Raw genomic sequence first — 57671 nt, forward strand, 5'->3', positions numbered from 1 at the left:
ATCGCGGTGATCTTGCGTGTGCTGCCCACCCGGCGGCCGAGCACGTCGACCGAGCCTTCGTAGAGCGCGACATTGGTCGACTTGCCTAGCAATTCGACACTGAACCGCGTGCCCGTGGCGACCACGGTCTTGTCGCCCACCGTGACGGCGAAGGGGCGGCCGTTCTTCGCCACTTCGAAGCCGGCGCGGCCCTGCAGCATGGTCACGTCGCGGCGCGCATCGGTGATGCGCACGCTGACCGCGCTGTCCGCGTCCAGCGTCAGGCGCGAACCGTCTTCGAGCACCGCGACACTGCGCTCGGCAGTGCCGGTGCGATAATCGACAGCCTGTGGCGTGGCCGACGCCACCCGATCGCCGGTCGAACCGCCGAACGGCAGGTCGGTCGAACGGATCAGCGTCGTCGCGCCGATCGCGACCACGACGCTGGCCGCGGCGGCGAGCCCCGCCAGCACCCAGCGTGGTTGCGCGCGGACGCCGCCACGCCAGCGATCGGCATGGCCGCGGCGATAGCTGTCCAGTGCCTCGCCGCGCATGCGGACCATTTCGGGGGCGGTGGCTGCGGCCTCGGTCACGCCCCACAGATTGGCCTGGTCATGAAAGGCCTCCGCATTGGCCGGCGTCTCGATCCAGGCGGTCAGCTCGGCGCGTTCGGCGTCGGACAGCGGACCTTCGGACAGCCGCATGCACCACAGGGCTGCCTGCTGGTCGCGATCGACCTCGCCATCATCATGGACAAGCTTCACGTCTTTTCCCGCATTGTCTTGACGAGGATCCCCATCACCTTCGCCACATGTTGCTTCACCGCATTGGCGCTGATGCCATAGATCTGCCCGATATCGTCCTGCGACATGTTCTCCAGCCGGTAGAGGATGAACATGGTGCGGGATCGTTCGGGCAGCTCGCCGAGGATCGCGATCAGCTTCGATACCTGCTCGCGGCCCTGGGTGATACGTTCGGGATCGAGTTCATACAGATCCGCATCGGTTTCGGACAATATGGCATTGGCATGGCTGTCGCGCACCTGTTGCCGGCGCGCGCGATCGACGAGCAGATTCTGCGCGATGCGAAAGATATAGCCATCGAGCTGGTCGATCGCTGTCTTGCTGTTGAGCGCGCGCAACAGCACCTCTTGCGCCAGATCCTCCGCCTCGGCCTCATGACGGATGCGCCGCAGGAAGAACGAGACCAGCGCCGGCCGCCACCGTCGGCAGAGATCGTTCTCGATCGATTGCTGCTGTTCCTGTGCCACCGCCGTCATTTCGCCGTCGCCACCATCTGGTGAGCCCTATCTAGCATGACGCGCCAGATCCGCTGAGGGATAGCGGCGCGCGCGAATTTTCCGTGTCCGCCGAAATAATTCGGACATCGTCCTATCTGTCCCCGCGGCTGGCGCGTCCTTCTGAACATAACAAGAGAGAAGGGGACACCACATGGCCAAATTCAACCTGCGGCACGCGATCATGATCGGCCTGCTCGGCGGCGCGGCGACGATCACTCCCGCCATGGCGCAAAGCGCCGGGGACAGGAAACCGGCAGCCGATGCGCCGGATGGCGACGATATCGTCGTGACCGCGCGCAAGCGAGAGGAGCGCGCGATCGACGTGCCGATCGCACTGAACGTGGTTTCCGGCGAGGCGCTGGAACAGCGCGGCGCGCGCAATCTGAGCGATTTTCTTCAAGAGGCGCCGGGCGTCGGCGTCTATGATCAGGGCAACGGCCTGTCCCGCATCACGATCCGCGGCATCTCCACCTCGCTCGGCGCGAACGAGAATGGCTATTATCTCGACGACCTGCCCTTCACCGGCGTCACCGTTCCGCTGAACCCCGATGTGCGTGCCTGGGATCTCGACCGGATCGAAGTGCTGCGCGGTCCGCAGGGCACATTGTTCGGCGAAGGATCGATGGGCGGGACCATCCGCATCCTGACCAAGGGCGCGGACCTCGACAATTGGGAAGCCAAGGCATCGGGCTTCGTTTCGGACACGCATGGCGGCGCCACCAATGGCGGGATCAAGGGGGCATTCAACGCGCCGATCATCCCCGGCGTGCTCGCGGTCCGCGTCGCGGGCACGCATGAACGTTTCAATGGCTGGATCGACAATCGCGTGGCTGGCACGCGCAACCTGAACGACCAGAATTTCGATACCTTCCGGGCCAAGGTGCGTTTCGATCCGACCGATCGCCTGTCGATCACCGGCAGTTACTGGATGTTCAACAGCAGCTTTCCGCAGGGCGGCTCCACCGCGACCGACGATGGGCAGCAGTCGCGTTCCTCGGTGCTGACCAGCAAGTCCAGATATCGGCTCTACAACGGCGCGGCGCGTTATGATTTCGGCGGAGTAGAGCTGTTCTACGGCTATTCGCACAGCAAATATGCGCTGCCGCAAAGCGGTCCGCTGCTCGGCGGCACGCTCACCGCGACCATCGACATCGATGTCGACGCGCACGAACTGCGGCTGGCGTCGACCGGCGACGGCCCGCTGCAATGGACGGTCGGCGGCTATCTGCGCGAGGCGGAGCGCAGCGACGGCGTCGAATTCGCGCTGTTCGGCATCGACAACATCGATTTCACGCGCAGCAAGGCCAAGGCCGTGTTCGGTGAAGCGACCTATACGCTTGGCGGCGCGCCGATCGATATCACCGCGGGGCTCCGCTATTATGAAGAGGATCTCGGCGGGTACGAAGTCAATGCCGGGGTCGTGACCCCCGATGAGGGCGACACGTACAAAAGCGTCAATCCGCGCTTCAGCATCGCCTGGCACCCCCAGCCCAACACGACCATCTATGCCAGCGCCGCCAAGGGTTTCCGCGCCGGCCAACTCCAGCCCACCGTCTCGGTCGCGCTGGGCCAGCAATTCGGCATCGATCTGCCGCCCGCGCTCGCGCAGGATTCGATCTGGTCGTACGAACTGGGCGGCAAGGCCGACCTGTTCGATCGCATGCTGACGATCGAGGGCGCGGTCTATTACAGCAACTGGAAGGACGTGACCGTCCGCATCCCGATCGCGACCACCGGCTTCAACGGGCTGATCAATTCGAACGGCACCCACACCAAGGGCGCCGAGCTGAGCGTCATCCTGCGGCCGGCCAAGGGGCTCACGCTTTCGGCCAGTGGTGGTTATGTTGACGCGACCTATTCGGGCGCGGTGGCAGGCACGGGGATCGTCGACGGCGCCGCGGTCGACGATGTGTCCAAGTTCACCGCCAATGCGTCGGCCGATTACCGGACCGAGATCGCGGACGGCGTGCTGGGCACCGCGCGCATCGGCTGGCAGCATGCCAGCCCGCGGCGCTTCAACTCCTTTCCCGGCTATCTGCCCGGCGATGCCACCGATCGGATCGACGCACGCATCGGGGTGGATTTCGACCAGCTTAGCGTGGCGCTGTTCGCCGACAATCTGACCAACGAAAGCGGCGCGACCAGTTATCGCAGCGTCCAGCCGATCGCGCCGGGCGACAACGACATCACCGCCTTTCGCTTTCGCCCGCGCACCATCGGGATCGAAGCGAGCTTCCGCTTCGGCGGCCCGGCGCGCTGATCGAGATCGTCACCAAGTAGATAGAATATGGAGTGAGATGATGAAGAAGGATGTTTTCCCGCAGGTGCGGACCGGCAAGGCGCTGGGCATGATGGCAGCGACGCTATTGGCATCGGGCGGTGTCGCCCATGCGCAGGACGAACGCTATCAGTGGCTGGAAGAGCCGCAGAGCGCCAAGGCGCTGTCCTGGGCGGCCGAACAAAGCAAGGCGGCGCAGGCGAAGATTGGGACGCTGCCCGATCGTGCCGCGATCGAGGCCGAGTTGCGGACATTGCTGACGGCCGGTGATCCGCCCCCGCAATTCCATCCGCTGGGCAATCAGATCCTCCGGTTCCGGCGCTCGGTCGCCAATCCCCATGGCGTGCTCTCGATCGCGAGCAAGGACGCCGCCGGCAGGATCGGCGCCTGGCGCGACCTGCTCGACGTCGACGCGCTCCGCAAGGCGGACGGCAAGCCCTATGAATTCCACACCTATTCGTTCGCCGATGCCTGCCTGGCCCCCGATTACACGCGCTGCATCTTCGCGCTGTCGCCGGCCGGCGCGGACGATGTCGAACTGCGCGAGTTCGACCTGAAGGAGGGCCGCTTCGTGGCGAACGGTTTCCGCGTGCCCGCCAGCCGCGCCCAGGCGGCCTGGATGGATCGCGATCACCTGCTGATCGAACATGCGCTGGGCGATGCGCCCAAGCTGGCGACCGGCTGGCCGACCACCATATCGCTCTGGACGCGGGGCACGCCGCTCGAATCCGCCAGGGTCGTCTATCGCGCGCAGCCAAACGACGCGATCATGACGCTGACGACCGCCGGCATCGGCGACGAGCGCGTCGGAGTTATCAGCCGGGCGATCGACTATTCGAACCTGGAGACGCTGATCGTCCGCAAGGACGGTTCGGTGGAGACGACCGCTATCCCGCAACGGCGCAGCATGATGGCGTTCGCGACGGGGGGAGACTGGATCGTTACCCAGCTGGCCGAGGACGCGAAGGTCGGCGGCAGGGCGCTGCCCGCCGAAACCGTCGTCGCCTATGACGTTCGGCGTGTGACGCCGGCGGACAAGCGTTTCAGCGTCGTGGCGCTTCCCAATGGGCGCGACTTCCTGTCCGGGTTCAGCGGCCTCGCCGCCGGACGGACAACCGTTCGCATGGCGATGGACAGCCGCGGCGTGAAGCGGCTCGACACCGCGACCTTCGCCAACGGCAAATGGACGGTGGCGCGCGGTGCGGCGGAACCGGTGGGCACCAGCATCAGCGTCGCGGTGGCCGATCCCGCAGGCGACGATGCGGTGTTGCAGCGGACCGGCTATCTGCTGCCCACCCGGCTGGACCTGTCCGGCGCCGGGGGGCGATCGACCGAACTCTTCGCCGAAAAGCCGGTGTTCGACGTCAGCCGCTTCACCGTTGACCTGAAGACCGCGCGGTCGAAGGACGGCACCGAGATCGATTATTATCTGCTGCGCCCGAAATCGCCGGCGCGGCCGGGCGAAACGCCGACGCTGATGACCGGCTATGGCGCCTTCGCGATCTCTTTCACGCCCGGCTATCTCGATGCGATCGTCGGCGGGCGTTCGCTGGTGCCCTGGCTCACGCGCGGCGGCGCGCTGGTGCTGCCGCTGATCCGCGGCGGCGGCGACCGGGGCGAGGCATGGCATCTGGCCGCGATCCGCGAGAAGCGCCAGAACAGCTATGACGATTTCGCCGCGGTCAGTGAGGCGCTGATCGGCGAAGGCTTCACCAAGCCCAGGCATCTCGGCGTGTTCGGCCAGTCCAATGGAGGGCTGCTCGCCGCGACCATGGGCACGCAGCGCCCGGACCTTTACGGCGCGATCGTCAGCGACGTGCCGCTGACCGACCTGATCCGCATGCCATTGATGGGCATGGGCGCCGCCTGGACCAACGAATATGGTGATCCGGGCGATCCGGTGATGGCCGCGGCGATCAAGCGTTACTCGCCTTTCCAGAATGTGCAGGCGGGCAAATCCTATCCGCCGTTCATGCTCACCGTCGCCACATCGGACAATCGTGTCGGCCCGGGCCATGCCCGCAAGATGGCGGCGCGCCTGATCGATGCCGGATCGGAGGTCTATTATCTGGAGGATCAGGAAGGCGGCCATGGCGTCAGCGATCCGCTCAGCCGGCCCGAACTGATGGCGGACCGCATGACTTTCCTGATCGACAAGCTGCGCTGACAATCGATCGCGCCCGGTCGACCGTCGATGGTCGGCCGGGCGTCTTCCTCAATTCAATCGCCAGGACGTGACAATACACACACGCCTCTGCGCAGCTGTTGTCGATGTTTTGCGTCCTCGCTAGACCGACCGGGAGGTTCGAGACCGGGGGATGGGTCTTCATGAGTACGACCGCGGAAAGTTTCACGCCGACGACCGACAATCCGTTCATTCGCGCGCTCGCGATCGGCAAGCGTTACAGCAATGCCAGCCCCGTGACCTATTTCATCGAGCCTAGCGATCACGACCACGACGGCCTGAGCGACTGGAATCTGCACGGCGCCGGCGACGGATTGCGGGCGGCCGTGGCGGCCTGGGCGAGCGTGATCGATCTCGACTTCACCGAAGTGTCCTCTGCGTCTGAAGCCAATTGGGTGGAACGGATCGTCGCGCCGGGCTCGTTCGGGACCGCCTTCCACTATTTCCCCAGCTCGATCGTCGGGATTTACGGCGGCGGTTACGATCTGCTGCCCAACAGCGACCCAGGCGAGAACGTCGTCGGCGGCGAGTATTTTCTCATCTTCCTCCATGAACTCGGCCATGGGCTGGGCCTGGATCATACCCATAATGGCGGCTTCGGAGACGCCTATTTCCCCGGAGCCTCGGGCGACCAGCAGCGCGGATCGTTCGATCTCAACGGCAATGCATTCAGCGTGATGTCCTATGTCGACAATCATCGCGAGCTTTTCGGCAGCTCCGGCGCGGTCGATTGGGGCTATATCGGTGGACCGATGGCGTTCGACATCGCCGCGGCGCAGGCGATCTACGGCGCCAATATGGCGACCGGAGCGGGCGACAATATCTACGATCTGCCGTCGTCCAACGGCGTCGGTACCTATTTCTGGTGCATCTGGGACGCGGGCGGCACCGACACGGTGCGCTACCAGGGGACCGCGTCGAGCGTGATCGATCTGCGCGCAGCCACGCTGCAGGTGGCCCCCGGCGGCGGCGGCTATTTCTCGCAGGCGTCCGGCATCATCGGCGGCTTCTCGATCGCGAACGGCGTCTTGATCGAGAATGCGATCGGCGGCGGCGGCAATGACCGGATCACCGGCAATCAGGTCGCCAACAGCATCGAGGGCGGCGACGGCGCCGACACCATCATCGGCGGCGGCGGCGCGGACATGTTGCGCGGCGGCAATGGCGCGGACATTTTCCTGTTCGTCACGCCCGGCGATTCGACCCAGTCCGCGTCGGACCGGATCGTGGATTTCACGCCCGGCGTCGACACGATCGACCTGCGACTGACCGGCGCGACCAGCTTTTCGATCGCGGCGGAAGGTGGGGCGACACGGCTGAACGCGACGACCGCGAGCGGCATTCTCTCCATCCTGGTCGACGGAAGCTTCACGCTCGATCAATTGCTGCCCGGCGCGGTTGCGGCCACGATCGACGGCAATGGGGGTAATCCGATCATCGGCACGGCCGGCGCCGACATGATCTTCGGCATGGTGGGTGCCGACAGCGTGCAGGGCAGCGATGGCGGCGATTTCATCGTCGGCGGCGAGGGATCGGATTCGCTGGAGGGCGGCGCAGGCGCGGACACGCTTTATGGCGGTGACGGTTCGGACGGCCTGTTCGATGCCGGTGGCGCCGATTTCATCTCGGGTGGTGACGGTGACGATCTGCTGCTTGGCGAGCTCGGCAACGACACGCTGCTGGGCGGTGAGGGCAGGGATACGCTGCTGGGCGGCTATGGCGATGACCGGCTTGACCCCGGACTCGGCCTGGGCAGCGTCGATGGCGGTGCCGGCTCCGATATTTTGACGCTGGCCGATTGGGCCGGACAGTCCGACCAGGCCTGGATCGTCCAGACCAACCAGACCAGTGGCAGGATCCTGCTGGGTGGAGTCCCCCAGATCGACTTCACGTCGATCGAGGCATTCGATCTCCAGATGGGGAAGGGCGACGACCTTTTCAGCGGCACGATCGAGGGTGACAGCACGGTTCGGGGCGGCGGCGGCAATGACCGCCTCTATGGCGTGTTCGGCGACGAGTACTTCATGGGTGAGGTCGGAAACGATACGCTGGAGGGCGGTCCCGGCAATGACCGGCTGGATGGCGGGGACGATGATGACCGGCATGTCGGTTGGAGCGGCGACGACAGCATCGATGGCGGCGGCGGCACGGACAGTGTGGGGTTCACCGATGCATTCGCCAATTGCGTGATCAGCTTCGAAGGCGATATCTGCATCGTCGAGACCAAGAATGAAGGCACCGACCGTCTCAGCAATGTGGAGAGCGTCGATTTTGCGGGCGTCGTCAAGACGATGGCGGAGTTGCGCGCATCGGCGGTGGACCGCGCCGCGCCGGTCCTGACCGGATTGTCACCGGCCGATGACGCGACCGGGATTGTGGCGAATGCGAACATCGTAGCGACCTTCGACGAGATGATCGCACGCGGGACGGGAAGCATCGTCCTGCGTCGCGGCGACGGTTCGGTGGTCGAGACATTCGATGTCGCGACCAGCGGTCGGATCGTCGTTACCGGTTCGACACTGACGATCGATCCGACACAGCGACTTGCCCTTGGCACGCATTATTCGCTGACGATCGCGGCAGGGGCGATCGAGGATCGGTCCGGCAACGACCATGCCGGCCTGACGGACTATGACTTCAGCACCATCGCGGTTGCAAATCCCAGCAGGCTGTTGGCGCCAAAAGATTTCGAGGGTGCCTGGAGTAGCGCAAACGGCAATATCTTCGGCACACGGACGGGCTTTCAGGACATAACGATCCTCGACCGCCCTGGCTCGGTCGTGCTGGATGCATCATTCAACGCCGGCGGCGATCTCATACGTCTGGCGGGCGATGCTGCCGACTATGTCGTATCGCTGAGCGGCAGCTTCGCGATTTTGTCCGACGGCGATACCGAGATCGCCGTTCCGGTCGGCGAGGTCGGGACGACGTTGTCGTTCGAAGATGGAATGCGCACGCTCGTCTTTTCCGACGAGGCGGTCCGGATCGGCGGACAGTCGATCGGGTCGGCGGTCGCGGCGCTCCTTGCCGCCCCCGAGCCCGGCTCTCTTCCGACAGGAGGACCATCCGATACGTCCGGCCGCGTGGTGATGGGAAGAGGGGAGTCCGTTGCTGTCTCAGGCAATGTGGATGTCTTCGGAACCTTTGGCCATGAGACATTGGAAGTTCTGGGGGGCCGGGTTCAACTCGGCGCATCGTTCAATGCGGGCGGCGATACTGTGGTGGTGCATGAGGCGGCGACCGATTTCACCGCACGTGTTTCGGGCAGCTACGCGATATTGCGGTCGGAGGATCTCGAACTGATCGTTCCGATCGGCACCGCCGGTGCGACGCTGCGCTTCGCCGATGGCGATCGGACGCTCCTGTACGATTTCGCCATGGCGGCCGTCAAAATCGGCGATCAGACGATCGGATCGACGCCAGTCTCGCTGATCGCCGATGGGTTCGCCTGATCGCCGGCTCACCGTCTATTCGGCGGCGGCAGCGTCTTCGTCTCCCTCGGATTTGATCGGCCTGGCCCGGCCGCGCAGCTTGCGGGCGGGCTCTTCGCCGGAGACCGGATCGTGGCCGGCGGCAGCGCTTGCCACCAGGCTGTCGAGCGAGCTGCCGTCGAAGCCGAGTTCCTTCATCAGCCCATCGATGACCGGCGCCTGCGCACGATAGCGCAAGGCCGCGGCGACCGCACTGTTGGCGAGATTGCGATCACCGCCCGATCCGTCGTCATTGGCGCCGCCACCGCTGCCGCCGGCACCCCGTCCGGTCAGCCCGTCGACCTGGACGATCTTGATGCTGTCGATCGCTTCCATCGGCTTTGCCGCTTCACGCACCACTTCGGGCAGCACTTTCAGCAGCGCCAGCTTGGTCTGGAGCGAAATCTGGTTCGATGACAGCAGGTTCGCGGCCTCGTTGACGGCGCGCTGGCCCGCGGCTTCGACCTCGAAGCGGACACGTGCGGCCTCGGCGCGCAGCTTTTCGGCTTCGGCCTCGCCATGCGCGGCCTCGCGCACCGCCGCTGCGCGGTCCGACGCAGCCTGTTTCTCCGCTTCGGCCTGGACCTTGACGCCAATCGCCTGGCGTTCGGCCTCCTTCGACGCTTCGATCAGCTCGATCTTCTTTGTGCGTTCCGCCACTTCGGATTCGCGCGCCGTCACCACCTGTTCTTCCGCGGCGACTGCGCCGGCGCGCGCCTTGTCCGCTTCGGCACGCGCCTGGCTTTCCTCGCGGCTCTTGTTCTGCACCGCGATCTGCTGTTCCTGGCGCGCCAGTTCGATCGACTGCTCTTGCGCGATCCGGGCTTGCTGCACCGCGCGATCGGCCTCGATCTGCGCCGAATCGGTCATCTGCTTGGCGGAGATGCGTGCCTGATCCGCTTCGCGTTGCCGTTCCGCCTGCTGGCTGGCGACGACCGAGATCTGTTCGGCCCGGCGCATTTCGACCTCGCGCTCCTGCTCAAGCCGGGCGAACTCGGTGTCGCGGCCGATCAGGAAGGACTGGCGCTGCGCTTCGAGATTCTTGGTCTCGATCTGGACGCGCGTATCCTGCTCGATGTCGTTGCGCGCTTTCTTGCGCATCTCGATCTGCTCGGTGAGCTTGGTCAGACCCTCGGCGTCGAAGGCGTTGTTGGCGTTGAAATGCTCGATCGAGGTCTGGTCGAGCCCGGTGAGCGAGACCGATTCGAGTTCCAGGCCGTTCATCGCGAGATCGGCGGACGAGACCTGCTGCACCTTCTGGACGAAATCGCTGCGCTGTTCGTGCAGCTGGTTCATCGTCATGCCCGCCGCGACCGAGCGCAGCGCGTCGACGAACTTGCCCTCGACGAGTTCCTTCAGCGCCTCGGGATTCATCGTGCGCAGGCCCAGCGTCTGTGCCGCAACCGCGATCGAGCCGGCATCGGGCTTCACGCGGACGTAGAATTCGGCCTTCACGTCGATCCGCAGCCGGTCGAGCGTGATCAATGCGTCGGCATTCTTGCGCTCGACCGCGAGCCGCACGGTGTTCATGTTCACCGGCATGGTCTCGTGGAAGACGGGCAGCACCAGCGCGCCGCCGTTCATCACCACCTTCTCGCCGCCGAAACCGGTGCGGACGAAGGCGATCTCCTTCGATGCGCGCTTGTAGAGTCGCGCGACGATGATGCCGAGCGTGATCAACGCGACCAGGCCGATGCCCGCATAGATGAGGACGGGGAGCATGCTGCTGCCGCTTTCTACGATCTCGTTCATGGGGTCATGGATCCAGCTGTGGGAGAAGTGAGCGTCCGGCGCTGATCGCGCGGAAAACATGATCCTCGCGGCGGACGAGGATGATGTCCTCCCCCTCCGCGAAGCTTTGCCCGGCATTATCGGGCTCGGCCATGACGTAATGCGCCTGGCCATGATGATCGAAAACGCGCGCCCGTGCCGGCGATCCCTGGAACGCGCGGCCGGTGACGATGACGGCGCTACGCCCCACCAGGCTGTCGATCGAAACCGCCGTGGTTTCGTCGCGTGGCAGGATGCGCGCCAGCGGTCGGGAAAGCAGGCCGGTCGCCGGCAATGCGGCGACGGCGGCGGCACTGCCCGCGAGCCAGGGCGAAAGCGTGTCGTCGGTGAGCGAAACCGCGAGTTGCTGGAGCGAGAGGCCGATCACGCCGAACAGGCAGAGGAAGACCACCAGCAGCACGAGCAACGGCAGCCGCCCGACGCCAAGCCAGCCGAGCAGATCGCCATCGAGATCGGCGTGCGAATCGAGACTGATTGCGCTTCCGCCCAGCCCGATCGCCTCGACCACGCCGATCAGGAGCATCAGGACGAGCGCGGACGTGAAGACGATATTGTCGCCTGCCACCATGAACGCCAATGCCGATGCCATCATCTCTCCCGGTTGGGGTGAGACTAAAGGGCGACGAGCTGATTCTCAAAGCGATTCCCGACTCCGGCTATCGCATCGACCGATCCGGCTGGATTCACTCATCTTGTGTCATTCCCGCTTTCGCGGGAATGACAATGTCGGGTGTTTGAACCCGTTGGATCCTAGTCGCCCATGCCCTCGGGATCGCGATATTTCAGCTCCAGGAACTTGCCCTGGGTCGCCAGCGAGTCGAGGTCGCCCGCGGCGATATTGCGCGTCATCTCCGCAATCTCCTCGTCGATCAGCTTGAGCCCTTCGGCCAGCTGCTGGTCGGGCGTCCGGCCGTTCGACTGGCGTTCGCGCCGTAGCGGTTCGGGCACGCGCTTATAGCCGTTGACCAGATCGGGAAGATGCTCGGTCAGGATCTTGCGCACTTCCTGCGCCGCCGGTTCGCGCGGATCGAGCGTCTGGAGCTGCGGGCCCAGCGTCTCGAGCCGCAGCCCGATCTGGTCGAGCTGGTTGGCGGCGGGGGCGGGGAGCGCCTTGCGCTGGCTGGAGAGCCAGACCTCGGTCTGCGCGGGCAGATATTTGAGGTCGGTGTTGACCAGCGTCTCGGTGCTCGCCTCGGGATAATGCGGATAGATCAGCAGCGCGAGCGCGGCGAGGACGAACAGGCCGAGCGCGACGAGGAAGCCGCTGTCGCCGATAGGCCCGACGGCGAGACCGAAGATCACCGACGCGATCAGGATCGCGCCGCCGGCCATGACGACGCGCCCGACCTTCTTGATGAGGAAGGCGCGCTTGCGCTGGCGGGCGCGGTGGGCAAGCCGCTGCGCCTGGGGCGAGAGGCGGTGAAGCAGCTCGCTGGACCGCTCGATCTGGCGGTCGACATCGGTCATTGGATCACCCCTCCAGCGCGGTCAGCGGCGATGCCGCGCCGCCGCCCGATGCCGAGGCCTGGGCCGCACCCTCGGCGCGGGCGATATAGCCTCTCGATTTCTCGACCTCGCTCGACAATGTGGTCACCGTCTGCTTCATCGAATCGAGCGCCTTCAGCTTGAAGGTGTCGATATTGTCCATCGTGTCGTAGATGTTCTGGAACGCGCGCTGGAGCGTTTCGAGCGGAATCGTGCTCGCCGCCGCCTGTTCGTGGATCCGCGCGGTCTGGTTCTTCAGCATCTCGCCGGTGCCGTCGATGATGTTGGCGGTGGTGGTGTTGAGCGCGGTGATCTGTTCGAGCACGAGCCGCTGGTTGGTGAGCGCCTGCGCCACCGTCACCGCGGTGCGCAGCGCACCGACCGTGGTCGTCGATGCGCGGTCGACGCCCTTGACCAGCTCGACATTGTTCTTCTTGACCAGATCGAGGGCGAGATAACCCTGCACCGTCACCGCCATCTGGGTCAGCAGATCCTGGGTGCGCTGGCGCACGTAGAATAGCGCGGACTCCTTGATCGCCTTGGCCTTGGCCGGATCGGTCGATTCCAACTCCATCGCCTTGTCTTCGAGCTTGGCATCCATTGCCTTGGAAATATGGATCATCTGCTCGAGGCGGCCCATCGCCGCCCAGAGATTCTGGCGCTCGACCGAGATCGCCGCATTGTCCTTCAGCAACTCGTCCTTGCCATTGGCAAGCCGCACCAGGATCGTCGAGATATGGCTCTGGGCGGATTTATAGCCGTCGAAATAATTGCGGATCTTCGATCCGAACGGGATGATCCCGAACAGCTTGCGCGGGGCCATCAGGTCGCCCTTGGTGCTGGGATCGAGATCCTCGATCGTCCGGCGCAATTCGGCCAGGTCGGCGCCGACGCCGCTTTCCTGGTCCATCGCGCGCACGGGGCGATCAAGGAAGCGGTTGGACTGGCCCGCGGCCTCCATGATCTCCTTGCGGCCCATATTGGTGATCTGGTCCACCTTGGCGCCGAATTCCGGGCTGTTCGCGTCCTGCGCGACCAGATCGGCGATGAAGCTGTCCACTTTCTCGTCGAGCTTGGATTTCTTGTCGTCCTCGATGGGGACGAGCCCAGCCGCCTTTTCTGCGGCAATCGGCGCAACGGGCTCGGGTGCGGTCAACTTGAGTTCGTCCGCGACCAAAGTTTCGGTAGCCATTCAAAAAACCTCCTGCCCTTGCACGCGCAAGATGGAGGGAAACGCTGTGTTGTTCAAGCATGACGGTGCGCGAGAATCCCGATCGTCGTCGCCGAGAGGCTTGCGGCGTCCGTCCGCAAGGGGCCATAGCGCGCGGATGTCCAAGGTTCGCATCCTCGTCGACGCCGATGCCTGTCCGGTGAAGGACGAGATCTATCGTGTCGCCTGGCGGCTCGATGTGCCCGTCACCATCGTCAGCAACGCGCATCTGCGCGTGCCCGATCACCCATTGATCGCGCGCATCGTCGTCAGCGACGGCTTCGATGCGGCGGACGACTGGATTGCGGAGGCGGCTGACGCGCTTGCGCTGGTGGTGACGGCCGACATCCTGCTCGCCGATCGCTGCATCAAGGCCGGCGCGACGGTGATCGCGCCCAATGGCAAGCTGTTCACCGCCAACTCCATCGGCGGCGCGATCGCCACCCGCGCGATCATGGCGGATCTGCGCGCCGGCGCCGGTGCCAATATCGGCGGCCCGCCGCCCTTTTCGAAGGATGACCGTTCGCGTTTCCTGCAGGCGTTGGACACCGCGCTCGTACGATTGAATCGCAGCGCAGGCGGTTAATCGCGGCCTGGCACTTCCCGCAACGCAGCAAATCGGCTATGGGCGCGCGCTGAAACGCATTCCCAAGCATCGGAACAGTCAATGAGCCTCCGTAACGTGGCCATCATCGCGCACGTCGATCATGGCAAGACCACTCTCGTCGATCAACTCTTCCGCCAGTCCGGCACGTTCCGTGACAATCAGCGGATCGAAGAGCGCGCGATGGACTCGAACGACCTCGAAAAAGAGCGCGGAATCACGATTCTCGCCAAGTGCACTTCGATCGAGTGGGACGACCATCACGGGCACAAGACCCGCATCAACATCGTCGACACGCCCGGCCACGCCGATTTCGGCGGTGAGGTGGAGCGGATCCTCTCGATGGTCGACGGCGTGATTCTGCTGGTCGATTCGTCGGAAGGCGCGATGCCGCAGACCAAATTCGTCACCGGCAAGGCGCTGGCGCTGGGTCTGCGCCCGATCGTCGTCGTCAACAAGATCGACCGTGCCGACGAACGCACTCAGGAAGTGCTCGACGAGGTGTTCGACCTGTTCGTCAGCCTCGACGCCACCGACGAACAGCTCGATTTCCCGGTGCTCTTCGCCTCGGGCCGCAACGGCTATGCCAGCGACGATCCGCTGGCGCGCGAAGGTACGCTGACCCCGTTGTTCGAGAAGATCGTCGAGCATGTGCCGGCACCTTCCGCCGATCCCGATGGTCCGTTCAAATTCCTCGTGACCTTGCTCGATCGCGACAATTTCCTCGGCCGCATCCTCACCGGCCTGGTCTTCTCCGGTTCGGTGAAGACCAACATGCCGATCCACGCGCTCGATCCCGAGGGCAAGGTGGTCGAGACCGGCCGCGCCTCGAAGATCATGGCGTTCCGCGGCCTGGAGCGCGTTCCGGTCGACGAGGCGAAGGCAGGCGACATCATCTCGATCGCCGGCCTCACCACCGCGACCGTCGCGAACACGATCGCCGATCCCTCGGTCAGCGATCCGCTCCACGCCCAGCCGATCGATCCGCCGACGCTGTCGATGCGCTTTGCGGTCAATGATTCGCCGATGGCGGGCCGCGAAGGCACCAAGGTGACGTCGCGCATGATCCGCGACCGCCTGTTCCGCGAAGCCGAATCGAACGTCGCGATCAAGGTGACCGAAGCCGAGGACAAGGACAGCTTCGAAGTCGCCGGCCGCGGTGAGCTCCAGCTCGGCGTGCTGATCGAGACGATGCGCCGCGAGGGCTTCGAACTCGGCATCAGCCGCCCGCGCGTGCTGTTCCGCGATGGCGAGACCGGTGGCCGCGAAGAGCCTTATGAAACCGTCGTGATCGACGTGGACGAGGAATATTCGGGTACGGTCGTCGAGAAGATGTCGATCCGCAAGGCGGAACTGACCGATATGCGCCCCTCGGGCGGCGGCAAGACGCGCATCACCTTCTCCGCGCCCTCACGCGGCCTGATCGGCTATCATGGCGAGTTCCTGTCCGACACGCGCGGCACCGGCATCATGAACCGGCTGTTCGAGAAATACGGGCCGTACAAGGGCAATATCGAAGGCCGCGCCAATGGCGTGCTGATCTCGAACGGCGCGGGTGAGGCCAATGCCTATGCGCTCGGCCCGCTCGAGGAGCGCGGCATCCTCATGGTTGGCGTCGGCGAAGCGCTGTACGAAGGCATGATCATCGGTGAGAATGCCAAGCCGGAAGACCTTGAAGTCAATCCGATGAAGTCCAAGCAGCTCACCAACTTCCGGGCGAGCGGCAAGGACGATGCGATCCGCCTGACTCCGCCGCGCAAGCTGACGCTGGAACAGGCGATCGCCTATATCGACGATGACGAGATGGTGGAGGTGACTCCCAAGTCGATCCGCCTGCGCAAGCGCTACCTCGATCCGCACGAGCGCAAGCGCGCCAGCCGGGCGAAGCAGGCCGCCTGAGGCACAGGCACATTCCGCAGCATCGTGGCCGACCCCCGGTCGCGATGCTGCCAGGGATCCATCGGCGCGATCAGTAGCGCCAGCCCTCCGGATGCGGCGTGACCGATCCGCCGAGGTCGATCATCACTTCGTCGACATAGCACCAGCCCCAGGGATCGGGCGGATCGTAGCTTTCCATGACCGGATGGCCGGTTTCGTGGAAATGCGCGGTCGCATGCCGCCCCGGCGACTGGTCGCAGCAGCCGACATGGCCGCACACGCGGCAGATGCGCAGATGGACCCAGCGGCCGCCCTGCGCCAGGCATTCGGCGCAGCCGTCGGTGCCGGGCGTGACGTCGGCGAACTGATCGAGATGCGTGCAGCCGGACATGGCATGAGCGTCGCGCAATGCCCGCTCGATTGCAAGGCACCGGATCGTTAGGCTTCCTGGGATGAGCGAATCGATCCAGCGCGACCCCAGCGACCCGCTTGCCCGCGAGGCCCAGACATTTCCGGTGCTGCCGGCCGAAATGATCACGCGCATCGCGCCTTTTGGTAAGGAGGAGGCGGTCGGCGACGGTGAATATCTGTTCCGGCGCGGCGACCGGACCAGCGAATTCTTCGTCATCCTCGACGGCGGCGTGAATGTGTTCGACCATGACGATTGCGGCACCGTCCGTCTCGTCGTGTCGCATCGCGCCGGCCAGTTCACCGGTGAAGTCACCATGTTCAACGATGCCAAGGTGCTCGTCTCCGCCCGTGCGGCCGGCGACACCCGCGTTCTGCGCGTGGCGCGCGCCGATTTCCGCCGGCTGATCACCGCCGAGCCCGATATCGGCGAAATCATCCTGCGCGCCTTCATCCTGCGTCGCGTCGCCCTCTTGTCGCAGGGGCAGGGCGGGGTGACTCTGGTGGGCCCCGGCCATTCGGCCCAGATGGTGCGCCTGAACGGCTTCCTGACGCGCAACGCCTATCCTCATCGGACGATCGACACCGAAACGGACGACGAGGCCGCACGTTTCCTCGCGCATTTCGGCGTGGGCGCCGACGAATTGCCTGTGGTGATCTGCGACGGCAGGGTGCTGCGCAATCCGAGCAACCATGCGCTCGCCGATTGTATCGGCATCGCCATCCATATCGACCCCGATCACATCCATGACGTTGCGGTGGTCGGCGCCGGGCCGGCCGGTCTCGCCGCCGCCGTCTATGCGGCTTCGGAGGGGCTGGAAACCGTCGTGATCGAGGGCATTGCGCCGGGCGGGCAGGCAGGGACCAGCTCCAAGATCGAGAATTATCTGGGCTTCCCCACTGGCATATCCGGACAGGCGCTGGCCGGCCGGGCCCAGGTTCAGGCGCAGAAATTCGGCGCGCGGCTCGCCGTTTCGCGTGAAGTGACCGGGCTCGAGTGCACCGGCGAAAGCGAACCCTATCGCCTTACCTTGGCCGACGGCGCGACCGTCCGCGCGCGTGTCGTGGTGGTCGCGACCGGTGCGCGCTACAGAAAACTCGAACTGCCCGACTATGCGCGCTTCGAGGGTGCGGGGATCCATTATGCCGCGACCGCGATGGAAGCCGGGCTGTGCGCCGATCAGCCGGTCGTCGTCGTCGGTGGCGGCAATTCCGCCGGCCAGGCCGCGATGTTCCTCTCCCGCGCGGCGTCGCATGTGCACATGCTGGTCCGCGCGCGCGGGCTGGCGGAAACCATGTCGAGCTATCTGATCGATCGGATCGTGGCGTCTGACCGGATCACATTGCACACCCATTGCGCGATCACCGAGCTTCACGGCGATCAGTCGCTCGACATGGTCACCTGGTGCGACAGCCGGACGGGCGAGGCGAGGGCACAGCCGGTCGGCGCGCTCTTCGTCATGATCGGTGCGGTTCCCAGCACCGACTGGCTGGGCGATTGCCTCGATCTCGACGATGCTGGCTTCGTCTGCACCGGTGATGGCGGATCGCCTTATGCGACGACACGCCCGGGGATCTTCGCGGTCGGTGACGTCCGCTCGGGTTCGGTCAAGCGCGTGGCGTCGGGCGTGGGAGAGGGATCGGTGGTCGTGCAGGCGATCCATCGGCATCTGGAATCGGTTGGTCGTTAGAGCCTTTTTCGACAGGTTGGAATCGCCCCTTGAACGCAAGAAATGCTCTTAATTCAATATCTTGAGTGATTTTTGGCCGAGATCTTGCCATCATGCGCCTTGGCGATGCCACGCGTGATCGCCAGCCCAGGCCCAATTCCCCTGGTTTCTCGGCTGCGCGAGGGTTCCGCGCGAACGAAGGGCTGACGGAAAGCGCGGCGCGGATGCCCGGCCCGTCATCGTCGACCGCCACGTGCCTCCGGCCATAGACGGCCGGCTTTCGACATGTTTCAGCATGTCGCGACCCCCAATTCCTGTCGTCTCGATGAACATCTCATTTGAAACCGGTTCAGGTCGCCGCGCGTAGGGTCAGCATGATCCGGGCGTCGTGTGCTGAGTCGGGCCGCGACCCTGCGAGAGCGGACGGAAAGGAGATACGAGATGAACAGCCTGATTGTGAAAGTGACGTCGGTCGCGCTTGGCGCGGCGACGCTCGCGATGACCGCGACGCCGGCCGAGGCGCAGCGACGCTATGACCGTTATGACCGCTATCACCACCGCGATCGCGGCGGCGCGGCGATTGCGGCCGGTGTCGCCGGGCTGGCCATCGGTGCCGCACTGGCATCGAACAACCGTTACGATCGCGGCTATTATGACCGCGGCTATTACTACGACCGGCCCTATCGCTACCGCGACCGTTACGACCGATATGATCGCTACGATCGATATGACGGCTATTATTACGATCGGCCCTATCGCTATCGCGGCTATAACCGCGGTTGCTACACCCGCCGGGTCTGGGATCCCTATTATGGGCGCCGCGTGCGCGTCCGTTACTGCCGTTGAGGAGATTGGGCGTCCGCTGGTCGGGCGCCCAATTCTCCATCCCCGCGTCCGTCCTGCTCCCTGGGCGGACGCGGCACTGTTCGCGATGCGATGATTTGGCGATTCAAATCGCTGCGGCCACGCTCTACACAGGTGTTTCGCCAGCGTTTTCGAGGGAGCACCGATGCAGCCCGTTATCCAGAGCCTGATCGCGGGCCTGCCCGTCTTCCTCCTTCATCTCGGCGTTTCGCTTGCCGTCTTTCTGCTCGCGCTTTTCGTCTATCTCTGGCTGACCCCGCACAAGGAGATGGAACTGATCCGTCAGGGCAACAGTGCCGCGGCGGTTTCGCTGGGTGGCGCGGCGCTTGGGCTGGCGACCCCGATGGCCTTCTGCCTCAGCAACTCGATCAATGTCTGGGATATCGTGATCTGGGGCGTGGTCACGCTGTTCCTGCAGGTGCTGGCTTTTCGCGCCGTCGATCTCGTCCTGCACCAGCTTCCCAAACGCATCGAGCACGATGAGCTGTCGGCCGCGATCTTCCTCGCATCGATGAAGATCGCCGTCGCCATGCTGACTGCCGCCGCCGTTTCTGGCTGATGGCATCCGGCCGGCGCGGCGGCTGCGCCTTTCCCATCCTGCTCGGATTGTTCATCGCAGCTGTCCTGACCTTCGATGGCGGACGCGATGCGCCGGGTGTCGAAGTGCGCCGTCCGGCGATTCCCGAGGCGGATGTCGACGGCAACATGCCTGTCGTTCCGCTGCCCGACATGGCGCCCCAATATGGCATCGAGGATCCCGGTCCACCCCGCGACAGCCAGGGAACCGCCTTCGCGATCGCGCATGACGGATTGTGGCTGACAGCTGAGCATGTCGTGAAGGGCTGCAACCTGATCGGCCTCGCCACCGCACCCGATCGCGCGGAACGCGTCGATCGGGTGGTGGCGAGCGCGGTGAGCGATGCGGCGATCATTGCCGACGGATTGCCGAGCGCCGCGGCACTCCCACTGGCAAGTGACCTCCCTCGCCGCGGCGACGACGGCTATCATATGGGGTTTCCTGCCGGTCGCCCCGCCGTCGTCCATAGCCGCTTCATCGGAGAGGCGAATGCCGTGCGCGCGGGCGGTGCGGCGCAGCCGATCCTGGCCTGGGCGGAGATCGACCGCATGCCCGCATTCGATCATACGCTGGGCGGCATCAGCGGTGGGCCGACGCTCGATCGCATGGGGCGTGTCGTGGGGATCAATTCGGCATCGAGCGACCGGCGCGGCCGCGTACTCACGACCCATCCGGCACAGGCTATCAACCTCGTCCGTGCGGCACGTGCGACGGCGGAGCCCGATCCGGTCGCACCGATCGGCGACCCGGCGGCGGCCATGGCGCGTTTCGTCGCGCTCGTCCGCGCCGGTGCCATCCGCCAGGTCTTCTGCGAAGTCACCGGCTGATCATCGAGACGTCGCGGCGTTGCCGCGATCCGGTCATCCACGCGTCACCTGTGCGTCCTCACGTTGCAATGCAGCATCATTAAGTCCCCCCTGGCGCCGTCCTGGCGCTCAAAAGATCAAAGGGGACAGTCGTGATGATTTCGCCAAAGGCTCAATTGCGGTCGACCATCGCGCTCGCGCTTTGCCTGACGTCCGTGTCCGCATTCGCCCAGGATGCGCCGGCCGCTGCGGCCGACGACGACGGCACCGACATCATCGTCCTCGGCACGGGACAGGCGCGCCAGGTCCAGGAACTCGGTCATGATGCGATTGCGGTCGATACGCCGGGCATCAGCCCCTTGAAGGCGATCGACAAGCTGCCGGGTGTCAATTTCCAGGCGGCGGATCCGTTCGGCGCCTATGAATGGTCCGCGCGTATCTCGATCCGCGGCTTTTCGCAGCAGCAGCTCGGCTTCACGCTCGACGGCGTGCCGCTCGGCGACATGAGCTATGGCAATCACAATGGTCTGCATATCAGCCGTGCGCTGATCAGCGAGAATGTCGGCCGGGTCGAAGTGGCGCAGGGCGCCGGCTCGCTCTCCGCCGCCTCGTCGAGCAATCTCGGCGGCACGATCGAATTCTTCACCCGCGCGCCCCGCACGGAATTCGGCGTCGAGATCAATGTCACCTATGGCAGCGAGGATACCAAGCGCGGCTTTGTCCGCATCGACAGCGGAGAGATCGTCCCGGGCGGCCTGCGCGGTTTTGTCAGCTATGCCTATCAGGATGCCGACAAATGGAAGGGTGACGGCATCCAGCGCCAGCATCAGGTCAATGCCCGGCTCGAGCAGCCGGTGGGTACCGGCCGGGTCTTCGGCTTTCTCAACTATTCGGATCGCCGCGAGAATGACTATCAGGATCTCAGCCAGGGGATGATCGGCCGGCTCGGCTATGACTGGGACAATTTCGCCAAGAACTGGGACCTTGCCGTCCGCGTCGCGCATATCGGCAACAATCGCGGCGATACCGGCGTGCCGCCGACCAATCCGGGTGCGGGCACCGTCTATCCCACGCTGGTCGCGACCGTCGACGATGCCTATTATGACGCGGCCGGCCTGCGCCGCGACTGGCTGGCCTCGGTTTCGACATTCCGGTGAACGAGAACTGGTCGCTCAAGGCGACCGGCTATTATCACGACAATCAGGGTGTGGGCATCTGGTATACGCCCTATACGCCCACGCCGGGCGGCGCGCCGATTTCGGTACGCACCACCGAATACGACGTCCAGCGCTATGGCGTCGTTGCGTCGACCAGCGTCACTTTCGGTGCGAACACTGTCGAAGCCGGCCTGTGGTATGAAGACAACGACTTCAACCAGGCGCGGCGCTTCTACGGGCTCGACAACACCACCGGCGCGCCCAGCCGCCGCAGCATCGATTATCCCACCAATCCCTTCTTCACGCAGTGGGAATTCGATTTCTCGACCAAGACCTTCCAATATCACGTCCAGGACACGCTCGATCTCGGCGATTTCAAGATCAACGCGGGCTGGAAGGGGCTGCGCGTCCGCAACGAGGCCGTGCCGGTCGTTGCCGGCGGCCTCGCTTCGGGCACGATCAAGGCCCAGGACTGGTTCATGCCGCAGGCAGGCCTGCTCTATCGGCTGAATGCCGATAACGAGCTGTTCGCGAGCTACACCCAGAATATGCGCGCTTATGCGTCCTCGGCGACCGAAGGGCCGTTCGCGACCACCCAGGCGGGCTTCAAGGGGCTCGACCTGAAGCCCGAGACCTCGACCACCTATGAGCTTGGCTTCCGTACGAAGAGCCGCGTGTTCCAGGGGCTGATCGCGGGCTATTATGTCGACTTCAAGGATCGCATCATCGCCTTCGCCAATGGCTCGGGCATTCAGGGCAATCCCGCGATTCTGCAGAATGTCGGCGATGTCCGTTCCTGGGGCATCGAGGCGGCAGGCACGTTCCGGGTGACCGACGCGCTCTCCCTCTTCGCATCCTATGCGTACAACGACTCCGAATATCAGGATAATGTCGTGAATGCGCAGGGAACGATCATCGCGGCGACCGCCGGCAAGACCGTGGTCAATTCGCCCAAGAGCCTGGCCAAGGGTGAGATCAGCTGGGACGACAAGGCGTTCTTTGCACGGCTGGCGGCGAGCTACACGTCGAAGCGCTTCTATTCGTACGAGAATGACGCGGCCGTCAACGGCTTCGTCGTGTTCGATGCGAGCCTGGGCTATCGCTTCACCCAGGGCATATTGAACGGCTTCACCATCCAGGCGAACGCGACCAATTTGTTCGACCGCAAATATGTCTCGAGCATCGGCACCAACGGCTTTTCGAACCGGGGCGACAGCCAGACTCTGCTGGCCGGCGCGCCGCAGCAATTCTTCGTGACCGTGAAAGCCAGCTTCTGAGCAGCTCCCATTGACGATGATGGCGCCATCCCTCTAGAGCCTTTCCCGTCAGGGCGGAATCGCCCTGACGGATCAGAAAGGCTCTCGTATCCATATCTTGAGCGCTTGCCGGCCGAAAAACCGGTTCCCACTTTTTCGGGAAGCGCTTTAGGGATCGCGCCATCATCTCATCGGGAAAATATGCAGTGAGCGACACCCCTCCAGACCGCCTGTCGGTCGATCCGGATAGCCCCCATCATCAGGCGGAGCTGCTTCAGCGCGGCATCGGCATCCGCTTCAAGGGGGTGGAGAAGACCAATGTCGAGGAATATTGCATTTCCGAAGGCTGGATCCGCGTTCAGGCCGGCAAGACCCTCGATCGTCGCGGCAAGCCGCTGACGATCAAGCTGAACGGTCCGGTAGAGGCATGGTTCGAGGATAGCGATCAGGCCGAAGACGCCGGAGCGGCCGAAGGCTGAACGCGGCGGAATCGAAAAGGCCGCGGCTTTTGCGCGGCCCTATGGCTTAGGTGCTTGTTTTACAGCGATCTTGGCTGCGCTGGTTGACGGCCCGAGCGGGCAGGCAATCCCGCCTCAACCGTAGAAAAAACCCCACGAAAGCGGACCTCATGCTTGCCGTAATAGCGGGGGCTCGGGCGAAGCAGGTCCCGCTTTCGCGGGGAGGACGGTCCGGATCAGTTCCGGAGGCCGTCGATCAATGTGGCGATGCTCGCCAGCCGGTTTTCGGCGAATTGCTGCTTTCTGGCGGTGGGGGCGGCGTCGCCCTCATCCTCTTCCGCATAGATGAAGCCGTAAGCGGGATAGGCGGTCAGGCCGAGATCGCCCATCGGGGCGTACCAGACCTTCACCTTGCTCCAGTCGCCGGCTTCGGAAACGTCGATCGCGCGCACGTCGCGTTCGATTGCGCCGCCGCGCGACCAGTTGGCATGGGTCAGCCGGACTTCGCGATCGGAGATGATCTTGCTGACCATCGCGACATGGCCGACGCGCATCTTGCCGTAGGATTTCAGCGCGAGCACCGAGCCGATCTTGGGTTCATGGCCGCGCTCATATTTGCCGGCCGCCTGGTCCCACCAAGTGTTGGCATTGCCGCGGATCTGGATTCCGGAAACCTCGCGCGCATAGGGCGCGCACTGCCAGAATTGTGCGAAAGCGGGCGAAGCGGCCGCGAACGTCGCGCCGAAAACAGCCAGTGCGCCAAGAAGCGCCTTTGCAGCCCGCGATGTCATCGAATCCCCCTTGGCGTCCCGTGGATCCTGCTTGCCGGGAAGATCGCCGGGAGAAAATAGGGGCGGGCGCCGAAACGCCCCGGCTTGCGGCGAGATGTTGGGAGTCCGGGATGAGCGGCCGGAACGCAGGCGGCGATGGCGATGCGTGGGCTCCACCGACCGAACATTCAGTCTCGATCAAATCTGCACGGTTTTGGTGCAACATTGCCGGGATTGGCACCGGGATGGAGGGGGCGCGGCTTGCAACGTCCGGGAAAGCCGATCATTTTCGCGCCGAGTCATTGGGGGAATCATGTACGTCAGGGCAGCCATCTTCTTCGCGGCGATGCCGATCGCCGGCGCGGCCTGGGCCAGCGATGCACCGCTCTATCAGCCGGCCCCGAGCTGGATCGTGCCGGCGCCGCCGATCGACACGGCGATGGCGCCGGCCGATGGCTCCGCGCTGTTGATGTTCGACCAGCAGCTTCGCCTCGCCGATGGCGGCCGCTGGATCTATGTCGAAAGTGCGATGCGCGCGGTGTCCGCGGAAATGCTGGGGCAGATGGGTACCATCACTTTGCCCTGGCATCCGGCCAAGGGGGATCTGATCATCCATCGCGCGGAGATCCTCCGCGCCGGCGAAACCGTCGACCTGATTGGCAAGGGCGCCAAATTCACCGTTCTGCAGCGCGAACAGCAACTCGAGCGGCAGACGCTCACCGGCATTCTGAGCGCAACGATGGCGATCGAAGGGCTCCGTGTCGGCGACATCGTTCGCCTGTCCTTTTCGGTCACGCAAAAGGATCCGGTTCTCGACGGCCGGATGGAGGCGAGCACGATGCTGCTGGCCGACCCGGTGCGCGTACAATTTGGCCGGGTCCGCATGATATGGCCGGCATCGTCGAAAATGGCGTTCAAGGCCTTTGGAACGCTGCCGGAGGTCAAGCCCGTTCGCAAGGGTGAGTATCAGGAGATCGCGATCGCATTGCCGCTCGCCAAACAGCCCGAGATGCCGGCCGATGCCCCGCCGCGCTTCGCCCGCCCGCCGATCCTCGAGGCGAGCAGCTTTGCGAATTGGGAGGATGTTTCGAAGACCGCCGCGCCGCTTTACCGCACCGATGGGCTGATTGTGCCTGGCACTCCCCTGGCCGGCGAGGTTGCGAAGATCGCTTCGGCGCAATCGGATCCGCGCCAGCGCGCCGCGGCGGCGCTGCGACTGGTTCAGGATCAGGTCCGCTATCTCTTCCGTGGCATGGATCAGGGCAATTACGTGCCACAGACGCCCGTCCAGACCTGGGATCTCCGCTATGGCGATTGCAAGGCGAAGACGCTGCTGCTGCTCGCCATTCTCCGCGCGCTCGACATTCACGCCGAGCCGGCGCTCGCAAGCCTTGGGCTGGGCGATTGGGTGCCCGATCGGCTGCCGTCGTTCGGCGCCTTCGACCATGTGCTGGTGCGTGCCGAGATAGACGGCAAGACGCTCTGGCTCGACGGCACCGGATCGGGCAGCCGGTTCGAGGATCTCGACGATACGCCGCCGCTGCGCATGGTATTGCCGCTGCGCGCGGAGGGGGCGGCGCTGCTTCCGGTTCCGACACGCTCGAAGGCGCGCGCCGATGTGCTGGTCGACCTGGAACTCGATCAATCGGCGGGGATCAGCTTTCCGCCGCCCTTCACGCTTTCGATGACGGTGCGCGGCCCGGTGGCGGACATGCTGCGAATGACCTCCGCCCAGGCTGGAACCAAGGGATTGAACGAGGCCGTGTCCGGTCTTGTGAACGGCTATGTCAACGGCGGTGCGGTCGTCACCCGTTCGGTGACGTTCGACGAAGCCGGCGGCGGCGCGAAGGTGGAAGCGACCGGCCTCGCCAATCTCAATTGGCGCAAGGAGGATGAGCGCTATCAGATCGTGCTCGACAAGGCGGTCGGCGCGATCAGCTTCGAACCCGACCGTAACCGTCCGGCATGGCAGACAGTGCCGGTCGTCGTGCCGCAATTTCCATCGCAGCTTATCCGAACCCGGCTGCGCCTGCCCGGCGGCGGCAAGGGTTTCGAACTGCAGGGCGATGCGAAGCTCTCCGAGATGCTGGCGGGTATCGAGCTTGGCCGGACATCAAGCCTCGACGCGGATTGGGTGACGGTCGAGGAACGGATCGCGCCACGCGATACCGAGGTCGCGGCAGACGCCGTACCGGCGATGCGCGAGCGCGTCGCCCAAGCACAGACCCGGCTGTTCAAGGCGGTTGCGCCCCAGGCCTATCCGGCACGCTGGCAGCAGGTGGAGGCGGCGAAAGCGACGAAGCGCCTGGATCCGATCCTGGCGCTTTATCAGAAGGCCATCGACGACGATCCGGACGAGGTCACCGGCTATCGCAATCGTGCGATCTTCCTGGCGGCAATCTATGAACGCCGCCGTGCGATCGCGGATATCGATCAGATCATCAAGCGCGAGCCGGATGCAGCCACCCATGCGTGGCGTGCGCGCCTGCTGACCGATCTCGGCGAGAAGGACAAGGCGCTGGCCGATCTCGAAACCGCCCGCAAACTCGATCCCGGTTCGGCGGAGGTCGTCGGTCAGTTCGCGTCGCTGCTGCAGGATAGTGGCCGTGGCGATGCCGCAATCCGACTGGTCGATGAGCGGATTTCGGTGGGCGGCAGCGACAAGCGCAATTTCATGGCGCTCAAGGCCGATCTTCTCGGCAGGCTGGGCCGTGTCGACGAGGCGGTGAAGATCTACGACACGGCGATCGCCGCCAGCCCGGGCAGTCCGGACCTGCTGAACGGCCGCTGCTGGCTGAAGGGAACGCGCAACGTGATGCTCGATACCGCGCTCAAGGATTGCACCAAGGCGATCGAACTGATGGAATCGCCCGCAGCGGCGCTCGACAGCCGCGCCATGGTCTATTTCCGGATGGGGCGGCTCGATGACGCACTCGCCGATCTGGATGCAGCCTATATGATCGACCAGCAGATTCCGGCGGTGATGTTCATGCGCGGCATCATCCGCGCGCGCGGCGGCGACAGCAGCGCCGCCCGGTCCGATCTCGCCGCAGCCCGCCTGCTTTCACCGCGCATCGACGAAATCTATGCGGATTACGGCATCAAGCCATAGTGCGCTTTGAACCTGGGGCGGCAATGTGCCGGCGAAGGGGCGATAGGCCGGGGGCAGTTCGCCGCGCGGTATATAATCGCCCTCGAACGTGGCGACGGTGGGATCGACGGTGATCTTTCGCCGGGCAAGTTTGGCAAGGAAGGAATCCATCGGCTCCTTCTTGAAATCGAGCGCCGGACCATAGCGATAAGGGCCGTAGAAACGCCGCCACCCGTTCGACTGGTCGATCACCGATTGTGGCATGCCCTGCATGATCACCCAGCAGCGCGAATGCGATCGGTTTCATGCGGCCATCCCGAATGTGCGTTGTGCGCATGTGGTGCCACGAAATGCACGCTTGTGGCAATCATCGCGCGGCGTCCGAGAGGTCCAAGGTGTGGATGCGTCTGCATCCCCGCACCTTGTATCACGCATGAAAAACCCCGCCGGATCGCTCCGGCGGGGTCTCTCATTTCACCCGAGGGTGCCGGGGCTTATGCCTCGGCGCCGTCCTCGCCATTGGTGTCGGCGACCACGACTGCCAGCGGATCGTCGCCGGTATCGGCTTCGACGGGCTGACGCAGCTCGGCTTCATGCTCTTCCGCCGCCGAATTGGGGGCGATCAGGCTTTCCTGCCAGGCGCGCTGGCTGGCGCGGAGCGCAGCGTCGCGGCTGGAGGCGGTGACGCGCAGGCGGTTCATGCCGGCGCCGGTACCCGCCGGGATGAGGCGGCCGACGATGACATTCTCCTTGAGGCCGATCAGCGTATCCGACTTGCCCTGGACCGACGCTTCGGTGAGCACCCGGGTCGTTTCCTGGAAGGAAGCGGCCGAGATGAACGAACGCGTCTGCAGGCTCGCCTTGGTGATGCCGAGCAGCACCGGCTTGCCCTGAGCGGGACGCAGCCCGTTGGCCAGCCTGGAGTTGATCTCGTCCATCTCCTCGCGATCCACCTGCTCTGCCGCGAGCAGGGTGGTGTCGCCGCCGTCGGTGATCTCGACCTTTTGCAGCATCTGGCGAACGATCACCTCGATGTGCTTGTCGTTGATCTTCACGCCCTGGAGACGATAGACCTCCTGGATTTCCGACACGAGATATTCCGCGAGCGCCTCGATGCCGAGGACCTCGAGAATGTCGTGCGGATCGGGCGAGCCGCCGATCAGATTGTCGCCGCGCTTGACGTAATCGCCTTCCTGCACGTCGATGACCTTGGACTTGGGCACCAGATACTCGACGACCTCGCCGCCATCCTCGGGCTGGATGCCGATCTTGCGCTTGGCCTTGTAGTCCTTGCCGAAGACGACACGGCCCGAGACCTTTGCGATGATCGCATTCTCCTTGGGCTTGCGCGCTTCGAACAGCTCGGCAACGCGCGGCAGACCGCCGGTGATGTCGCGGGTCTTGGCCGCTTCGCGGCTGACACGTGCGAGCACGTCACCCGCGCTCACTTCCTGTCCATCCTCGATCGAGAGCGTCGTGCCCGCGGTCAGCATGTAGCGGCCGGCCTCGCCCGATGCCGCATCGAGCAGGGTCAGGCGCGGACGCAGATCCTCTTTCGAACGGCTCGGCGCGCGATATTCGATCACGACGCGCTGGGTGATGCCCGTGGCTTCGTCGGCCTGTTCGGTCAGCGTCTTGCCGTCGATCAGATCCTGATACTTCACGATGCCCGGGTTTTCCGTGATCACCGGCATGGTGAACGGATCCCATTCGGCAAGGCGATCGCCCTTCGTGATCTTCGCCTTGTCCTCGACGAGCACATACGCGCCATAGGGCAGGCGATGGACCGCGCGCTCGCGGCCTTCGGAGTCGATGATCGCCAGTTCGCCCGAACGCGCCAGGACGACGCGACGCTTGCGCTGGTCGACGATCACGCGAAGGTCGCGATATTCGACGGTGCCGTCGGAAACGGCCTCCAGGTTCGACTGTTCGTTGAGCTGCGCCGCGCCGCCGATGTGGAAGGTCCGCATCGTCAGCTGGGTGCCCGGCTCACCGATCGACTGCGCCGCGATGACGCCGACGGCTTCGCCGATATTGACCGGCGTACCGCGTGCAAGGTCACGGCCATAGCATTTGCCGCACACGCCCTGCGTCGATTCGCAAACCAGCGGCGAGCGGATCTTGACCGACTGGACGCCGATCGCCTCGATCGCGGCGATCATCGCCTCGTCGAGCAGCGTGCCCTCGGCGATCAGCACGTCGTTGGTCTTGCTGTCGACGATGTCCTCGGCCGTGGTGCGGCCCAAGATACGCTCGCCGAGCGACGCGATGGTCGATCCGCCCTGCACGATCGCCTTCATGTCCAGCGCGCGTTCGGTGCCGCAATCATCCTCGATCACGACGCAGTCCTGGCTCACGTCCACGAGACGGCGGGTCAGGTAACCCGAGTTCGCGGTCTTGAGCGCGGTATCCGCCAGGCCTTTGCGGGCGCCGTGGGTCGAGTTGAAGTACTCAAGGACGGTCAGGCCTTCCTTGAAGTTCGAGATGATCGGCGTCTCGATGATCTCACCCGACGGCTTGGCCATCAGGCCGCGCATGCCCGCGAGCTGCTTGATCTGCGCGGCGCTACCGCGGGCACCGGAGTGCGCCATCATGTAGATCGCGTTGATCGGCTTCTCGCGGCCATTCTCGTCCTTCTTGACCGCCTGGATTTCCTTCATCATCGCCGCGGCCACCTGGTCGCCGCAACGGCTCCAGGCGTCGATCACCTTGTTGTACTTTTCCTGCTGGGTGATCAGGCCGTCCTGATATTGCTGCTCATAATCCTTCACGAGCTCGCGCGTCTCGTCGACCAGCGCGATCTTCTCGCCCGGGATGATCATGTCGTCCTTGCCGAACGAGATGCCCGCCTTGAACGCGTGACGGAAACCGAGCGCCATGATCGCGTCGGCGAACAGCACCGTCTCCTTCTGGCCGGTGTGGCGATAGACGATGTCGATGACGTCGCCGATCTCCTTCTTGGTCAGCAGGCGGTTGACGGTCTCGAAGGGCACCTTGTGGCTCTTCGGCAGCGTCTCGCCGAGCAGCATGCGGCCCGGCGTCGTCTCGAAGCGCTTGAGATAGCCATTGCCCTGCTCATCGGTCTGCGGAACGCGGCTGATGATCTTGGTGTGCAGCGTCACCGCCTTGGCGTTGAGCGCCTGATGCACCTCGGACATATCGGAGAGGAGCATGCCTTCGCCCGGCTCATTCTCCTTCAGCATCGAAAGATAATAGAGGCCGAGCACCATGTCCTGCGACGGCACGATGATCGGCTTGCCGTTCGCGGGCGACAGGATGTTGTTGGTCGACATCATCAGAACGCGCGCTTCCAGCTGCGCTTCGAGCGACAGCGGAACGTGCACGGCCATCTGGTCGCCGTCGAAGTCGGCGTTGAATGCCGAGCAGACCAGCGGGTGAAGCTGGATCGCCTTGCCTTCGATCAGCACCGGTTCGAACGCCTGGATGCCCAGACGGTGAAGCGTCGGCGCGCGGTTCAGGAGAACCGGGTGCTCGCGGATCACCTCGTCGAGGATGTCCCAGACTTCCTTGCGCTCCTTCTCGACCCACTTCTTCGCCTGCTTCAGGGTCATGGAAAGACCCTTGGCGTCGAGGCGGGCGTAGATGAACGGCTTGAACAGCTCGAGCGCCATCTTCTTGGGCAGGCCGCACTGGTGCAGTTTCAGCTCAGGCCCGGTCACGATCACCGAACGGCCGGAATAGTCGACGCGCTTGCCGAGCAGGTTCTGGCGGAAGCGGCCCTGCTTGCCCTTGAGCATGTCGGACAGCGACTTCAGCGGACGCTTGTTGGCACCGGTGATAGTGCGGCCGCGGCGGCCATTGTCGAACAGCGCGTCGACGGCTTCCTGCAGCATGCGCTTTTCGTTGCGGACGATGATGTCCGGCGCGCGCAGCTCCATCAGCCGCTTCAGGCGGTTGTTGCGGTTGATCACGCGGCGATAGAGATCGTTCAGATCCGACGTCGCGAAGCGGCCGCCGTCGAGCGGCACCAGCGGGCGCAGTTCGGGCGGGATGACCGGGATCACTTCGAGGATCATCCATTCCGGACGGTTGCCCGAATCGATGAAGCTCTCGACGACCTTCAGCCGCTTGATGATCTTCTTGGGCTTCAGTTCTGACTTGGTCTCGGCCAGTTCCTTGAGCAGGTCCTCGCGCTCGCCGACCAGGTCGAGCTCCTCGAGCATGCGGCGGACGGCTTCGGCACCGATGCCGGCGCTGAACGCGTCCTCGCCGAACTCATCCTGCGCGTCGAGCAGTTCGTCTTCGGTCAGCAGCTGGTATTTGTCGAGCGTGGTCAGACCCGGCTCGATCACGATATACGCCTCGAAATAGAGGACGCGCTCAAGCTGCTTGAGCTGCATGTCGAGCAGCAGGCCGATGCGGCTCGGCAGCGACTTCAGGAACCAGATGTGCGCGACGGGGGCGGCCAGCTCGATATGGCCCATGCGCTCGCGGCGGACCTTGGAGACGGTCACCTCGACGCCGCACTTCTCGCAGACGATGCCCTTGTACTTCATGCGCTTGTACTTGCCGCACAGGCACTCGTAATCCTTGATCGGACCGAAGATGCGCGCGCAGAACAGGCCGTCACGCTCGGGCTTGAACGTGCGGTAGTTGATGGTCTCCGGCTTCTTGATCTCGCCGAAGGACCAGGAACGGATGCGCTCCGGGCTGGCGATGCCGATCTGGATCTGGTCGAAAGTCTCGGGCTTCGCGACCGGATTGGCGAAATTGGTCAGTTCGTTCATGTTTCAGTCCCTTACGAAGGGTCAAATATCTGGGCGGTGGAAAGAGCGCCGCCCGTTTGCGGGCAGCGCTCCGTCCGTCATTCCGCGGCTTCGGCCAGGCCGTCTTCGCTGTCTTCGATGCTCTTCAGCTCGACGTTCAGACCCAGCGAGCGCATTTCCTTGACGAGAACGTTGAAGCTCTCCGGAATGCCCGCCTCGAACGTGTCGTCGCCCTTGACGATCGCTTCGTACACCTTGGTGCGGCCGACAACGTCGTCGGACTTCACCGTCAGCATCTCCTGCAGCGTATAGGCGGCGCCATAGGCCTGGAGCGCCCAGACCTCCATCTCGCCGAAGCGCTGGCCGCCGAACTGCGCCTTGCCGCCCAGCGGCTGCTGGGTGACGAGCGAGTAGGGGCCGATCGAACGGGCGTGGATCTTGTCGTCGACAAGGTGGTGCAGCTTCAGCATGTAGATGTAGCCCACGGTCACCTTGCGGTCGAACGCATCGCCGGTGCGGCCGTCGAACAGTTCGACCTGGCCCGACGGATCGAGACCCGCCAGCACCAGCATGTCGGACACGTCGGCTTCGCGCGCGCCGTCGAACACCGGGGTCGCCATTGGCACACCGCCGGTCAGATTGCCGGCCAGCTCGATGATCTGGTCAGGCGTCCGTGCGTCGATCTCGGCGTCGTAATGGTCGCCATAGACGGTCTTCAGCCGGTCGATCACCACCTGCGGGGCATTGCCCCCGGTGCCGTTCGGATTGGCTTCGCGCCATTGCTCCAGAGCACCGGCGATCTGCCGGCCCAGGCCGCGCGCGGCCCAGCCCAGATGGGTCTCGAAGATCTGGCCGACGTTCATGCGGCTCGGCACGCCCAGCGGGTTGAGCACGATGTCGACGGGGGTGCCGTCCTCGAGGAACGGCATGTCCTCCGCCGGCAGGATGCGGCTGATCACGCCCTTGTTGCCGTGACGGCCGGCCATCTTGTCGCCCGGCTGCAGCTTGCGCTTCACCGCGACGAAAACCTTGACCATCTTGAGCACGCCCGGGGGCAGCTCGTCGCCACGCTCCAGCTTCTCGCGACGGTCCTCGAACTTCTCGTTGATGACCTTGACCGCCTCGTCATACTGGGCCTTCACGGCTTCCAGATCGGCCTGGCGCTTGTCGTCCTGGACCGCGAACTTCCACCATTCGTGACGCTCGACCTCTTCCAGAAGCGACTCGTCGATCTCCGACCCCTTCTTGACGCCCTTGGGCGCCGCGGTCGCGACATGGCCGAGCAGCATTTCCTTCAGACGGCCATAGCTCGCCCGGTTGAGGATGCCGCGCTCGTCGTCCGAGTCCTTCTTCAGGCGCTCGATCTCCTCGCGCTCGATCGCCATGGCACGCTCGTCCTTGTCGATGCCGTGACGGTTGAACACGCGGACTTCGACGATCGTGCCGGCGACGCCCGGGGGCAGGCGCAGCGACGTGTCGCGCACGTCGGACGCCTTTTCACCGAAGATGGCGCGGAGCAGCTTCTCTTCCGGCGTCATCGGGCTTTCGCCCTTCGGCGTGATCTTGCCGACCAGGATGTCGCCCGGCTCCACTTCGGCGCCGATATAGACGATGCCGGCCTCGTCGAGGTTGCGCAGGGCTTCCTCGCCGACGTTCGGGATGTCGCGCGTGATGTCTTCCGGCCCGAGCTTGGTGTCGCGGGCCATCACCTCGAACTCTTCGATATGGATCGAGGTGAAGACGTCGTCCTTCACGATCCGCTCGGAGATCAGGATCGAATCCTCGTAGTTGTAGCCGTTCCAGGGCATGAACGCGACGAGCGCGTTGCGGCCCAGCGCCAGCTCACCGAACTCGGTCGACGGACCGTCGGCGATGATGTCGCCTTCGTTGACGATGTCGCCCACCTTCACCAGCGGGCGCTGGTTGATGCAGGTGTTCTGGTTGGAGCGCTGGAACTTCATCAGCGTGTAGATGTCGACGCCCGACTTGCCGGCGGCGACGTCGCCGGTCGCGCGGATCACGATACGGGTCGCGTCGACCTGATCGACGATGCCGCCACGCTTGGCGCCGATGGCGGCGCCCGAATCGCGCGCAACCGTCTCTTCCATGCCGGTGCCGACGAACGGCGCCTCGGCCCGGACGAGCGGCACGGCCTGACGCTGCATGTTCGATCCCATCAGCGCGCGGTTGGCGTCATCGTTTTCCAGGAACGGAATGAGCGATGCCGCGACCGACACGAGCTGCTTGGGGCTCACGTCCATCAGCGTGATGTGATCGCGCGGCGCCATCAGGAACTCGCCGGCCTCGCGGGCCGAGATCAGATCCTCGACAAAGCCATATTCGTCGTTCAGCTCGGCGTTCGCCTGCGCGATCGTGTGCTTCGCCTCTTCCATCGCGGAGAGATACACGACCTCGGTCGTGACCTTGCCGTCGATGACCTTGCGGTACGGCGTCTCGATGAAGCCATATTTGTTGACGCGGCTGAAGCTCGCCAGCGAGTTGATCAGACCGATGTTCGGGCCTTCCGGCGTTTCGATCGGACAGATCCGGCCATAATGGGTCGGATGGACGTCGCGGACCTCGAAGCCCGCGCGCTCGCGGGTGAGACCACCCGGCCCAAGCGCCGAAACGCGACGCTTGTGCGTCACTTCGGAGAGCGGGTTGGTCTGATCCATGAACTGCGAGAGCTGCGACGAACCGAAGAATTCGCGCACCGCGGCAACCGCGGGCTTCGCGTTGATCAGGTCGTTGGGCATGACGGTCGACACGTCGACCGAGCTCATCCGCTCCTTCACCGCGCGCTCCATGCGGAGCAGGCCGATGCGATACTGGTTCTCGAGCAGCTCGCCCACCGAACGCACGCGGCGGTTGCCGAGATTGTCGATGTCGTCGATCTCGCCCTTGCCGTCCTTCAGGTCGACCAGCGTCTTGACGACCGCCAGGATATCCTCGGTGCGCAGCGTCGTCACCGTGTCTTCGGCGTCGAGATCGAGGCGCATGTTGAGCTTGACGCGGCCCACGGCCGACAGGTCGTAGCGCTCGGGGTCGAAGAACAGGCCGGCGAACAGCGCTTCGGCGGTCTCGCGCGTCGGCGGCTCGCCGGGGCGCATGACGCGATAGATGTCGCTGAGCGCGTGGTCGCGATCCTCGGCCTTGTCGGCCTTCAGCGTGTTGCGGATCCATGGACCCGTGTTGACGTGATCGATGTCGAGCAGCTCGATGCGATCGACGCCGGCCTTGTCGAGCTTTTCGAGATTGTCGGGCGAAACCTCGTCGCCCGCCTCGATATAGATCTCGCCGGTCGCGTCGTTGACCAGGTCATAGGCCGAATAACGGCCGAAGATTTCCTCGGTCGGGATCAGCAGCTGCTCCAGCCCGTCCTTCTGCACCTTGTTGGCGGCGCGGGGGCTGATCTTCTGGCCGGCGGGGAAGACGACTTCGCCGGTCTTGGCGTCGACGACGTCGAATGCGGGCTTCTGGCCACGCCATTGCTCGGGGGTGAAGGGAATCACCCAGCCGCCCTCGCCGCGGACGAAAATCACCTTGTTGTAGAAGAAGCCGAGGATATCCTCGGAATTCAGGCCAAGCGCATAGAGCAGGGCAGTGACCGGCAGCTTGCGCTTGCGGTCGATGCGGACGTTGACGATGTCCTTGGCGTCGAATTCGAAGTCGAGCCACGAGCCGCGATAGGGAATGACGCGCGCGGCGAAGAGATATTTGCCCGAGGCATGGGTCTTGCCGCGGTCATGGTCGAACAGCACGCCCGGCGACCGGTGCATCTGGCTGACGATGACGCGCTCGGTGCCGTTGATGAAGAAGGTGCCGTTGCCCGTCATCAGAGGCATGTCGCCCATATAGACGTCCTGCTCCTTGATATCGAGGACCGAACGGGTCTCGGTATCGGCGTCCACTTCGAACACGATCAGGCGCAGCGTGACGCGCATCGGCGCCGCATAGGTGATGCCGCGCTGACGGCATTCCTCGACGTCGAACTTGGGGTCCTCAAGCTCGTAATTGACGAAATCCAGCTCGGCGGTGCCGGCGAAGTCGCGAATCGGGAAAACCGAGCGCAGCGTCTTCTCCAGGCCGGACACATAGCCGGTCTTGGGATCGGAGCGCAGGAACTGCTCGTAGGATTCGCGCTGCACCTCGATGAGGTTCGGCATCTGAATCACTTCGTGGATGTTGCCGAAAACCTTGCGGATGCGCTTCTTCGCGGTGCTCAAAAGGGGAGCTGCCTTGGTCGCCATGTCGGTTTTGCCCTATCGGTCGGTTGCGTCAGTCAAATTTCGGGCGCAAAAACGCCAAAAGCCGCAGTCTTTCTCTGGGAAAAACAGCAGCTTCAGCGTCCTGGAACCCCAGCCGATCTATTCGTCCGATGCGCTGCGCGACGACGCATCATTTCCCGAAAGGCTGTGGTGAAGAGGCGCGATATAGGAGCGGGGTGCCGTCATGTCAAACGGGCATGAATTTTCGGCCGGGCGTTGCCGGGGAACGGCCCGCCGCAGTTTCTGCGGCGAGCCGAGCCCGGACTTCCATGAAAATCATTGTTCCCCTGTCATGAAACAACGCCCTTCCCCCAATCGTCGCGCGATTGCCATGCTGTTGGCGGCCGTTGCGCTCCCCATAACCCCGCTTTTCGCGCAGAATATAGAGCCTCTGCCGGTGCCGGCGCAGACCGCGCCCCCGCCGGTCGCAGCGGCGCCGGCACCCGAGCCGCGTGTCGCGCCGCCGCCGGTGGTCTCGGTCGCACCGCGCGCGACGCAGGCCGCTCCGGTCGCCGAGGCCGAAGCGCCAGCCGCAGCGCCGCAGCGCCGGTCGGCGGAACGGTCGGTCGCGCGGCCCCGCGCCCGGCAGGCAGCCCCCGCCCAGGCAGCCGCAACGGCTGTCGCGACGCCGGTTGCCGTGGTACCTGCGCTCACGCCCGTACCCGCTGCGCCGCCCGAACCCGTTGCTTCGATTGTGGAGCCGGCTCCCCCGCCGCCGGCGGAACCCGTCGCGGATGCACCTGTCGCTCCGGCGCCTGCGCAGGCGGGTAGCGGGGCGTGGTTGTGGCTGATCGCTGGGCTTGCCGTGATCGCGGCTGTCGCCGGCCTGCTCGCCTGGCGCCGCCGCCGCGTGGTGGAGGATGATGGGCTGGAAGGTTATTATGATGAGGTGGACGAGCAGATCCCGCATCGGCCGGTCGCGCCGACGATCGAGCCCATCCCCGACACGACGCCGAATGTGAAGATCGTTGCGGCGCCGATCGTGCCGCCCGCAGCACTTCATATGCCGGTGGTGCAGCCGCGCTCCGTCGCGCCCGACACGATCGCCCCCGAAAGCACTGTCGAAAATGCGGTCGACAGCAGGGGCGAGGATCCGATCGGAGAGATTGAGAAGGTTTCGGTCGGCAAGGCGGACAGCGCCGATGTCGGTGCGATGATTGCGGCTTCGGCCGCGCCGGCGGGCAGGCCCTGGCTGGAGTTGATCATGCGGCCGATGCGGGCGGGCACCAACAGCGACGATGCCGTCGTCGAGTTCGAGCTGACCGTCGGCAATGCGGGCGGCGTGCCGGCCAGGGACGTTCGCATCTCGACCTGGATGTTCGCGGCCGGATCGACACAGGATTCGGAGATGGAGCGGATGCTGATCGATCCACCGGGCGACGCGCAGCTTTCCGAGGTCACGATCGCGCCCGGCGACGGCACCCGTATCGAGGCCGCGATCGCGCTGCCGACCGCGCATGCCGCGAATGGCAGCATGTTGCCGGTGCTGGTCGCCGATGCGCGGTACACGCTGCCGGACGGCGGCGAAGGACGCACTTCGGCATCGTTCGAGATCGGACTTGCGTCCGGTGACACGATCGAGGGTTTTTCCACCGATCATCCCACCGGCATGCGCGAGGATATCGACGCGCGCCTCCATACGGAACCGCAGCACACCTGATCGTATCAGGGTCGTCGCGGGAGGGCAGGGCGGCTCCGTGAGGGGCCGCCCTTTCCATGACCGGCCCGGCCGATCGGTGCGCGGAAGGCATATACGAAGAAAGGGACGGCCCCATGCGGAGCCGCCCCTTTCCATGTTCGGTTCCGGCCGAAGCCGGAAGCGCGTCGCGAGCTTACTTGAGCTCGACGGTGGCGCCGGCCTCTTCGAGCTGCTTCTTCAGCTTCTCGGCCTCTTCCTTGTTCACGCCTTCCTTGACGGCCTTCGGAGCCGACTCGACCAGCGTCTTCGCTTCGGTCAGGCCGAGCTGCGTGATCGCGCGGACTTCCTTGATGACGTTGATCTTCTTGCCACCGTCGTTGACGAGGATCACGTCGAACTCGGTCTGCTCTTCGGCAACCGGGGCAGCAGCGCCGCCGGCAGCAGCCGGAGCGGCGACGGCAGCAGCGGCCGAAACGCCCCACTTCTCTTCGAGGAGCTTCGAGAGCTCAGCGGCTTCGAGAACGGTGAGAGCCGAAAGGTCGTCAACGAGCTTGTTAAGGTCTGCCATGTTGTATTCTCCATATGCGGGCATCGCCCGCCTGTTCGGTTTCAGTCAGGTGATCAGGCTGCTTGCTTTTCCGCATGCGCGGAAAGGACGCGGGCGATCTGAGCCGCCGGTGCCTGGGTGATGGTCGCGAGCTTGGTCGCGGGCGCAACGATGAGCCCCACGATCTTCGCGCGCAGTTCGTCAAGCGAGGGCAGCGAGGCAAGTGCCTTGATTCCCTCTGCGTCGAGAAGCGTGTCGCCCATCGCGCCGCCCACGATTTCCAACTTGTCGTTGGTCTTCGCGAATTCCACGATCACCTTCGCAGGTGCCACCGGATCGGTGGAGGTTCCGAGCGCCGTCGGTCCGGTCAGCATGTCGCTGATGGACGTATAGGTGGTGCCCTCGACTGCGAGCTTGGCAAGCTTGTTCTTCGTCACCTTGTAGCTGGCGCCTGCGTCGCGCATCTTCGTCCGCAACACCGTGGACTGGGCCACAGTGAGGCCGAGATTGCGGGTGACAACCACCACGCTGGTCTCGTTGAAGGTGCGGTTCAGTGCTGCGACCAGCTCGGACTTTTGAGCACGATCCATGCCATTCTCCACTCATGCCTGCCGGAAAGTCCGGCAAGCGGCTAAGCCCGCGGCGAGCCGCGGGCGGTACTAGTCCGGAGGGGAATGGTCACCTGCCTGATGGCAGAGGGCCCGAGCGCGCATAAGCGAGACACGGGCTGAAAACTGTTCCCCGTCTAGGCTGGATGTTTAAGAGGGCCGGAATGCCCCCACCAACTGTCTCGGACGGTATGACCCACCGGCGAACCTGCGGGCCAAGGCGCGGCGCATAGCAGATTCGGGGACTGGGTCAAGGTGAAGCAATCCTGCTTAAACCGTCATCCCGATGAAAATCGGAATCTCACTTCTTCTTGCAAAGCCAGTGAACAGGCAGGGAGGTCCCGATTTTCATCGGGATGACGAAAGGAAGGGGGCGATCCCCAAGCAAAAAGGCCGGAGCTTTCGCCCCGGCCTTCCTATTCGTTGGCAGATCCCGCCCGGCTTACGCCGCAGCGACCTCGGCCGTGTCGACTTTGACGCCCGGGCCCATCGAAGAGCTCAGCGCAATCTTGCGGACATATTTGCCCTTGGCGCCCGTCGGCTTGGCCTTCACCACCGCGTCGACCAGCGCGTCGAAATTCGCGCGCAGATCCTCGGCGGGGAAGCTCGCCTTGCCGATGCCGGAATGGATGATGCCGGCCTTTTCGACACGATACTCGACCTGGCCACCCTTGGCTGCCTTCACGGCTTCGCCGACATTGGGAGTCACGGTGCCGAGCTTCGGGTTGGGCATCAGGCCCTTGGGGCCCAGCACCTTGCCGAGACGTCCGACCAGACCCATCATGTCCGGGGTCGCGATGCAGCGATCGAACTCGATCTTGCCGTTCTGGACGATCTCGAGCAGGTCTTCCGCACCGACGACGTCGGCGCCGGCTGCCTTGGCTTCCTCGGCCTTGTCGCCGCGGGCGAACACGCCGACGCGGACGGTCTTGCCGGTGCCCTTGGGCAGGGTGACGACGCCACGGACCATCTGGTCGGCATGGCGGGGATCGACGCCCAGGTTCAACGCGACTTCGACGGTCTCGTCGAACTTGGAAGTGGCGTTGGCCTTCACCAGCGCGATCGCCTCGTCGACGCCGTGCAGCTTGTCACGATCGATGGTCTCGGCGAGCTTCTTCGCCTTCTTGCTCTGAAATGCCATTGGTTCAGCCCTCCACCACTTCGAGGCCCATTGCGCGGGCGGAGCCTTCGATGATCTTGGTCGCTGCCTCGATGTCGTTGGCGTTCAGGTCCTTCATCTTCACTTCGGCGATCTCGGCGAGCTTGGAGCGCGCGATCTTTCCGGCGGAAATCTTGCCCGGCTCCTTGGAGCCCGACTTGAGGCCCGCGGCCTTCTTGATGAGGAAGGTTGCCGGCGGCGTCTTGGTCTCGAAGCTGAAGCTGCGATCCGCATAGACGGTGATGATCGTCGGGATCGGCATGCTCTTTTCGAGATCGCCGGTCGCGGCGTTGAACGCCTTGCAGAATTCCATGATGTTCACGCCGCGCTGACCCAGTGCAGGGCCGATCGGCGGGGAGGGGTTGGCGGCGCCCGCGGGCACCTGGAGCTTGATATAGCCCGTTATCTTCTTAGCCATTGTCCATTCTCACTCTGTAGTCGGGGCGGTGCGCCATGACGCCTCGCCCTGTTTCAAGTTTAGCGGTCCAGACGGTGGCCGAGGCCCCCTCCCGCAGGCATTCGGGGGCAGGCCCCCAAATTCTTATTTGGCGCGCTCGACCTGCTCGAAATCGAGCTCGACCGGGGTGGCGCGACCGAAGATCGAGACCGAAACCTTGACGCGGTTCTTCTCGAAATCCAGTTCTTCGACGATGCCGTTGAAGCTGGCGAAGGGGCCGTCGAGCACCTTGACGCTGTCGCCGATCTCGTAATCCACCTTGATCTGGTGCTTGGGCGCCGCGGCGGCTTCCTCCTTGGTATTGAGGATGCGCGCGGCCTCCGCCTCGCTGATCGGCTGCGGCTTGCCCGAGGATCCGAGGAAGCCCGTCACCTTCGGCGTGTTCTTCACCAGGTGATAGACGTCGTCGTTCATGCTCAGCTTCGCCAGCACATAGCCGGGGAAGAATTTGCGCTCGGACTGGATCTTCTTGCCGCGGCGAACCTCGGTCACGGTCTCGGTCGGCACCTCGACGGATTCGACGAGCGCGTCGAGCCCCATGCGCGTCGCTTCGGCCATGATCGAGTCACGGACCTTGTTCTCGAAGCCTGAATAGGCGTGGATGATGTACCAGCGCGACATGCGTTTCCCTATTAGCTTCGGCTCAGCCGATCAGGCTGAGCAATGCCCGGACAATGGCGCTGAACGCCGAATCGATCCCGAAGAAGAAAAGCGCGAGGATCGTCGTCATGATGAGCACCATGACGGCAGTCATCACGGTCTCCTTGCTGGAGGGCCACACGACCTTTGCGGTCTCGGCCCGCACCTGCCGGATGAACTCGCCGGGATTGACCTTCGCCACTGTTCAAGCCTTCGAAAAATTCGTCAATACCAACGACAAATGGCCACCAGGCGCCTTTCCGAGTCTCTCGACCGGAGCCGCCCCGTGACCTCTCTGTCGCATCCCGGGCCAATATACCGCGCCGCCAATCAAGGCAAGCGTGGCAGGGGCAGAGGGACTCGAACCCACGACCCTCGGTTTTGGAGACCGATGCTCTACCAGCTGAGCTATACCCCTAGGACCGGGAAGACGCGCGACATAGCGGTGGACCGTGATGGACGCAAGAGCCGCAGGGACGTCGTCATGCCAAATCAGGCCGCTGCGCGACGCTGCTGGGCGCGGAGCATCAGCTTGCGCGCTTCTTCCGCGACCATCGGCTTGCCGAACAGATAGCCCTGCACCTTGGTGCAGCCCAGTTCGCGGATCATCTCGAATTCCTCCTCGGTCTCCGCGCCTTCGGCCGTGGTCGTCATGCCGAGGCTGTCCGCCATCGCCACGACCGCTCGGATGATCGCCAGGCTCTCCGCACTTTTCTTGGCGGCGCCCTGAACGAAGCTGCGGTCGATCTTGATCGTCGAGAATTGCGTCTTGCGGAGATAGCCGAGCGACGAATAGCCGGTGCCGAAATCGTCGAGCGCGAGGCGGACGCCCAGCCCCAATATCTGGTCGAGGATCGCGATCGCGCCCGTGCCTTCGCGCAGGAACACGCTCTCGGTCACTTCCAGTTCCAGCCGGTGCGGCGGCAGGCCGCTGTGCGACAGGGCGGAGATCACCGCGGTCACGAAATTGGGATCGCTCAGCTGTTCAGCGGATACGTTGACCGCGACGCGGACGGTGGGCGGCCAGCTCACCGCTTCCTCGCAGGCGGTGCGCAGCACCCATTCGCCGATCGGCGCGATCAGGCGTGCATCCTCGGCGACCGGAATGAATTTATAGGGCGGGATCACGCCCATTTCGGGATGCGTCCAGCGCAGCAGCGTCTCGAAGCCTTCGATCGCCGAATCATCGGCGGAGACGACGGGCTGATAGACGAGATGGAGTTCGCCCTTTTCGAGCGCGCTGCGCAGCGCGATCTCCAGCGTCCGCCGTTCCTCGGCATTGGCGTGGAGCTGGGGCTCGTAGACATGATGCTTGCCGCCGCCCGCATCCTTGGAGCGATACAGCGCCAGATCGGCGCTGCGGATGAGCATTTCGGCGGTGAGCCCGTCGCTGGGGCCGATCGCGCTGCCGATGCTGGCGCCGATATAGAGCGTGTGCTGATCGACCTCATAGGGGCGCGTCAGCGCCTCGATGATCGCATGGGCCAGTGTGTCGACGCGATTCTGGTCGCGCACGTCGAGCAGCACCACCGCGAATTCGTCCCCGCCCAGCCGGCCGCACAATTCGTTCTCGGTCATCAACTGGCGCAACCGCTCGGCCACGCGGCTCAGCAGCCGGTCGCCGACCGGATGGCCGAGCGTGTCGTTGACCGCCTTGAAGCGATCAAGGTCGATCATCATGAAGCCGCACTGGCTGCGCCATTGCTCGGCATGCTGCATGGCGCGCGCGAGCGTCTCGTTGATCATCATGCGATTGGGCAGGCCGGTCAGTGTGTCATAGCGCGCGAGGCGGTTGATCTTGTCGGCCGAATCGCGTTGCGCCGTGACGTCGGAGCCGACACCGCGAAAGCCGAGAAAGGCGCCGCGATCGTCGAAACGCGGCGATGCCGACAATTCCCACCAGCGTGTCGCGCCCGCGATCTTCACCGGCAGGATCAGATCGGCGAAGCTCTCGCGGCGCTTGAGCTTTTCGGCGAGTTCGCGAAGACCCGAGGCGAAATTGCCCGCTTCCCAGCTCTCGCCCGCCAGGATGCGCAGCAACTGCTTGCCCTCGAGTTCCGCAAGTTCGACGCCCAGCGCCGCGGCAAAGCGTGGCGAGACATGTGTCAGGCAGCGCGCGGCATCGGTCTGCCACAGCCAGTCCGCGCCGGTATCCTCGAACTCGCGCAGCAACAGGCTGACGACTTCCTTCTTTTCGGTCAGCGCCTGGTCGGACACCAGCGATTCGATGAAGCGCTTGCCGCTCAGAAAGGCCATGCCGGCCAGCATCACCGTGAAGACGGCATTTGTACCCGCGAGCATCGTCAGGCCCAGGTTGAGGGCCATCACGCTGAGCGCGGTGCCGACGATCGCGATGAACAGCATCGTCCCCAATGGTGCGACGGTCAGTACCAGCGCGGCTGCGGCGGCCAGGCCGCTGAGCACGGCCCAGACCATCAGAATCTCGTTGATGCCGCCGCCCTTCACGAAGAAAAGGGCCGGCACTGCCCAGAGCGCGCCCGACAGCGCCAGCGCGATGGTCTCTCGATGCAGTTCGGTTCGTGTCGCCGTGCGCAATGCCCAACCGCGTACGCGCCATTTGCGCGATGCGATGTGCACGCCGAGCGCCACGATGACGATGCCCCAGCCATAAAGAGTCATGGGCGGGATGCGCGCGGCATGGGCGACGCAGATCAGCGACGCACCGCCCAATACGGCGAGGAAGCGGATCAGCGTGCATTTGTACAGGGCGTTGAGCTGAGCGGCGCGGATAGCGCCCCAGTCCAGCCGCTTGTCCTCGGTCAGGCCGAGCGCTGCCGTCCAGCCGATCCGCGACGACGCTTCATCGATATGCGTATTCTGATCCACCTGGACCGGATAACGGGCAACTGGTTAGCGATCGGTTGAGACGCGCTCAAAAAAAGTTCGTCGCCGACCGGTCCATCGTCCCTCGCCTGTCCTCAGGCGGCGATATCCAGCGGCTGGATCTCTCCGGAAAGGTACAGATTGCGCGCCTTGGCGCGGCTGAGCTTGCCCGAGCTGGTCCGGGGCAATGTGCGTGGCGGTACAAGCTCGACGACGCAGTTCATGCCCGTGATCGAGCGCACCTTGTCACGGATCTCGTCGCGCAGACGCGCGCGTTCCGCATTGTCGGATGTGCGGCACTGGACCAGCACCGCCGGAGTCTCTTCGCCGCCGGGCGTGGTGATGGCGAAGGCCGCGATGTCGCCGGACTTGAAACCGGGAAGCTGCTCCACCGCCCATTCGATGTCCTGCGGCCAGTGATTCTTGCCGTTGATGATGATCATGTCCTTCGCCCGGCCGACGATATAGACATAGCCATTGGACATGTAGCCCATGTCCCCGGTGTCCAGCCAACCGTCCTTCAGACAGGCGTCGGTGGCTTCCTGGTCACGAAAATAGCCGACCATGACCGAGGAGCCACGGCACCAGACCTTGCCGATCGCGCGGTCGGGCAGGGGCGTGCCGTCCTCTTCGCGGATCTGGACTTCCATGTCGCGGCACGGCTTGCCGCAATTGACGACGGCGCGATAACGCTGCGGCCGATCGCTATTGCCCATCGCGCCGGAAAGCTCGGTCTCCTCGACCAGTTCGACGACGATTCCCTCGCCCGGCGGCATGATCGAAACCGCAAGCGTCGCTTCCGCCAGGCCGTAGCTCGGCACGAAGGCGGAGGCCTTGAAACCTGCGCTGGCAAAGGCGTCGACGAAGCTCTGCATCACGTCGGGGCGGATCATGTCGGCGCCGTTGCCGGCGATCCGCCAGCGCGACAGGTCGAAGCGGTCGGTATTGGTCTGGCTGGAAATGCGGCGTGCGCAGATGTCGTAGCCGAATGTCGGCGAATAGCTCATCGACGTGCCCGGATTGCGGCTGATCAGGTCGAGCCAGGCGAGTGGGCGCCGTGCGAAATCCTCGGTCTTGAGATAATCGGTCGAAACCTGATTGGCGATGGGCGAAAGGAAGCAGCCCACCAGCCCCATGTCGTGATACCAGGGCAGCCACGAGATGCAGCGATCGCTGTCCTGCAATTCCATGCCGTGCGCATGTGCGGCCAGATTGTCGAGCAGTGCGCGATGGGTGATCGCGACGCCGTGCGGAAAGCGTGTCGATCCGCTCGAATATTGAAGATAGGCAATGTCGGTCGCCTGTGCCGCCGGCAGCGGCACCTCGGATCCCGGTGCGTCGGCGAAGCTTTCCCAGTCGATTCCCTCGACTCCGCACGCCGTCGCGGCATCGCCGGCCATTCCGGCCAGTTCGGCGGGATAGAAGAGCAGCTTCGCATCGGCGCTGCGCAGCTGGACGCTGAGCTGGTCGACATAGGAATCGCGTCCACCGAACGATGTGGGCAGCGGCAGCGGCACGGGCCACGCACCGGCATAGATCGTGCCGAAGAACAGGGCAGCGAACTCCGCCCCGGTTTCGGCGATGAGCGCGATGCGATCCTGCGGTTGCACGCCATGCGCGATCAGCCGATGGGCGCACGCCAGGGCGTCTTCACGCAGTTCGGAAAAACGATAGGGGCGCACCAGTGCGCCGCGCGCATCGTGGAAGTTCAGGCCGCGCGATCCCAGCGCGGCATAATCCAGCGCTTCGCCCAGCGTCTCGAAATCGGAGTAGCGGCGCGCGAGGGTATCCTCGATCGGCGTCGGCTCAAGCATATTCATTCCTGCGACCTTAACAGCGGAAACCCTGGGTTCGGCGAGCTCCAGCATATTCCTTGCTCTCGTTCTTCCCGGCGGCGGGCGTATTACTGACGCCATCTGCCTGGGTTTCCCCACCATGAACCTGCTTTATTAGCGCAGTGGACGCGTTCAAAATCCGGCTCGACTGTGGCATAAACATGGCGGTGACCCAAGAGACGCGCAGATCACCCACCCCGCTGGACGCGGATACGCTGCAGCGCCTCGCGCTCAACTATGCCGGTCGCTATGCGACGACCCGCGCAAAACTGCGCTCTTACCTGTCGCGCAAACTGGCCGAGCGTGGCTGGGGCGGGGACGAAAGGCCCCCTGTCGAGGCGCTGATCGAAAAGATGACGGCGCTTGGTTATGTCGATGATCGCGCCTTTGCCGAGGCGCGCGGCGCCGGCCTCACGCGGCGCGGCTATGGCGCGCGTCGGGTTGCGGACGCGCTGAGAGCGGCGGGCATCGATGAGGCGGATGCCGAGGGCGCACGCGTCGCCGCGCGCTCGGCGGCATGGGATGCGGCGCTGGCCTATGCGCGGCGGCGGCGGATCGGCCCCTTTGCCGCCGAGTCGGTCGGCGGCGGGCCACAGCGGGAAAAGACGCTCGCTGCGTTGGTGCGTGCCGGACATTCATTTGAAATTGCTCGGATTCTCGTCGATTCGACGCCAGGCGAAGTTCCCGACGACCCGAATTGATACAAATGTGCGTACCCGGTTTCAGAAACGAACCAATCTGTGTTACGCATTCGTTCTGAGACTCATTCTTGGGGGAGATGGGCTCGCGTGCAAGAGTCGGGAGCTATGCATAGCAGCGCACATGGCGTGGAGCCGTCGGTCGTGGAGACCGGCGAAGGCATTGTTGCGGCCGAAGTGCTGGAAAAGCACGACGGGACGATGAAGTGGTTCGATTCGACGCGTGGTTTCGGTTTCATGGTGTCGGACGACGGCGCTGGCGACGTGTTGATTCATTTCTCGGTGTTGCGCGATCACGGGCGGCGGAGCCTGCCCGAGGGGACGCGTGTGAGTTGTCTGGCGGTCCGGCGCAATCGCGGGCTCCAGGCACGCGAGATCCTCGACTTCGATCTCGAAACGGCGGTCGTGCCCGATCCGGAGCGGCTGTCGCCCGAGCGGCGTGATCGTGTCGATCCTGCCGAGATGGTCGATCAGGCCGGGCCGTTCGAAACCGTGCAGGTCAAATGGTTCAACCGCGTGAAGGGCTATGGTTTCCTGCTGCGCGAGGATGGTGAGACCGACATCTTCGTCCATATGGAGACGCTGCGCAGGGCCGGGCTTGGAGAAGTCGAGCCGGGCCAGCTGATGCGCGCGCGCTGTGTGAGCGGCAATAAGGGCCTGCTCGCGGTTCTGGTCGAGCCGTTAGAATAATCGTCATGCGTCCGGTGATCCTGACGGCAGCCTGTTTGGCCGTGGCGGCGCTGTGCGGCTGCCAGGGCAGGGCGGATCAAACCCCCGCAAGGGAGCAGGATGTCCCCGCAACGGAGCAGGCGGCGGCATTGCTGCCACTCACGATCCGGACTGGGGCGGGCGTTCGGCAGTTCCGGGTGGAAGTGGCGCGGACCGAGGTCGAACAGGCGCGCGGGCTGATGTATCGCACGTCGTTGCCCGAGGATGGCGGGATGCTGTTTCCGTTCGCCCAGCCCGGGCCACGCAGCTTCTGGATGAAGAACACGATCATCCCGCTCGACATGATCTTCATCCGCCAGGACGGCAGCATCGCGCGCATCGCGGAGGAGACGATTCCGCAGTCGCTCGAGTCCGTCGCGTCCGGCGAACCCGTGATCGCGGTGTTCGAAATCGCCGGCGGCCGCGCGGCCGCGCTCGGCATCGCGGAAGGCGATCATGTCAGCTGGCCCGGCGGGCCGACGGCGAAATAGCCGACGGGCAGCGCAAAACGGTTTTCTCCTGGCGCGCCATCGGGTAACGGGAACTCGCAATGGGCATCTTCAAGAACATCTTCACCTGGTGGGAAGGCGCGACCTTCGGCACCGCGATGGGCACCATCTTCGGCGGCGCGCGCGTCGGCGAGGATGCGCAGGGCAATATCTATTATGAGGCGAAGAAGGCCGAAAATGGCCGCAAGCGCCGCTGGGTGATCTACAAGGGCGCGAACGACGCGAGCCGCGTGCCGCCTGAATGGCATGGCTGGCTGCACGGCACGCTCGACGCCATCCCGTCCGAGGCGCTACCTGCGCCGCGGCCCTGGCAGCGCGAAGCGACTCCGAATCTCACCGGAACCGGCGATGCCTATCGTCCGTCCGGTGCGCTCGAAGCCGGCGGACGCCGCGCACAGGCGACCGGGGATTATGAGGCATGGGCGCCGGACGCATGAATCGTCGGCTGGTCGCCGGCCTGGGTGCCGCCGGGGTGATCCTGGCCGGCTGGGGCGCGGCGATGGCGCTGCAGAATCAGGCGGAACCCGCCGCCAATGCCACCGAATCGTCGAACGCCGCCGCGCCCGCCGACGCGCCTGCGAATCGGGCACGCGGGGCGACGCCTGCGCCCGCGCCATCGCGTGGAACCACGCCGATGGCCCAGCGCGAAGCGGTGATCGGCCTGCTCAACAAGCGCAACGGACTGTCGCGCGACCTCAGGATGAAGCCGGGCCAGGCGCTCAGGGTGGGCGATGTCATCGTACGGCTGCGCGCCTGCGAACAGACTGCGCCCTGGGAACCGGAGCAACTGACCGGAGCGTTCGTCCAGCTCGACGTCCGCGGTTCGGACGACAAATGGCGCCGCGCCTTTTCAGGCTGGCTCTACAAGGAAACGCCGTCGCTCAACATGGTCGAGCATCCGGTCTATGATGTCTGGACCAAGGCCTGCACGATGCGTTTCCCCGATATCGGCGCCGAAACCGAAACGGTGTCGTCGGGCGAATCGGGCGCGGCCAGTCGCTCGAGTGCGCGGAATTCGGGTGGGGGCACCGCGACGCCAGCCGCCGAGCCGGTGGAAAGCGCACCGTCCAGCAACGCGACATAGTCGTCGCGGGGAATCTCGATCGCGCCCAGCGATGCGAGATGGTCGGTGATGAACTGGCAGTCGAGCAAGGTGAATCCGCCGACGCGAAGCCGTGCGACGAGATGCGCCAGGGCGACTTTCGATGCGTCGCGCCTCCGGCTGAACATGCTTTCGCCGAAGAACGCACCACCCAGCGTGATGCCGTAAAGGCCGCCGACCAGCACGCCGTCCTGCCAGGTTTCGACCGAATGCGCGTGGCCGCGGCTGTGAAGCTCGCGGCAGGCCACTTCGATCTGCGCGTTGATCCAGGTTCCGGGACGGGCGGGCGTTTCCTCGGCGCAGCCGGCGATCACCTGGTCGAATGCGGTGTCGACGGTGACCTGGAAGCGATCCGATTTCAGCGTCTTGGCGAGCGAGCGCGACAGATGGAAACCGTCGAGCGGCAGGACGCCGCGTTTCTTGGGCTCGACCCAGAAGACGCGATCGGCGGCACGATCGTCCGCCATCGGAAACACGCCGCACCCATAGGCGCGCAGGAGCATGGTCGTGTCGAGCGGTTGCACGGTTGAAATATGGCGCTGTGTGTCGCCGCAATCAACGGCATGTGTGACCTGGAGCGATTTGTCGTTCGATGGACTCATCAAGCGACTCAAAAACCACAGTAAAACAAAGGGCTAGATCTGGCTGCGTGATTCCGAAATCACGCGGATTGGTCCAGATCGCGCATCGCTGTCATTTTGGCCTGTTCAGCCGGCGCTCAATGCCTTTCCACAGCGTGGCGAAGGCCTGGGCCGCGGGTGAAGAGGGTACGAAGCTGCCGATCGCGGCGCGATGGATCGCCATCTGCTCGACTGCGCTCGCCATCGGGATCACCGGCCATTCGGCGTGTTTCTCCATTGCGGCGCGATGCAGCGCCCGCCGGCGATCGACCATCGAGAAGACGGGCAGGATCGGCGCATGGCGACCGCTCTGGCGATCGAGGAACGACACGATCTCGTCGAGCGCGCGTTCGGACAGCGGTGACGGGATGACGGGGGACAGGATGATATCGGCCGCGCGCATCACCTGCTCGCTGGTCTCGGTCAGTCCCGGCGGGCAATCGAGGATGATGCGATCATAGCGTTTCGCAAGCGATTCGAGCAGCTTTGCCAGCCGCTTCTTCTTGTCGAGGGTGAAGAATAGTCGGTCGAGCCCGCGCAGCGACGTGTCGGCGGCGAGCAGGTCGAGCCGCTCGACGGTGGAGGCGCGGATCAGCTTTTCGGGCTCGACATCCTTGGCGAACACGGCCTGGGCCTGATCCTTCGCCGCTTTGCCGTCACCGATCAGATAGCTCGCGCCGCCTTGCGGATCGAGGTCCCAGAGCAATGTGCGTCGGGCCGATTGGATCGCCGACGACCAGGCGAGGTTGACCGCGAGCGTGGTTTTACCGACGCCGCCCTTCAGGCTGTAGACCGCGATCGTCGCCATTTTCTGCCCTGTCCCCATTCGTTCTCCATCTTTCTAGACGGGAGAAATGTGACAGGTTCGTTGCGCTTGGCAATGCCGCACGCAATTGATGTTCAGAGGATCTCGTTCACCGTCTCGATCGGGCGGCAGACGCGGACGCCTTTCTCGGTCTCGACGATCGGCCGTTCGATCAGGATCGGATCGGACACCATCGCGTCGAGCACAGCCTTTTCGCTGACATGATCCAGGTCGAGATCGCGCGCCAGCGGCTCCTTGCGGCGCAGCCCCTGATGTGCGGTGAGGCCCGCGCGCGCATAGAGCGCGGCGAGCGTCTCGCGGCTCGGCGGGGTCTTGAGATAGTCCACCACCTCGACATCGACGCCGGGGGTGTTCTGAAGGATTTCGAGCGTCTTGCGCGAGGTACTGCAACGCGGATTGTGCCAGATGGTCGCTTTCATCAGCTTCTCACTCGTCATGCCGGCGCAGGCTGGCCGTTCCCAGAAGATAGGCGATTATGCCCTTCGGACAAGGCGCCACACGGTCACCCTGAACGTGTTTCAGGGGCTATTTTCGGGTAGCGTAGTCGACAAGGCATATGGCGCGTCCAGCCGGCGGGCCTTGGCCCCGTCGGAACGGCGATCAGGGGGCGGTTGGGGTACCATCTTGCTTGGCCAGCCATTCCTCAAGCCATTTGATCGTATAGTCGCCCGACTGGAATTCGGGGTCCTCGATCAGCGCCTGGTGCAGGGGAATCGTCGTCTTCATTCCCTCGACGACGAATTCCTCGAGTGCGCGGCGGAGGCGGCGGATCGCGCCGGCGCGTGTCGTGCCGTAAACGATCAGCTTGGCGATCATGCTGTCGTAATAGGGCGGGACGCGGTAGCCGGCGTAGAGCCCGCTATCGACGCGCACATTCATGCCGCCGGGCGCGTGATAGCTTTTGACCAGGCCGGGCGAGGGCGCGAAGGTCCTGGGATCCTCCGCATTGATGCGGCATTCGATGGCGTGGCCGCGGAAGATCACGTCTTCCTGGCGCAAGGTCAGCGGATGGCCTTCGGCGATGCGGATCTGCTCGCGGACGAGGTCGAGGCCGGTGATCGCCTCGGTCACCGGATGCTCGACCTGCAGCCGGGTGTTCATCTCGATGAAGTAGAACTCGCCATCCTCGTAGAGGAATTCGATCGTGCCGGCGCCGCGATAGCCCATATCGGCCATCGCCTTTGCAACGAGCCCGCCCATATGCTCGCGGACTTCGGGGCTGATGACGGGCGAGGGCGCTTCTTCGAGCACCTTCTGGTGGCGGCGCTGCAACGAACAGTCGCGCTCGCCGAGATGGATCGCATTGCCGTTGCCGTCGCCGAAGATCTGGAATTCGATGTGGCGCGGATTGCCGAGATATTTCTCCATATAGACGGTCGCGTCGCCGAACGCGGCCTTGGCCTCGTTTCCGGCCTGCGCCATCAGGGTCTCGAGCTGCGATTCGTCGGGCACGACCTTCATGCCGCGCCCGCCGCCGCCCGAAGCGGCCTTGATCAGCACGGGATAGCCGATCTCGGCTGCGATCGCCTTGGCGTCGGCCAGATTGTCGATCGGCCCGGGCGAACCGGGCACGAGCGGCAGACCGAGCGCGCCTGCGGTGCGCTTGGCTTCCACCTTGTCGCCCATCACCCGGATATGCTCGGGCTTCGGTCCGACGAAGATCAGATTGTGGAGTTCGACGATCTCGGCGAAGCGCGCATTCTCCGACAGGAATCCATAGCCGGGATGGATCGCGTCGGCATGCGTGATCTCCGCCGCCGAAATGATGTTCGGGATGTTCAGATAGCTTTCGCCGGCCGGCGGCGGGCCGATACAGACCGCTTCGTCGGCCAGGCGGACATGCATCGCATCGGCATCCGCCGTCGAATGCACCGCAACCGTCTTGATCCCCATTTCATGCGCCGCGCGATGGATGCGCAGCGCGATCTCGCCGCGATTGGCGATCAGGAGCTTCTGGATTGCCATGGGTTGAATCTACTCGACGACGATCAGCGGCTGGTCGAATTCGACCGGCTGGCCACTGCCGACGAGAATCGCCTTCACCGTGCCCGATGCGGGCGCGGTGATCGGGTTCATCACTTTCATCGCCTCGACGATGAGCAGCGTGTCGCCGGCCTTCACCGCACTGCCGACCGAGACGAAATTGGCGGCACTGGGTTCAGGGGCGAGATAGGCGGTTCCCACCATCGGCGATCTGATCGCATTGGCATTGTCGGCGACCGCGGGTGCCGCCTCCGCCGCTGCAACCGGCGCGGCGGCGGTCGCGCCGACGGCAACCGCGGGCGCGGCACTGACGGTCACGTTGCGCGCAACGCGGATTCGGCGATCGCCGTCCTGGACTTCAATCTCGGTGAGCTTCGTTTCATCGAGCAACTCGGCGAGCTGGCGGACCAGCCCCGCGTCGACCTGCATCGAGCCCCCGTTGGTGGTATCGGTCATGCGACCCTCTTTTTATCCAACATAAGCGGCGCTCCTTGTCAGAAGCGTGCGATGGCGTCCAGCGCCAGGGCGTAGGAAAGCGCACCAAAGCCCGCAATCGTTCCCCGCGCGGCCGACGCGATGAAGCTTTTGTGGCGGAATTCCTCACGTTTGTGCGGATTCGACAAATGCACTTCGATCACCGGTATCGAGATCGCCTTGATCGCGTCGTGAAGCGCGACCGATGTGTGAGTGAATGCGGCGGCGTTCAGGATCACGCCTTTCGCACCATTGGCGCTCGCTTCATGCAGCCAGTCGACCAGATGGCCTTCATGATTGGACTGGCGCAGCTCGATCTCCAGCCCAAGGCCCCGTGCCTGGTCCTCAAGCATCGCCGCGATATCGTCGAGCGTGTCGGATCCGTAGATTTCGGGCTCGCGCAGGCCGAGCAGATTGAGATTGGGGCCGTTCAGGACGAAGACGGTGGAGGTGTCAGCCATGGGCGCCTTTCGGGTCAGAAGTCGTAGACGACACTGGCGCGCGTGACGGTATCGGTGCCGACCGATCCGGGCAGCGGCTGACTCTCATAGCGCAACGAATAGGAAAAGCGCGCGGAAAGCTTCGACATCAGCTTTGCATCGAGCGCGGTGGTGGATTGGATGCTGGTCGTGCCGCTCTCGCTGTAGATCGACGCGTCCTGCTTCGCGCGCAGACCTTCGCGCAGGCGCCAGTCGATGCCGAGCGCACCGCGTCCGGACAGATTGATCTCTTCGGTGCCGTCGGTGAAACCGGTGCGGCGGAATGCCGGGCCGCCCTCGACGCGCAGGCTGAAGGCATCGCTCTTGGCGAGCTGGATGCCGACGCCAGAACCCAGCGACCAGCGTTCGTCGAAGCCGGCGAGTCGATCGCTCTCGAATTGTGCCAGGCCGAAGGCATAGGCGCGGTTGCTCAGCTTCAGGTCGCCCTTGTAGCCGAGCTGATAGAATTCGCGGGTGACCTTGTGGTTCGCTTCCTGATAGTCGGCACGTCCGGTCAGGCTGTGCTTCCAGCGCCCGAAATCGCGCGACAATTTGATGCCGGCGGTGATGCCGAACGAATCGGAATTGCCCGTCGTCAGAAAACCGCCCAGCTCGCCTTCTCCGTCCCAGATCGCATCGGGTGGGGCGGATGCCATTGTCAGGGACGGGAGTTGCGGCGCGGCCAGGCTGAGTGTTGTGCTCTCCGCCGCGGGCCTGAGCAGCCGTGCGTCGGACCAGGCGATCAGCTCGATCTCGGCGATGTCCTGCGGGTTGGTCTGCCGTGCCAGACGGATGACGGTGGCGAGTGCCTCGGCATTGCCGTCGGTGCGCGCTGCTTCGATCATGGCGCGGACGCCGTCGGGCAATCCGGCCCTGGCGGGCGCCGCCATGACCAGTCCGCACAGAATCGCGGCGTATATATATGGCTTGTGCTTGTCAGGCATTGCTGCGCCTTCCTATATGCGCGGCCTTCCCGACGCGCAAATCCAGGCGGCATTTTTCATGAGCACAGACGGTAATATTTCGATCCGCGTCAATGGCGAGCCTCGCCGCGTTGCCGCCGGACTGACGCTTTCCGGCCTGGCGGCGGAACTGGGGTTGAATCCGGCAAAGGTCGCGGTCGAGCGAAATCTGGAGGTCGTGCCGCGCTCGACACTGGATTCGGTGCCGGTCGAGGATGGCGACACGCTCGAGATCGTCCATTTCGTCGGCGGCGGCGATCACGCCGCGCCCGACGGCGACACATGGACCGTTGCCGGCAAGACGTTCCGCTCGCGGTTGATCGTCGGCACGGGCAAATACAAGGATCTCGAACAGAATGCCGCGGCAGTTGCGGCTTCGGGTGCGGAGATCGTCACGGTCGCGGTCCGCCGCGTCAACATCTCCGATCCCAACGCACCGATGCTGACCGATTTCATCGATCCCAAGAAGATCACCTATCTGCCCAACACCGCCGGCTGCTTCACCGGCGAGGAGGCGATCCGCACGCTCCGGCTGGCGCGCGAGGCCGGGGGCTGGGATCTGGTGAAGCTCGAGGTTCTGGGCGAAGCGCGGACGCTGTATCCCGACATGGTGGAGACGCTGCGCGCGACCGAGGTGCTGGCGAACGAAGGCTTCAAGCCGATGGTCTATTGCGTCGACGATCCGATCGCTGCGAAACGGCTGGAGGATGCCGGCGCGGTCGCGGTCATGCCGCTTGGTGCGCCGATCGGATCGGGCCTCGGCATCCAGAACCGCGTGACGATCCGGCTGATCGTCGAGGGCGCCAAAGTGCCCGTCCTGGTCGATGCCGGCGTCGGCAGCGCGTCCGATGCGGCGATCGCGATGGAACTGGGCTGCGACGGCGTGCTGATGAATACCGCCATCGCCGAGGCGAAGGACCCGTTGATGATGGCCGCCGCGATGAAGGCGGCGGTCGAGGCCGGGCGACTGTCCTACCGTGCCGGGCGGATGGGGCGGCGCATGTATGCCGATCCGTCCAGCCCCCTGGCCGGACTGATCTGACGCGGTAGACGCGTAAGCCGGACCATCTCTGGCCACCCAGGATTGGTCATCCAGCGGGTGCCCGCGATCGCCCCAAGCTCGTCGCGGGCCCAGCTTTCCGTGGACTTTTGCTGTGGCGGAAGGATTTTCTGCCTTTGCGTCTCTATGAATGACGTCAATGGTCATCGGGTCATTGGGAGGCAGCGGCATCGGAACGACGCAGGAAAATCTGGAGCAGCGGCGGCGCATCGCGTCATGGGTGGCGGCGGAGGTCATCCCCCATGAGGCTGCGGTTCGCGCGTGGCTGCGCCGGGCGCGCGTTTCGCCACAGGACGTCGATGAAGTGATTCAGGACGCATATTGTCGCCTCTCGATGCTTGATTCCATCGACCATATCGACCGGCCCGACGCCTATTTCTTTTCCATCGCACGCAACTTGCTGCTCCGCCGCCTAAAGCGGGAGCGAGTGGTCCCCATCGATGCCATCGCCGAGATCGATGCCTTCAACGATGATCTTCATCCCTCTCCAGAGCAGCAAGCGGCCGCACGGCTGGACTATGCGAAGATGCTCGACTTCATGAGCACGCTTCCGGAGCGCTGTCGGACCATCGTCACGTTGCGCAAGATCCAGGGCTGGTCGCAAAAAGAGATTGCTGCCCATTTGGGCACGACCGAAAAAGCGGTCGAAAAGCAGGTATGGGTGGGGATGAAGGCCATCCAGCGCGCCTGGAGCGATGCGGACCGGGCCGCCGACGATCGCATGCGCGCCTTTGAAACGAGCAGCAGGCAAGTTCAATGATCAGGCAGGATCCATCCCATTTGAGTGACGAGGCGACGACTTGGCTCGCGCGAATGGACGCAGGCGCCTGGAGCGACGCCGACGAGGAGGCGCTGCAGGCCTGGCTGGCTGGGGATCCGCGGCGTCGGGGTGCCCTGCTTCAGGCGGAGGCGGCATGGTTGACGCTTGATCCGCCTTCGGCGGCTGCGAGCGAGCCATCGATACCACGTCTCCGGTTCAGCCGGCGTAATGCACTGGCGATGGGTGGCGCATCGATCGCGGCTTCGCTGGCCGCTGGCTTGCTGTGGTTCAGATCGGCCAGCTATACGACCGAGGTGGGTGAGATACGCCGGGTACCGCTGGCCGATGGCTCGGTGGCCGCGATCAATACGGCCAGTCGGATTGAAGTTGTAATGGCCGAAGCGCGGCGAGAAGTTCGGCTCGATCGAGGAGAGGCCTGGTTCCAGGTGGCCAAGGATCCGAAACGGCCGTTCCTGGTTGAGGCAGGCAGGGTCAGGGTCCAGGCGGTCGGCACTGCTTTCTCGGTACGGCGGCGCGACGATGGCGCCGACATATTGGTCAGCGAGGGTGTGGTCGAAGCCTGGGCCGACGGAGCCGAGGGAAATCGTATAAGGCTCGTCGCCGGCCGGCGCGCATTCGTTGGCGAAAACGCAGCCATTCGTCAGGAACCGCTGGAGCCGTCTTCGGTGGATCGAACGCTCGCGTGGCGCGCGGGAAAGATCGATCTGGCGGGCAATTCGCTGACCGAGGCCATTGCCGAATTCAACCGACACAATCAGCGCAAAATCTATCTGGCCGATCCCACGCTCGGTCACGAGCAGTTCGACGGCTTGTTCCGCACCGACGACCCCGAGGGGTTTGCCGTCGCGATCAAGAACAGCCTGCAGGTCGAAATTGATCTGTCAGATTCCGACAGAATTCGCATTGGTCGGCCGCGCAGGTAACGCCTGCGAAGGCCTGACGGAAGGTTTTTCGCTGGCCACGTCTCTCCCCCACACAAGGACATCGCGCCGAAAAATAGGGGGGAAGAATAATGCGAGCATTGAATGGAAACACCTTGATGGCCTCTGCAGCGATCATCTGCGCAGTGACGGTGGCAGCACCTGCCGCAGCCCAGGCCAAGAATTACGAAGTTCCTGCTCAGTCTGCTCAGTCCGCGATCAGCGCTCTTGGTCGACAGGCTGACATTCAGATCATCGCCGCCCGTCGCATCACCGCCGGCAAGCGGACAAATGCCATTCGCGGCAACATGACCGTAGAGCAAGCATTGGACGCACTGCTGAGGGGCACCGGGCTGACGGCTCGAAGGACAGGCGCACAAACCTATACAATCGTCGCTTCGGCTGTGGGCGGCCCATCGGCATATGTCGCCGAAACCGTACCGACCCAGGCCGCTGCGCTGGAAAAGGACGCGGCTCGGGACATGAACGAGGACATCATCGTCACGGCCCAGAAACGTGTCGAAAAAATCCAGGACGTTCCGGCGGCGATCAGTGCAGTCAGCGGGCGCCGCCTTGAACAGTTGGGCGC

At 64.4% G+C, this 57671-nt stretch carries 49 protein-coding genes, 1 tRNA gene and 1 pseudogene (2 of these 51 running past the window's edge); 24 read left to right on the forward strand and 27 right to left on the reverse strand.

Translation table 11 applies throughout. The annotated features are described in order from the left end of the window. Positions 1–743 carry the 5' portion of a FecR family protein gene (locus AC3WN8_RS09160; protein ID WP_492669098.1) on the reverse strand. 328 nt of this gene lie to the left of the window's left edge, so 743 of the gene's 1071 nt are visible here — the first part of the coding sequence; it begins with the start codon at positions 741–743; its stop codon lies off the left edge, out of view. Then, positions 740–1258, reverse strand: coding sequence for an RNA polymerase sigma factor (locus AC3WN8_RS09165; protein WP_492669099.1), 519 nt, complete (start codon positions 1256–1258; stop codon positions 740–742). Before AC3WN8_RS09165 ends, AC3WN8_RS09160 begins: the two co-directional genes overlap by 4 nt. A gap of 172 nt (positions 1259–1430) precedes the next feature. Between AC3WN8_RS09165 and AC3WN8_RS09170 the strand changes: the two genes are divergently transcribed. From AC3WN8_RS09170 to AC3WN8_RS09180, 3 genes are all read left to right on the forward strand, one after another. Next, complete coding sequence (locus AC3WN8_RS09170; RefSeq protein WP_492669100.1) at positions 1431–3539, forward strand: TonB-dependent receptor; 2109 nt, start codon at positions 1431–1433, stop codon at positions 3537–3539. 40 nt (positions 3540–3579) lie between these two features. Beyond that, the gene (locus AC3WN8_RS09175; RefSeq protein ID WP_492669101.1) at positions 3580–5724 is read left to right on the forward strand and encodes a prolyl oligopeptidase family serine peptidase; all 2145 of its coding nucleotides are present in this window, start codon (positions 3580–3582) and stop codon (positions 5722–5724) included. 161 nt (positions 5725–5885) lie between these two features. Then, positions 5886–9194, forward strand: a complete 3309-nt coding sequence (locus AC3WN8_RS09180) for a M10 family metallopeptidase C-terminal domain-containing protein (RefSeq protein WP_492669102.1) — start codon at positions 5886–5888, stop codon at positions 9192–9194. A gap of 15 nt (positions 9195–9209) precedes the next feature. Here AC3WN8_RS09180 and AC3WN8_RS09185 read toward each other — a convergent pair whose 3' ends face one another. The 4 genes from AC3WN8_RS09185 to AC3WN8_RS09200 form a co-directional block, all read right to left on the reverse strand. After that, positions 9210–10964 carry a flotillin family protein gene (locus AC3WN8_RS09185; protein WP_492669103.1) on the reverse strand — a complete coding sequence of 585 codons (1755 nt, stop codon included), beginning with the start codon at positions 10962–10964 and terminating at the stop codon, positions 9210–9212. 4 nt (positions 10965–10968) lie between these two features. Then, on the reverse strand, positions 10969–11592 hold the full coding sequence (locus AC3WN8_RS09190) for a YqiJ family protein (protein ID WP_492669104.1): 624 nt from the start codon (positions 11590–11592) through the stop codon (positions 10969–10971). A gap of 161 nt (positions 11593–11753) precedes the next feature. Beyond that, positions 11754–12470, reverse strand: a complete 717-nt coding sequence (locus AC3WN8_RS09195) for a hypothetical protein (protein WP_492669105.1) — start codon at positions 12468–12470, stop codon at positions 11754–11756. A gap of 4 nt (positions 12471–12474) precedes the next feature. Further along, positions 12475–13680 carry a toxic anion resistance protein gene (locus AC3WN8_RS09200; protein WP_492669106.1) on the reverse strand — a complete coding sequence of 402 codons (1206 nt, stop codon included), beginning with the start codon at positions 13678–13680 and terminating at the stop codon, positions 12475–12477. Positions 13681–13816: 136 nt separating this feature from the next. Here AC3WN8_RS09200 and AC3WN8_RS09205 point away from each other — a divergent pair, with 136 nt between their 5' ends. Then, positions 13817–14284 carry a YaiI/YqxD family protein gene (locus AC3WN8_RS09205; protein ID WP_492669107.1) on the forward strand — a complete coding sequence of 156 codons (468 nt, stop codon included), beginning with the start codon at positions 13817–13819 and terminating at the stop codon, positions 14282–14284. 81 nt (positions 14285–14365) lie between these two features. After that, complete coding sequence (gene typA, locus AC3WN8_RS09210; RefSeq protein WP_492669108.1) at positions 14366–16201, forward strand: translational GTPase TypA; 1836 nt, start codon at positions 14366–14368, stop codon at positions 16199–16201. Positions 16202–16271: 70 nt separating this feature from the next. Here the strand turns inward: typA and AC3WN8_RS09215 are convergent, their stop codons facing one another. Continuing rightward, on the reverse strand, positions 16272–16589 hold the full coding sequence (locus AC3WN8_RS09215) for a UBP-type zinc finger domain-containing protein (RefSeq protein ID WP_492669109.1): 318 nt from the start codon (positions 16587–16589) through the stop codon (positions 16272–16274). Positions 16590–16632: 43 nt separating this feature from the next. On the opposite strand from AC3WN8_RS09215, the gene AC3WN8_RS09220 reads away from it, so the two are divergent. From AC3WN8_RS09220 to AC3WN8_RS09250, 7 genes are all read left to right on the forward strand, one after another. Further along, on the forward strand, positions 16633–18279 hold the full coding sequence (locus tag AC3WN8_RS09220; RefSeq protein WP_492669110.1) for an FAD-dependent oxidoreductase: 1647 nt from the start codon (positions 16633–16635) through the stop codon (positions 18277–18279). Between the two features lie 420 nt (positions 18280–18699). Further along, entirely contained in the window at positions 18700–19104 is a 405-nt protein-coding gene (locus AC3WN8_RS09225; RefSeq protein WP_492669111.1) for a hypothetical protein, read from the forward strand. A gap of 163 nt (positions 19105–19267) precedes the next feature. Beyond that, a complete protein-coding gene (locus AC3WN8_RS09230) occupies positions 19268–19681 on the forward strand; it encodes a DUF350 domain-containing protein (RefSeq protein ID WP_492669112.1) in 414 nt (137 codons plus the stop codon). Beyond that, a complete protein-coding gene (locus AC3WN8_RS09235; RefSeq protein ID WP_492669113.1) occupies positions 19681–20526 on the forward strand; it encodes a S1 family peptidase in 846 nt (281 codons plus the stop codon). Before AC3WN8_RS09230 ends, AC3WN8_RS09235 begins: the two co-directional genes overlap by 1 nt. 134 nt (positions 20527–20660) lie before the next feature. After that, complete coding sequence (locus tag AC3WN8_RS09240; protein ID WP_492669173.1) at positions 20661–21662, forward strand: TonB-dependent receptor plug domain-containing protein; 1002 nt, start codon at positions 20661–20663, stop codon at positions 21660–21662. Further along, entirely contained in the window at positions 21659–22939 is a 1281-nt protein-coding gene (locus AC3WN8_RS09245; RefSeq protein WP_492669114.1) for a TonB-dependent receptor domain-containing protein, read from the forward strand. The genes AC3WN8_RS09240 and AC3WN8_RS09245 overlap by 4 nt, the downstream gene beginning before the upstream one ends. 185 nt (positions 22940–23124) lie before the next feature. After that, on the forward strand, positions 23125–23397 hold the full coding sequence (locus tag AC3WN8_RS09250; RefSeq protein ID WP_492669115.1) for a DUF3297 family protein: 273 nt from the start codon (positions 23125–23127) through the stop codon (positions 23395–23397). Positions 23398–23612: 215 nt separating this feature from the next. Here the strand turns inward: AC3WN8_RS09250 and AC3WN8_RS09255 are convergent, their stop codons facing one another. Next, entirely contained in the window at positions 23613–24167 is a 555-nt protein-coding gene (locus AC3WN8_RS09255; protein ID WP_492669116.1) for a CHAP domain-containing protein, read from the reverse strand. Positions 24168–24459: 292 nt separating this feature from the next. Here AC3WN8_RS09255 and AC3WN8_RS09260 point away from each other — a divergent pair, with 292 nt between their 5' ends. Next, positions 24460–27258, forward strand: a complete 2799-nt coding sequence (locus tag AC3WN8_RS09260; RefSeq protein WP_492669117.1) for a DUF3857 domain-containing protein — start codon at positions 24460–24462, stop codon at positions 27256–27258. Here the strand turns inward: AC3WN8_RS09260 and AC3WN8_RS09265 are convergent. The 3 genes from AC3WN8_RS09265 to rpoB form a co-directional block, all read right to left on the reverse strand. Continuing rightward, positions 27211–27510 carry a hypothetical protein gene (locus AC3WN8_RS09265; protein WP_492669118.1) on the reverse strand — a complete coding sequence of 100 codons (300 nt, stop codon included), beginning with the start codon at positions 27508–27510 and terminating at the stop codon, positions 27211–27213. The two genes, AC3WN8_RS09260 and AC3WN8_RS09265, sit on opposite strands and share 48 nt — an antisense overlap. 221 nt (positions 27511–27731) lie before the next feature. Further along, positions 27732–31985, reverse strand: coding sequence for a DNA-directed RNA polymerase subunit beta' (gene rpoC, locus AC3WN8_RS09270; RefSeq protein WP_492669119.1), 4254 nt, complete (start codon positions 31983–31985; stop codon positions 27732–27734). A 77-nt stretch (positions 31986–32062) separates the two neighbouring features. Beyond that, positions 32063–36214, reverse strand: a complete 4152-nt coding sequence (gene rpoB, locus AC3WN8_RS09275; protein WP_492669120.1) for a DNA-directed RNA polymerase subunit beta — start codon at positions 36212–36214, stop codon at positions 32063–32065. A gap of 349 nt (positions 36215–36563) precedes the next feature. Between rpoB and AC3WN8_RS09280 the strand changes: the two genes are divergently transcribed. Then, entirely contained in the window at positions 36564–37892 is a 1329-nt protein-coding gene (locus AC3WN8_RS09280) for an LPXTG cell wall anchor domain-containing protein (protein WP_492669121.1), read from the forward strand. A 172-nt stretch (positions 37893–38064) separates the two neighbouring features. On the opposite strand, the gene rplL is transcribed toward AC3WN8_RS09280, so the two are convergent. From rplL to secE, 6 genes are all read right to left on the reverse strand, one after another. After that, complete coding sequence (gene rplL / locus AC3WN8_RS09285; protein WP_492669122.1) at positions 38065–38439, reverse strand: 50S ribosomal protein L7/L12; 375 nt, start codon at positions 38437–38439, stop codon at positions 38065–38067. Positions 38440–38492: 53 nt separating this feature from the next. After that, on the reverse strand, positions 38493–39008 hold the full coding sequence (rplJ, locus tag AC3WN8_RS09290) for a 50S ribosomal protein L10 (protein ID WP_492669174.1): 516 nt from the start codon (positions 39006–39008) through the stop codon (positions 38493–38495). Between the two features lie 460 nt (positions 39009–39468). Further along, a complete protein-coding gene (rplA, locus tag AC3WN8_RS09295) occupies positions 39469–40167 on the reverse strand; it encodes a 50S ribosomal protein L1 (protein ID WP_492669123.1) in 699 nt (232 codons plus the stop codon). Positions 40168–40171: 4 nt separating this feature from the next. Then, positions 40172–40603, reverse strand: coding sequence for a 50S ribosomal protein L11 (gene rplK, locus AC3WN8_RS09300; protein ID WP_492669124.1), 432 nt, complete (start codon positions 40601–40603; stop codon positions 40172–40174). A gap of 123 nt (positions 40604–40726) precedes the next feature. Beyond that, a complete protein-coding gene (gene nusG / locus AC3WN8_RS09305) occupies positions 40727–41263 on the reverse strand; it encodes a transcription termination/antitermination protein NusG (RefSeq protein ID WP_492669125.1) in 537 nt (178 codons plus the stop codon). Positions 41264–41285: 22 nt separating this feature from the next. Next, positions 41286–41456 carry a preprotein translocase subunit SecE gene (gene secE, locus AC3WN8_RS09310; RefSeq protein ID WP_492669175.1) on the reverse strand — a complete coding sequence of 57 codons (171 nt, stop codon included), beginning with the start codon at positions 41454–41456 and terminating at the stop codon, positions 41286–41288. On the opposite strand from secE, the gene AC3WN8_RS09315 reads away from it, so the two are divergent. Continuing rightward, on the forward strand, positions 41383–41571 hold the full coding sequence (locus AC3WN8_RS09315; RefSeq protein WP_492669179.1) for a hypothetical protein: 189 nt from the start codon (positions 41383–41385) through the stop codon (positions 41569–41571). The two genes, secE and AC3WN8_RS09315, sit on opposite strands and share 74 nt — an antisense overlap. 52 nt (positions 41572–41623) lie before the next feature. Here the strand turns inward: AC3WN8_RS09315 and AC3WN8_RS09320 are convergent. The 3 genes from AC3WN8_RS09320 to AC3WN8_RS09330 all read right to left on the reverse strand — a co-directional run bounded on the left by AC3WN8_RS09320 (position 41624) and on the right by AC3WN8_RS09330 (position 45939). Continuing rightward, a tRNA-Trp gene (locus AC3WN8_RS09320) sits at positions 41624–41699 on the reverse strand. Between the two features lie 74 nt (positions 41700–41773). Then, on the reverse strand, positions 41774–44128 hold the full coding sequence (locus AC3WN8_RS09325; protein WP_492669126.1) for a putative bifunctional diguanylate cyclase/phosphodiesterase: 2355 nt from the start codon (positions 44126–44128) through the stop codon (positions 41774–41776). 92 nt (positions 44129–44220) lie between these two features. Continuing rightward, positions 44221–45939 carry a fatty acyl-AMP ligase gene (locus tag AC3WN8_RS09330; RefSeq protein WP_492669127.1) on the reverse strand — a complete coding sequence of 573 codons (1719 nt, stop codon included), beginning with the start codon at positions 45937–45939 and terminating at the stop codon, positions 44221–44223. A gap of 182 nt (positions 45940–46121) precedes the next feature. Between AC3WN8_RS09330 and AC3WN8_RS09335 the strand changes: the two genes are divergently transcribed. The 5 genes and pseudogenes from AC3WN8_RS09335 to AC3WN8_RS09355 all read left to right on the forward strand — a co-directional run. Continuing rightward, positions 46122–46661: a regulatory protein RecX gene (locus tag AC3WN8_RS09335; protein ID WP_492669128.1), complete on the forward strand. Its 540-nt coding sequence runs from the start codon at positions 46122–46124 to the stop codon at positions 46659–46661. 198 nt (positions 46662–46859) lie between these two features. Next, positions 46860–47348: a cold-shock protein gene (locus AC3WN8_RS09340; RefSeq protein WP_492669176.1), complete on the forward strand. Its 489-nt coding sequence runs from the start codon at positions 46860–46862 to the stop codon at positions 47346–47348. 5 nt (positions 47349–47353) lie between these two features. Next, a complete protein-coding gene (locus AC3WN8_RS09345) occupies positions 47354–47857 on the forward strand; it encodes a DUF192 domain-containing protein (RefSeq protein ID WP_492669129.1) in 504 nt (167 codons plus the stop codon). A 59-nt stretch (positions 47858–47916) separates the two neighbouring features. Beyond that, a complete protein-coding gene (locus tag AC3WN8_RS09350; RefSeq protein ID WP_492669130.1) occupies positions 47917–48312 on the forward strand; it encodes an NADH:ubiquinone oxidoreductase subunit NDUFA12 in 396 nt (131 codons plus the stop codon). 263 nt (positions 48313–48575) lie between these two features. Then, positions 48576–48743, forward strand: a pseudogene (locus AC3WN8_RS09355) (DUF2155 domain-containing protein); the annotation flags it as partial. 35 nt (positions 48744–48778) lie between these two features. Here AC3WN8_RS09355 and aat read toward each other — a convergent pair. The 7 genes from aat to AC3WN8_RS09390 all read right to left on the reverse strand — a co-directional run bounded on the left by aat (position 48779) and on the right by AC3WN8_RS09390 (position 54303). After that, positions 48779–49480, reverse strand: a complete 702-nt coding sequence (aat, locus tag AC3WN8_RS09360) for a leucyl/phenylalanyl-tRNA--protein transferase (protein WP_492669177.1) — start codon at positions 49478–49480, stop codon at positions 48779–48781. A gap of 190 nt (positions 49481–49670) precedes the next feature. Beyond that, positions 49671–50423 (reverse strand): ParA family protein, encoded by a 753-nt coding sequence (locus tag AC3WN8_RS09365; protein ID WP_492669131.1) that lies wholly within the window; start codon positions 50421–50423, stop codon positions 49671–49673. A 74-nt stretch (positions 50424–50497) separates the two neighbouring features. Continuing rightward, entirely contained in the window at positions 50498–50842 is a 345-nt protein-coding gene (gene arsC, locus AC3WN8_RS09370) for an arsenate reductase (glutaredoxin) (protein WP_492669132.1), read from the reverse strand. Positions 50843–51023: 181 nt separating this feature from the next. Next, the gene (accC, locus tag AC3WN8_RS09375; RefSeq protein ID WP_492669133.1) at positions 51024–52388 is read right to left on the reverse strand and encodes an acetyl-CoA carboxylase biotin carboxylase subunit; all 1365 of its coding nucleotides are present in this window, start codon (positions 52386–52388) and stop codon (positions 51024–51026) included. Positions 52389–52397: 9 nt separating this feature from the next. Continuing rightward, the gene (gene accB, locus AC3WN8_RS09380) at positions 52398–52862 is read right to left on the reverse strand and encodes an acetyl-CoA carboxylase biotin carboxyl carrier protein (RefSeq protein ID WP_492669134.1); all 465 of its coding nucleotides are present in this window, start codon (positions 52860–52862) and stop codon (positions 52398–52400) included. Positions 52863–52900: 38 nt separating this feature from the next. Then, positions 52901–53341 carry a type II 3-dehydroquinate dehydratase gene (gene aroQ, locus AC3WN8_RS09385; protein WP_492669135.1) on the reverse strand — a complete coding sequence of 147 codons (441 nt, stop codon included), beginning with the start codon at positions 53339–53341 and terminating at the stop codon, positions 52901–52903. A 14-nt stretch (positions 53342–53355) separates the two neighbouring features. After that, positions 53356–54303: a DUF481 domain-containing protein gene (locus tag AC3WN8_RS09390; protein ID WP_492669136.1), complete on the reverse strand. Its 948-nt coding sequence runs from the start codon at positions 54301–54303 to the stop codon at positions 53356–53358. Between the two features lie 58 nt (positions 54304–54361). Between AC3WN8_RS09390 and thiS the strand changes: the two genes are divergently transcribed. From thiS to AC3WN8_RS09410, 4 genes are all read left to right on the forward strand, one after another. After that, the gene (gene thiS / locus AC3WN8_RS09395; protein ID WP_492669137.1) at positions 54362–55363 is read left to right on the forward strand and encodes a sulfur carrier protein ThiS; all 1002 of its coding nucleotides are present in this window, start codon (positions 54362–54364) and stop codon (positions 55361–55363) included. 157 nt (positions 55364–55520) lie between these two features. Then, the gene (locus AC3WN8_RS09400) at positions 55521–56141 is read left to right on the forward strand and encodes an RNA polymerase sigma factor (RefSeq protein ID WP_492669138.1); all 621 of its coding nucleotides are present in this window, start codon (positions 55521–55523) and stop codon (positions 56139–56141) included. Then, positions 56138–57085, forward strand: a complete 948-nt coding sequence (locus AC3WN8_RS09405) for a FecR family protein (RefSeq protein ID WP_492669139.1) — start codon at positions 56138–56140, stop codon at positions 57083–57085. Before AC3WN8_RS09400 ends, AC3WN8_RS09405 begins: the two co-directional genes overlap by 4 nt. Positions 57086–57201: 116 nt before the next feature. Next, positions 57202–57671: the start of a TonB-dependent receptor gene (locus tag AC3WN8_RS09410; RefSeq protein WP_492669140.1), read on the forward strand. It continues 2014 nt past the right edge of the window; only the first 470 of its 2484 coding nucleotides appear in the window; its start codon is at positions 57202–57204; its stop codon lies off the right edge, out of view.

This window comes from Sphingobium sp. FW305-3-2-15-F-TSA7 (assembly GCF_058787155.1).

Coding starts and splice junctions, on each gene's coding strand:
- AC3WN8_RS09405 (WP_492669139.1), top strand. CDS start 56,138: ATGATCAGGCAGGATCCATCCCATTTGAGTGACGAGGCGACGACTTGG.
- AC3WN8_RS09235 (WP_492669113.1), top strand. CDS start 19,681: ATGGCATCCGGCCGGCGCGGCGGCTGCGCCTTTCCCATCCTGCTCGGA.
- accB (WP_492669134.1), bottom strand. CDS start 52,862: ATGACCGATACCACCAACGGGGGCTCGATGCAGGTCGACGCGGGGCTG.
- typA (WP_492669108.1), top strand. CDS start 14,366: ATGAGCCTCCGTAACGTGGCCATCATCGCGCACGTCGATCATGGCAAG.
- AC3WN8_RS09390 (WP_492669136.1), bottom strand. CDS start 54,303: ATGCCTGACAAGCACAAGCCATATATATACGCCGCGATTCTGTGCGGA.
- AC3WN8_RS09190 (WP_492669104.1), bottom strand. CDS start 11,592: ATGGCATCGGCATTGGCGTTCATGGTGGCAGGCGACAATATCGTCTTC.
- AC3WN8_RS09205 (WP_492669107.1), top strand. CDS start 13,817: ATGTCCAAGGTTCGCATCCTCGTCGACGCCGATGCCTGTCCGGTGAAG.
- AC3WN8_RS09400 (WP_492669138.1), top strand. CDS start 55,521: ATGGTCATCGGGTCATTGGGAGGCAGCGGCATCGGAACGACGCAGGAA.
- aat (WP_492669177.1), bottom strand. CDS start 49,480: ATGCTCCTGCGCGCCTATGGGTGCGGCGTGTTTCCGATGGCGGACGAT.
- AC3WN8_RS09280 (WP_492669121.1), top strand. CDS start 36,564: ATGCTGTTGGCGGCCGTTGCGCTCCCCATAACCCCGCTTTTCGCGCAG.
- AC3WN8_RS09340 (WP_492669176.1), top strand. CDS start 46,860: ATGAAGTGGTTCGATTCGACGCGTGGTTTCGGTTTCATGGTGTCGGAC.
- rplK (WP_492669124.1), bottom strand. CDS start 40,603: ATGGCTAAGAAGATAACGGGCTATATCAAGCTCCAGGTGCCCGCGGGC.
- nusG (WP_492669125.1), bottom strand. CDS start 41,263: ATGTCGCGCTGGTACATCATCCACGCCTATTCAGGCTTCGAGAACAAG.
- rplA (WP_492669123.1), bottom strand. CDS start 40,167: ATGGCATTTCAGAGCAAGAAGGCGAAGAAGCTCGCCGAGACCATCGAT.
- rplL (WP_492669122.1), bottom strand. CDS start 38,439: ATGGCAGACCTTAACAAGCTCGTTGACGACCTTTCGGCTCTCACCGTT.
- AC3WN8_RS09180 (WP_492669102.1), top strand. CDS start 5,886: ATGAGTACGACCGCGGAAAGTTTCACGCCGACGACCGACAATCCGTTC.
- AC3WN8_RS09195 (WP_492669105.1), bottom strand. CDS start 12,470: ATGACCGATGTCGACCGCCAGATCGAGCGGTCCAGCGAGCTGCTTCAC.
- rpoC (WP_492669119.1), bottom strand. CDS start 31,985: ATGAACGAACTGACCAATTTCGCCAATCCGGTCGCGAAGCCCGAGACT.
- AC3WN8_RS09330 (WP_492669127.1), bottom strand. CDS start 45,939: ATGCTTGAGCCGACGCCGATCGAGGATACCCTCGCGCGCCGCTACTCC.
- accC (WP_492669133.1), bottom strand. CDS start 52,388: ATGGCAATCCAGAAGCTCCTGATCGCCAATCGCGGCGAGATCGCGCTG.
- rplJ (WP_492669174.1), bottom strand. CDS start 39,008: ATGGATCGTGCTCAAAAGTCCGAGCTGGTCGCAGCACTGAACCGCACC.
- AC3WN8_RS09260 (WP_492669117.1), top strand. CDS start 24,460: ATGTACGTCAGGGCAGCCATCTTCTTCGCGGCGATGCCGATCGCCGGC.
- AC3WN8_RS09365 (WP_492669131.1), bottom strand. CDS start 50,423: ATGGGGACAGGGCAGAAAATGGCGACGATCGCGGTCTACAGCCTGAAG.
- AC3WN8_RS09185 (WP_492669103.1), bottom strand. CDS start 10,964: ATGAACGAGATCGTAGAAAGCGGCAGCAGCATGCTCCCCGTCCTCATC.
- AC3WN8_RS09230 (WP_492669112.1), top strand. CDS start 19,268: ATGCAGCCCGTTATCCAGAGCCTGATCGCGGGCCTGCCCGTCTTCCTC.
- AC3WN8_RS09170 (WP_492669100.1), top strand. CDS start 1,431: ATGGCCAAATTCAACCTGCGGCACGCGATCATGATCGGCCTGCTCGGC.
- AC3WN8_RS09220 (WP_492669110.1), top strand. CDS start 16,633: ATGAGCGAATCGATCCAGCGCGACCCCAGCGACCCGCTTGCCCGCGAG.
- AC3WN8_RS09175 (WP_492669101.1), top strand. CDS start 3,580: ATGAAGAAGGATGTTTTCCCGCAGGTGCGGACCGGCAAGGCGCTGGGC.
- aroQ (WP_492669135.1), bottom strand. CDS start 53,341: ATGGCTGACACCTCCACCGTCTTCGTCCTGAACGGCCCCAATCTCAAT.
- AC3WN8_RS09335 (WP_492669128.1), top strand. CDS start 46,122: ATGGCGGTGACCCAAGAGACGCGCAGATCACCCACCCCGCTGGACGCG.
- thiS (WP_492669137.1), top strand. CDS start 54,362: ATGAGCACAGACGGTAATATTTCGATCCGCGTCAATGGCGAGCCTCGC.
- AC3WN8_RS09165 (WP_492669099.1), bottom strand. CDS start 1,258: ATGACGGCGGTGGCACAGGAACAGCAGCAATCGATCGAGAACGATCTC.
- AC3WN8_RS09315 (WP_492669179.1), top strand. CDS start 41,383: ATGACGGCAGTCATCACGGTCTCCTTGCTGGAGGGCCACACGACCTTT.
- AC3WN8_RS09240 (WP_492669173.1), top strand. CDS start 20,661: ATGATTTCGCCAAAGGCTCAATTGCGGTCGACCATCGCGCTCGCGCTT.
- arsC (WP_492669132.1), bottom strand. CDS start 50,842: ATGAAAGCGACCATCTGGCACAATCCGCGTTGCAGTACCTCGCGCAAG.
- AC3WN8_RS09350 (WP_492669130.1), top strand. CDS start 47,917: ATGGGCATCTTCAAGAACATCTTCACCTGGTGGGAAGGCGCGACCTTC.
- AC3WN8_RS09345 (WP_492669129.1), top strand. CDS start 47,354: ATGCGTCCGGTGATCCTGACGGCAGCCTGTTTGGCCGTGGCGGCGCTG.
- AC3WN8_RS09225 (WP_492669111.1), top strand. CDS start 18,700: ATGAACAGCCTGATTGTGAAAGTGACGTCGGTCGCGCTTGGCGCGGCG.
- AC3WN8_RS09200 (WP_492669106.1), bottom strand. CDS start 13,680: ATGGCTACCGAAACTTTGGTCGCGGACGAACTCAAGTTGACCGCACCC.
- rpoB (WP_492669120.1), bottom strand. CDS start 36,214: ATGGCGACCAAGGCAGCTCCCCTTTTGAGCACCGCGAAGAAGCGCATC.
- AC3WN8_RS09255 (WP_492669116.1), bottom strand. CDS start 24,167: ATGACATCGCGGGCTGCAAAGGCGCTTCTTGGCGCACTGGCTGTTTTC.
- AC3WN8_RS09265 (WP_492669118.1), bottom strand. CDS start 27,510: ATGCAGGGCATGCCACAATCGGTGATCGACCAGTCGAACGGGTGGCGG.